This window comes from Williamsia phyllosphaerae (assembly GCF_014635305.1).
GTDB classification, from domain to species: domain Bacteria; phylum Actinomycetota; class Actinomycetes; order Mycobacteriales; family Mycobacteriaceae; genus Williamsia_A; species Williamsia_A phyllosphaerae.
Window position 1 is genome coordinate 690344 of record NZ_BMCS01000002.1, and the last position, 57671, is coordinate 748014.

Sequence of the window (57671 nt, forward strand, 5' to 3'; positions counted from 1 at the left end):
TGCACACTGGTGTCCCTTGGAGTTGTGGTTCTTGACGAACTGGGCCTCGTCGAAGATGACTCCAGCCCAGTCGATCTCGTCGTAGGCCTCGATGTCGATGCGCATCAACGCGTACGACGTGACCACGATGTCGGCCTGTGCGACCGAGTGCGCCAACGGGATGCGGCTGCGCGACTGGGTCGCGGTGATGGCCACGGCTGTCAGTTCCGGGACGAACTTGAGGCACTCGGTGAGCCAGTTGCCGACGACGCTCGTCGGAGCGACGACCAGGAACTTCCCCTCGGAACCGCTCTCGACGATGCGGGCGATGACGGCGAGCGTCTGCACGGTCTTGCCGAGGCCCATGTCGTCGGCGAGGATGCCGCCGAGCCCGTTGTCCCACAGGAAGCTCAGCCAGTCCAGGCCCTCCTGCTGGTAGCCACGGAGCGTGGCCTGCAGCATGTCGGGCGGGATGACGCGGTGGTGCGGGCGTGCCGAACTCAGTCGCGCCATCCGCTCTCGCCAGGCGTGCGTCTGCTCGTCGACCACTCCGAGCGAGAGCAGTTCCTCCCACAGGGTGACGTTCCCGGAGGCGGCACGAACCCGCCCCGACTCGATCTCGCCCAGCGAGCGCCCCTCGGCCATCAACTCACCGATCCGGCTCAGCTCCGGGGAGTCGAGCGGGAAGTAGACGCCGGACGGGAGCAGCATGTGCGTGGCACCGTCGGCGAGTTCGGTGAACACATCGGCGATGGGTACGCGATGGTCGTCGACGTTCACGGTGACCTGCAGGTCGAACCAGTCGTTCGGCGATGCACCGGCCTCGAGGTCGGTGGCGTCGTCCTCGGACAGTGCGAACCCCACGAGCGGATCGCTCTGTGCAGCAGCGAAATCTGAGGCGCGGGCGTCGACGGACACGACCAGTTCCGGATGGGCGGTCACGAGTTCGGGCAGCAGCTCCACGCAGAGGCGGGCGGTCTCCAGTGCGGTGAGGTGCACACCGGCCAGCAGCGTCGCCGGCGAGCTGGTGACGGCCGCGTCGGCGACAGCCCTCGCGGCCAGGATCCGACCTACCTCGTCGGCGAGCGAGAGGTCGAACCCGTGGCGTATCCGCGTCCGGACGTGATCGCAGGCCTGGCTCTTCCACGTACCCGCCGACGCGGCAACCGATCGCAACGCCGGCGCGAGGGCGTCCCACATCGTCATCTCTGCCGCGGCGCGTCGAAATCCTGCTCCGATCATCGACGCGGTCGGGTCGAAGTCGTGGCCCTGGTCGTTGACGAGATACCGCACGCTCCACCACGCGTGTCCGGTTCCGGTGTCGTCGATGTCGATGCTGAGCACGGCGCGCGGGCCGTCGATGTCGGGCGGGGTGAACGAGCCCTCCGCCACGCGCACCGGGATCGCCGAGGTGAGGCGCGGCAGGAACTCGTCGGCGAACCGCCCGACCGCGTGCGCCGGGACGGCCAGTCCGCCGCCGGTGCCGAACAACTGGGCGAGCGCTCGACCCGGCCTCGGGTCGAACGGGGCCAACGTCAGGACACGACCGTCGGTTCGATGGACCCCGTGGGGACTGGGCGAACCGACCAGATGCGCGTCAGCGGGGTCCCAGGGTCGGTCGTCGACCTCGAGTGCGACCGCGAGGTGGGCGGCGCCATCGGAACCGTCCTGGCCGACGTCGAGTCGGAGGGTCGCGGTGCGGGCGATCGCGATCTCGTCGGCCGACGTCGACGGGTGCGCGATCAACGCGACGCCGGCCTCCCGTGCGTCGGAGAGCAGGCGCCAGATGGTGGGTGGTGCCGTGGACAGGGCGAGCTCGTCGGACTGGGCGTAGGGATGCGCACGGCGGAACTCCAGCGAGATCTCGCGGAGCGCAGCGTACTGGTCGGCGTCGTATTCGGCGGATTGCGCGTTGAACTCGAGGTGTCGCCACGTGAGGCCCGACCGAATCCAGGTCCCGCGTTTGCCGAGGGTGAGCGGCCGCAGGGTCATCCACTCGGCGGCCTGATGACGAGACGGCGCCCGGGTGAGGGCGAACTGCACGGCGATCGGCAGGCCCGCGGACGGTGGGGGTGCCGATTCCGCGATGACGTCGGCGAGGACGGACTCCCAGGGTTCGACCGACACCCACGGGTCGGTCGGGACCACCTGCAACCGAGGCGCCGCCGCGATCAGGACGAGCGCGGCCGCGTGTTTGCAGAACTCGCCCACCGGGCACGTGCAGGATGTCCAGTCGATCTCCCACCCCGCCGCGCCGTCGGTGAACTCCACCCGCACCGCGTACGGACGCGTCCCGTTTCCGCGGCAGGTCCCGGTCAGCACCCGACCACTCGTGTCGAAGTCCGAGCGAACCACCATGCCCCGGTTGGCGTACACCCGGGCACGCGAGAGGGTGCCACTGTCGAAGAACCGGCCCAGGTCGTCCGGGCGGATCTCGGGTGTCGGTGTCAGCACGGGGTGAGCCTAACGACGGAGACCGACTGGCCGGCGGCGTCGATCGTGGTCAGGCCACGTTGTACACAGATGTGGTCGCGTCCCCTGGCCGCCCATGATCAACGGCACGTTCGGCAAGCAGTTTCGGCACGTTCGGCGGGTGATTTGGGCACGTTCGGCGGTCAGGGGACGGGCGACATCTCCTCGTCGTCGATCGGACCGACGAACTGACTGTTGTAGAGCCGGTAGTACGCCCCGCGGGCGGTGAGCAGCTCGTCGTGCGACCCCTGCTCGACGATCTTCCCGCTCTCCATCACCAGGATGGTGTCGGCGTCCCGGACGGTCGACAGCCGGTGTGCGATGACGAAACTCGTGCGGTCGGCACGCAACGCCTGCATCGCCTTCTGGATCAGCAGCTCGGTGCGGGTGTCGACCGAACTGGTCGCCTCGTCCAGGATCAGGACGGTCGGTTGGGCGAGGAACGCACGCGCGATGGTGATGAGTTGCTTCTCGCCCGCGCTCACGCCGCCCCCCTCCTCGTCGATGACGGTGTCGTACCCGTCGGGGAGGATCGAGACGAAGTGATCGACATGACTGACGCGGGCGGCCTCGAGGATGGCCTCCTCGCTCGCGGACGGATCGCCGTAGGCGATGTTGTCGCGGATCGTCCCGCCGAACAGCCACGAGTCCTGGAGCACCATGCCGGTCCGGCTCCGTAGGTCGGCACGTGTCATCGACCTCGTGTCGACACCGTCGACGGTGATCGCACCCGAGTCGACGTCGTAGAACCGCATCAGCAGGTTGACGACGGTGGTCTTGCCCGCTCCGGTGGGTCCGACGATGGCCACCATGTGTCCGGGCTCGGCCGCGAGGGTCAGCCGGTCGATGAGCGGCTGGTCGTCGCGGTACCGGAACGAGATGTCGTCGAACACAACGGCGCCCGACGGCCCACCGGCGCCGACCTCGGGTGAGACCGGCGTCTTCGGATCGGGCGTCTCGTCGTCCTCGTCGAGGATGTCGAAGATGCGTTCGGCCGAGGCGACGCCGCTCTGCATCAGGTTGAACATCGACCCGATCTGGGTGAGCGGCTGGGTGAACTGCCGCGAGTACTGCACGAACGCCTGCACCTCACCGAGGCTCAGCTGACCCGACGCCACCCGCAACCCGCCGACGACGGCGATCGCGACGTAGTTCAGGTTCCCGAGGAACATGATGGCGGGCATGATGATCCCGGAGATGAACTGGGCACGCCAACTCGACTGGTAGAGCGCCTCGTTGCGGTGGTCGAAGCGTTCCTCGACCTCGTCCTGGCGGCCGAACACCTTGATCAGCTCGTGGCCGGTGAAGGCCTCCTCGACCTGGGCGTTGAGGGCGCCGGTGCTCTTCCACTGGGCCATGAAGTGCGGCTTGGAGCGTTTGGCCACCATCGCCGTCGCGAGGACCGCGAGGGGCACGGTGACCAGTGCGATCAACGCCAGCAGCGGCGAGATGACGAGCATCATCACCAGGATCGCGACGACCATCAGCAGCGAGTTGAGCAGCTGGGAGATGGTCTGCTGCAGTGACTGCGACACGTTGTCGATGTCGTTGGTGACGCGGCTGAGCAATTCGCCGCGGGGCGTGGTGTCGAAGTAGCGCAACGGGAGTCGGTGGATCTTGTCCTCGACCTCACTGCGCAGCTCCCGGACAGTCCCCTGCACGGTGATGTTGAGCAGCTGGCTCATCAGCCAGATGAGGACCGCGGCACCGAGGTAGAGGATCAGGACCACGGTCAGCGTCTGGCCGACGGCGCCGAAGTCGACGCCTCGGCCCGGCACGACGTCCATCGACGACACCAGGTCGGCGAAGGTGCCGTTGCCGTTCTCGCGGAGTCGGTTCACCGCCTGCGCCTTGGTGAGGCCGTCGGGCAGTTGTGCCCCGATGACGCCGGAGAAGATGAGATCGGTGGCGTGGCCGAGGATGCGCGGCGACAGCGCGGTGAGCACCACCGAGCCGATGGCCGAGACGACGACGACCGACAGCGAGAGTCGGCGTGCGGCAAGCAGTCCGATCAGTCGTTTGACCGACGGCTTGAACGAGCGGGCCTTCTCGCCGGGCACACCGCCCATCATCGGTCCGCCGCGGGGTCCGCCGACGCCGGCTCCGGGCCGGGTCATCGGGCCTGCTCCACGGACAACTGCGATTCGACGATCTCGGCGTAGGTCGAGCAGCTGCCCAGCAGTTCGTCGTGCGTTCCGGTGCCGACCACGCGCCCGTGTTCGAGCACGACGATCGAGTCGGCGTCGATGATCGTCGAGATGCGCTGGGCGACGATGATCACGCACGCATCCCGGGTGACGGGCTTGAGGGCGGCTCGCAGCTTGGCGTCGGTTGTCAGATCGAGTGCGGAGAACGAGTCGTCGAACAGGTAGATGTCGGGACGACGGATCACCGCACGGGCGATCGCGAGGCGCTGGCGTTGACCGCCGGAGACGGTCGTACCGCCCTGGGCCACCGCGGTGTCGAGTCCGTCGGGCATGTCCCGCACGAAATCGGCGGCCTGAGCGATGGTCAGCGCCTCCCAGATCTCGTCGTCGGTGGCGTCGGACTTGCCGTAGCGCATGTTCGTCGCGATGGTGCCGGAGAAGAGGTATGGCTTCTGCGGGACGAGTCCGATCGCGCTGCGCAGCGTGTCGGGATCGAGGGACCGCACGTCGGTGCCGCCGACGACCACCGATCCGTCGGTGACGTCGATCAGGCGCGGGATGAGTCCGAGCAATGTGGTCTTGCCGGCACCGGTCGACCCCACGACGGCGGTGGTGGTCCCGGCTCGGGCGGTCAGCGAGATGTCGCAGAGCACGGGTTGTTCGGCGCCCGGGTAGTGGAACTGGGCGGATCGGAACTCGACCGATCCGGGGTCCCCGGCGAAGGTCTTCGTCTCGGTAGCGGGCACTACCGAGGTCTCCGTCTCGAGGACGTCGGTGATGCGCTCGGCGCAGACCGCGGCGCGCGGCGCCATCATCGCGAGGAACGACGCCATCATCACGGCCATCATGATCTGCATGACGTAGCTGATCATCGCCGTGAGCGCGCCGATCTCCACCGCGCCCGCCGAGATCCGGTAGCCGCCGTACCAGACGATGGCGACCATCGTGAGGTTCGTGATGACCGTGACCACCGGCAGCATCAGCGCCATCAGCCGTCCGACCCGCAGGGCGGCGGAGGTGAGGTCGTCGTTGGCAGCGCCGAAACGCTTGCGCTCATACGGTTCCCGGACGAACGCGCGCACGACCCGGATGCCGGTGATCTGTTCGCGCAGCACTCGGTTGACGGCGTCGATGCGCTCCTGCATGGCTCGGAAGCCGGGAATCATCTTCGCGATGATGACGGCCATCGATCCACCCAGGACCGGCACCGCGATGATGAGGACGATGGCCAGGCTGCTGCCCACGTGCAGGCCCATGACGATGCCGCCGATGCACATGATGGGCGCGGTGACCAGGATCGTGCAGGCCATGACGCCGAGCATCTGGACCTGCTGGACGTCGTTGGTGGTGCGGGTGATCAGCGACGGGGCGCCGAACTTTCCCACCTCGCGGGCGGAGAAGGTGCCGACGCGATGCATGAGATCGCGGCGGATGTCACGGCCTGCGCCCAGGGATGCCCGGGCGCCGAAATAGCTCGACGCGATGCTGCACAGCACCTGCACCAGCGAGATGCCCAGCATCCACATGCCTATGTCGACGATGTAGTCGGTGTCGCCGCGGGCGATGCCCTTGTCGATGATGTCGGCGTTGAGGGTCGGGAGGTAGAGCATCGCCAACGTCGCCACGAACTGCAGGGCGACCACCGCGGTCAGCTCACGGCTGTAGGCCCGTAGATACGTGCGCAGCAGGCGGATCAGCATCGGGCGCGCGGCCCTGGGACGTACAGGCGATCTGGATTCACCCGGTCGACGCTACCAACGCCGACCACAAGGTGGCGCGTCGTTTTTCCCGGCGCGAGGCGATGTCCGATTCATCGGTCGACCAGCGCGATGGCGCGGGCCGGGCAGCGGTCGACGGCGTCGGCGATCTCGCCGTCGCGGCCCTCGGGCGCATCGGGTCGTACGAAGGAGATGCCCTCGTCCTCGGTCTGATCGAAGACGTCCGGCGCCGCCAGCACGCACTGTCCGGCACCCACGCAGGTGTCGCGGTCGATCTCGATGCTCATCGGTCTGCCTCCGTGTTCCAGGTGACCGGCAGTGCACGCACGCCGTAGACGAACATGTCGTCCTTGAAATCGATCTCGTCCAGGGAGGCGTCCACTGCGAGCGTGGGTACCCGACGGAACAGGGTCGAGTAGGCGATGTCGAGTTCGAGTCGGGCCAGCGCCTGGCCGAGGCACTGGTGGATGCCGAACCCGAAGGCGACGTGGTGTCGGGCGGAGCGGTGGATGTCGAGCTCGTCGGGGTCGCCGTCGAACGCGTCGGGGGCACGGTTGCCAGCGTCGGCCGAGATGATGACGCCGTCGCCCGCGGCCACCTGCGCTCCCCCGATCTCGATGTCCTCGACGGCGACGCGACGCAGGCCCTGGTGCACGATCGTCAGATAGCGCAGCAGTTCCTCGACCGCCGACGCCATCAGGGCCCGGTCGTCGGACTCGCGCAGTTCGGCCAGCTGATCGGGATGACGCAGCAGCGCCAGGGTGCCGAGCGCGATCATGTTGGCGGTGGTCTCGTGTCCGGCGATGAGCAACAGGCTGCACATGTCGGCCACCTCCCCGGCGGTGAGGTGACCGGGCCGGACCTGGTTCACCACCAGGTCACCGATCAGATCGTCGCCGGGGTTGTCGACCGCGGACTCCACCAGGCTCAGCAGATATCCGTTGAGCGCGTCTCGGGCGGCCTCACGGTCGGCCATCGGGGCCGACATCGTCAGCTGCACACTGCTGCACCTCTGGAAGAAGTCGTGGTCGGCGTAGGGCACGCCGAGGAGGTCGCAGATCACCAGTGACGGCAACGGCAGCGCGAACTGCGACACCAGGTCGGCTGATCCCGAGCCGTCCAGCATCTCGTCGAGCAGGTTGTCGACGACTTTCTGGATGGCCGGACGCATGGACTCGATGCGCTTGACCGTGAAGTACTTGATGAGCATCCGGCGCTGCCGCTGGTGCTCGGGGTTGTCCATCGAGATGAAGGACCGCGTCCGGGCCTGGGTGGTGATGCGCGACGGGTAACCCTCGCGGCGGAAATCGGAGCTCAGACGTGGGTCGACGAGCGCCTCGCGCTGCTCCTGATACCCCGTGACCAGCCACGCCGTGGCGCCGGTCTCGATCCGCACCTTCGACACCGGGCCGTTCTCCGTCTGCTCTGCGGGCGGGTCGAACGGACACGTGCGGGCCATCGGATACTCGCGAACCATCTCGGACATCTAGCCTCCCTAATTAATTGCGCTCACCAACTATATGTACTCGTGCGCCGTCGGTTGCGCAACGAACAGATTGCATTTCGTACATTCGCCTCCTCGTACGATTGTGCAAACAGTTGCTATGGCGAACAATCGATCCGGGTCGGTGGCCCGACTACGAGGAAAGTGACGTGATCGAAATGCGCATCAAACAACGCGTGACGGCAGCTGCGGTGGCCGCAATGGCCTTCACCCTGCTCGCATCGACGCAGGTGACGAGCATCGCGAGTGCCGATGAGCCGTCCGGCGAGTTCACCATCGGTGGACGCATCCTGGAGGCCTACAAGGCCACCGGCGGCGAAGCGAAGTGGGGCGAGGCCACCGGCGACGAGCGCCCCGCCCTGGGTGGACGCTTCCAGACCTTCGAAAAGGACAACACCCACTTCTACTGGAAGGCGTCGGTGACCGCCGGCATCGCGCACCCGGTCGGCGGCGCGATCTTCACCAAGTACGGAACGCTCCAGTGGGAGCGCGGGGTTCTGAAGTACCCCACCTCCGACCCGATCGGCATCCCGGACAAGGGCGTCAAGCAGTTCTTCCAGGGCGGCAACGTCTACAGCGGCACCACCACCAAGACCTTCACCGTGTGGGGCGGGATCCTCAACAAGTACGCCGCCGCCAAGGGTCCGACCGGAAAGCTCGGCATGCCCGTCAGCAACGAGTACCGAGTCGGACGCAACTACGCACAGAACTTCCAGAACGGCGTGCTCGTCTTCCCCTGACCCGTACTGAGACATCGGAAGCTTCGGCCACCCATCGCGGGCGGCCGAAGCTTTCGTTTCGTACCCTCATACGGACTCGACGACATGAAGGTGACTACATATGCGCATCAAAGAACGCATGACAGCGGTTGCGGTGGCCGCGATGGCCGTGGCGATGCTCGGTTCCACCCAGGTGGGCGTGGCCAGTGCCGACAAGGACTTCGGCGAGTTCAGCGTCGGCGGCCGCATCCTGGAGGCCTTCGAGGCCACCGGTGGCGTCCCCACGTGGGGCAACCCGACGATGAACGAAGCCGCTGCGGCCTACAACGGACGGTTCCAACGGTTCGACAACACGTCGTTCTACTGGAAGGCGAATGTCTCCGGTGGTGTCGCCCATCAGATCGGTGGGGCCATTCGTGCACTGTGGTCGAACACGAAGACCAACGGTCAAGGCTACGAGCGCGGCCCGTTGGGCTACCCGGTCAGCGACGAACTCGCGGCGGGGACAGGCCGTAAGCAGTTCCTGCAGGGCGGCAACGTCTACTACGGCGCAAAGACCGGCACGCACATCGTCTGGGGCGAGATCCTGAACAAGTACGCGGCCGCGGGTGGCCCGGACAAGTTCGGCCTCCCGGTCGGCGGCGAGTACAAGGTGGGCAACCAGTTCCGTCAGGACTTCGAGGGCGGCAAGCGCCTGCAGTGGCCCTGAACCGCTCGTGATCGAACGCTTCGGTCGTCTACGGGCGGCCGAAGCGTTCGGTTCGTGATCTGATCACTTCCGCCGCGTCGGTCCGTTCGATCTCCCCGAGCGCGGCCACGATCGCGGCACCCATCCGGACGCAGAACGGCCCGGGTTCGTCTGCGGCATCAGGCTTCTCGTCCACGACCACGTCTACGAAGCCGCGGTCGAGCAACGCCTGCGCACCGATCCCCTGACTCTGCGCCATCTCCGGTGCGTGGTCGGTGTCGCGATGGACGATGAGGCTGGCCCCCTCCGGCGGCAACGGCGACAGCCAGGCATTCGACGCGGCGACCACGCGATCGGCCGGCATCAACGCCAACGCCGCCCCGCCGGCCCCCTCCCCCAGCAGCACCGACACCGTCGGCACCGGCAGCGCGATGAGATCGGCCAGGCACCTGGCGATCTCGCCCGCCAGACCACCCTCCTCGGCATCCTTCGAGAGTTCAGCGCCCGGGGTGTCGATGACCGTGACGAGCGGGATGTCGAGGTCGGCCGCGAGTTGCATCCCGCGTCGTGCGACGCGGAGCGCCGACGGTCCCAGCAACGACCCTGGCTTCTGCATACGTCGGTCCTGTCCGATGACGACCACTCCCCGACCGCCGAGGCGGACCATGGCGACGAGCAGGCCACGGTCGCTCTCACCTTCGCCGGTCCCGCTGAGGTTCACCACGTCGTCGGCCACCGCCCGGACAAGATCACGCACCCCGGGCCGGTCCTCGCGACGGGAAGCGATCACCGCATCCCAGGTTGTCGCGGGCGTTGTCGGGGTGTCGGAAGCAGATGTGATTGTCGCCGTGTCGATCTCGGCGGGGTCGATGCCGGCGCGATGCACGCGCAGGATCGCGTCGACGAACTCGGCGAGATTGTCCACCGGCGTGACGATGTCGACCAACCCCTGCACCCGCAGGTTCTCGGCCTGCTGGACGCCGTCGGGGAACGCCTCACCGTAGAGCCCTTCGTAGACGCGGGGTCCGAGAAATCCGATGAGAGCACCGGGTTCGGCGAGGGTCACGTGTCCGAGCGACCCCCAGGAGGCGAACACGCCGCCGGTGGTGGGGTGGCGCAGATACACCAGGTACGGCAGGTGCGCGGCCTTGTGTTCGACGACCGCGGCGGTGATCCCGACCATCTGCAGGAAGGCCGCTGTCCCCTCCTGCATCCGGGTGCCCCCGGACGCGGGGAGCGCCACCAGGGCGCGCCCCTCAGCGGTGGCCCGCCTGATGGCGGCGGTCATCCTTGCACCGGCATCCGCGCCGATCGATCCGGCCAGGAAGCCGAATTCGCTGACCACCAGGGCCACGCGATGTCCTCGGACGGTTGCGGCGCCGGTCATCAACGACTCGTCGAGCCCGGTCTTCTCGCGTGCCCCGCGGAGGTCGTCGGCGTAGTCGGCGTCGGCCGGGATTGTCGTGACCGGCTCGTCCCAGCCGACCCAGCTACCGGGATCGACGATGAGATCGCGAACCTCGACCGCGCTGCGTCGTGTCATCGGATCATCATCGCAAACGCGGACCGCCCCACCATCGACCCTGAGGTCGCTGGTGGGGCGGTGGTCGACGGTGTCGGATCTACTGCGTGAGAGCGGTCTCCGTCTTCTGTTCGGGCAGCACGTGCTCCCCGGTCTTGTCACACGAGAGGGCCAGCGAGGAGATGTACTGCTTCTCCCCGTTCGGGCCCGGCTTGGCCGACGCGATCATGTCGGGCCGCTCGAACTCGATGCCGGTGACGCAGCACATGAGCTTGACGTCCGACGGGTTGCCGTCGTCGTCGAGCATCGGCAGGTCGATGCCGTCGTCGGTGCGACGCAGGTAGTACTTCCCCTTGGTGCTGTAGGCGAAGATCGGCGGGAGGACCACGGCGAGAACCAGTGCCACGATCGGCGAGTAAGGCTGGATGGCGTCGCCGAAGACGTGGAAGTAGGTCATGATCGACAGTCCGCCGGCGATGATGACGCTGCCGAAGCCCACCGGGTTGACGCTGTAGAGCATGCCGCGACGGAACTCGGGCTGCTTGGGCGAGAGCTTCAGCAGGAACTTGTTGATGGCGATGTCGGACGCCACGGTGGCGATCCACGCGATGCCGCAGTTGGCGTAGAAGTTCAGCAGGTTGTTGAGAAAGCTGAACATGTTGGCTTCCATCAGGACGATGGCGATGGCCACGTTGAACACCAGGAACACCAGTCGACCCGGGTAGGTCTTGGTGACGCGGGTGAAGCTGTTCGTCCAGGCCAGCGAACCGGAGTAGGCGTTCGTGACGTTGATCTTGATCTGGCTGATGACCACCAGGATCACGGCGAGTGTCAGAGCCAGCCAGTGCGGCATGAAGTCCTCGTAGATGGCGAGGAACTGCTCGACCGGTTGGTTGGCGACGCCGGCCTGGTCGGCGAAGTTCAGGATCAGGTAGACGGCGAGGAACAGACCCACGACCTGCTTGATGGCACCGAAGAAGACCCAGCCCGGGCCGGCGGCGATGACCGCGGTCCACCAGCGACGGCTGTTCTCGGCGGTCTTCGGGGGCATGAAGCGCAGGTAGTCGATCTGCTCGGCGATCTGGGCTATCAACGACAGACAGACACCGGCGGCCAGCATGGTGCCCGCGAAGGACACTCCCTGTCCGCCCTGCGCGTCGAGACCGCCACTGTAGGAGAGGAAGTCGCCGACCGCGTCGGGGTGGGTGATGAGCAGGTAGAGGAACGGCAGCACCATCATGACCAGCCACAGCGGCGTGGTCCACACCTGCAGCTTGGCCAGGGTGTTCATGCCGTAGATGACCAGCGGGATCACCAGCACCGAGGACACCAGATAGCCCAGCCACAGCGGGATGTTCAGGCCCAGTTTCAGGCCCTGCGCCATGATCGAGCCCTCGAGCGCGAAGAAGATGAAGGTGAACGAGGCGAAGATGACGTTTGTCAGCACCGACCCGTAGTAGCCGAAACCGCTTCCGCGCGTGATGAGGTCGAGGTCGATGTTGTAGCGCGCCGCGTAGTATGCCAGCGGGTAGCCGGTCAGCACGATGACCACGGCGAAGAACAGGATGCCCCACAACGCATTACCGGTGCCGTTGGCGATACCGATGTTCGCGCCGATGGCGAAGTCGGCGAGATAGGCGATGCCACCGAGAGCGGAGATCGAGACGACGCCCGGTCCCCACTTGCGATAGCTCCGCGGAGCGAACCGGAGGGTGTAGTCCTCCAGTGTCTCTCGGGTGGCCGCGGCCTGCGGTCCGGTCAGAGCCGGATTCGGCTCCGCTACTTCCTGGGTCATGCGCACTCCTCGATCAGCAATCGCAGATGATGTCCGCCCCCTGACGGGCAATATCGCGACGCTAGGCGCGGCGTGTATCCCGAACAGTTCAGCCATGTTTCGGGTAGGAAAACTCAAACCCTTAGCCTTGCGCACCAAAGCCGGGTCGCGTAAGGAGTCTCATCGCGGGTGTCGTAGGCTCGTCGATGGTCTCGACCACGCCGGCCACCCGGCTCGAACATCGGAGAACGTGCTGTCGGCGAAGAAATCGGGTACGTCGATCCCGACGGCAACCGTGTGTCGGGGCTGCTGCTGTGGGACTGTGCGCAAACATCCCGGCATCGACCACGACAGCCAGCTCGACGCGCTCCGCGACACGGTCGACGACGCCGCACGGGTACGGACGAGCGACTGTCTCGACGACTGCAAGCGCTCGAACGTCATCGTGGTGTCCCCGTCACGGGCCGGACGGTCCAAGGGCGGTCGGCCGGTGTGGCTCCAGCGAGTGTTGACCGACTCGGCAATGACCGAGGTCGGCGAATGGATGCGTGCGGGCGGTCCCGGGATTGCCGACCCGCCGCCGGAGATCAAACGCCTCGTCTACCGGCCGGGCAAATCGGTCAAGAACCCGAAGTGACCGCCGCGCTCAGCGGCCGGTGAACCGTGGCGCGCGCTTCTCGGTGCGCGCCGTCCGTCCCTCGACGAGATCGTCACTGTCCCAAGCGCGCATCATCGCCGTCATGCGGTCGGCCGGGACCTCGTCGCGCGCCCCGTCACCGGCGAACACCAGCTTGTAGTGCGCGAGGGTGAGCGGGGCGAGCTCGGCGATCGACGCCGCCCAAGCCTGTGCCTCGGCGAGATCGCCTATGCGGTTGGCGAACCCGATGGCGTGGGCACGGTCGGCGGTGAGCGGATCACATCCGATGAGTATGCCGCGCGCGGTGCCGCCGCCGACGAGTGAGATCAACCGGCGGATGGTCCACTCGTCGACGGCCACACCGATCTTCGCTGCCGGGATGCCCACCGTGGCACCGGGCGCCATCACCCGGAGGTCGGCGACCATGGCCAGCTGCAGGCCGGCTCCCAAGGCACTGCCGTTGAGCGCGGCGATGACCGGCACCGGTGAGGACTCGATCTGCTGCAGCGTGGCCACCAGCTTGGCGAGGAAGTCCGGGTCGTAGACCGGACCGGACAGGTCTGCGCCTGCACAGAAGGTGGCGCCCTGGCCGGTGAGCACGATTGCGCGGGTGCCGGTGTCGACCGCCTCGGCGACCGCGGCGGCCAGGCCGTCGAGAACGTCGTGGTCGACGGCGTTTCGCTTGTCCTCGCGCTGGATCTCGATGGTGGTCACCAGACCGTCTCTGCTGCTCCCGATCATGTGGTCAGCCTAATACCCGGCGCGAAGTACAGTTCGGGGCGTGACCGACGAGCGGCTCGACTGTGTGGTGATCGGTGGCGGGCAGGCAGGGCTGTCGGCCGGCTATTTTCTCCGACGACGGGGCCTGACCGGGCGGTTCGCCATCCTCGATCATGCTCCGAAACCCGGTGGGGCGTGGCAGTTCCGCTGGCCGACGCTCACCCTGGCCGGCGCCAATCACGTCCATGACCTCCCCGGATACGGACTCACCGAGGCCCTCGGGGTCGAGTGCGACGAGTGGCCGGCGGCGAGTGCCGTGCCCGACTACTTCGACCGGTACGAGAAGAGATTCGAACTCGATGTCCGGCGTCCGGTGCACGTCAACGCGGTGCGACGTCGACGGGGTACCGCCGACGAGTACGAGGTGCTGCTGACGGGTCCCGGGCCGGGCGACACCCGGGTCGAATCCACCATCATCACGCGGACCATCGTCAACGCCACCGGGACCTGGGATCGGCCGTTCATCCCCTATATCCCGGGAACCGAGCGATTCACCGGCCGCCAACTGCACACCCACGACTACACCGGGCCCCACGACTTCGACGGCCAACGGGTACTGGTGGTGGGGGCCGGCATCTCGGCGGTGCAGCTGCTGATGGAGATCGCGCGCACCGCGACCGACGTGACGACCTACTGGTGCAGCCGGACGCGACCGGTGTTCACCGATGCGCCGTTCTCTCCCGAAGAGGGTCGCGAGGCCGTCGCCCGGGTGGAACGCCGGGTGCGCGCCGGACTGCCGCCGACGTCGGTGGTGTCGGTCACCGGTCTCCGCACGACACCGGCCATCGCTGCGGCGCAGGCCGACGGCATCCTCGAATGGCTGCCGATGTTCACGCGAATTGTGGAGAAGGGCGTCCGCTTCGACGGCGTACGTCAGGACTCGCCGGCTCAACTCGATGTCGACGTCATCTTCTGGTGCACCGGGTTCCGCAGTGCGCTCGACCATCTCGCCCCGCTGCATCTGCGGGCTGCGGGCGGCGGGATCACCATGACCGGCGCACTGGCGACCGTCGTCGCCGACGAGCCCGGCGTGCAGCTCCTCGGTTACGGACCGTCCGCGTCGACGATCGGCGCGAACCGGGCCGGCCGTGAGGCGGCGCGGCACGTCCGCGCCGTCCTCGACGGGGAACCCGTCCGGTCGTGACCGCCTAGCGGGTCGGGGTACGACCGATCGCCTGACCGAACAGCGCGGCCACGTTGGCGCCGAGCTGGTCGGAGAAGGTCGACCACGCCCGCGAGTCCAGGGCCATCGATCCCACATCGGTCGTCGAGCACCCTGCCTTCACCTGCTTCCCCGCGAAGCGCTCGCTCAACCAGAGCAGCGCTGCCGGCGCGGCCACCGGGTCGAGCGAGATGTGTTCGCTGAAGTGGTCGCGGGTGTACTGGACCCGGGCTTGCGGGTCACGGCAGTAGGTCTGCACCAGGGTGTCCACCGGCCCGACGGGTACCAACCAGTCGGGATGGGACTGGTAGACGAACATCGGTGCGCGGGGAACCGTCTGACCCATCCGGACCTTCGCGAGCACCGACTTCACCGTGGGGTCGCGCAGCGGATCCCCGCCGACGAACAGGCCCTTGATGTTCAGGAACGGGGCGAGAACGGACTGATAGGCCAGACACAGCGGATTCTTGGCCGCGATGAGCGCCTTGCCCAACGGGTTCACCCGACGCTGCAGGATCCCGGCCAGCTGCGGGTACTCCCGGCTGACGCCGATCACGCCTGCCATCACCAACCCGGCGCCGAGGTTGCCGCTACCGAGGTTCACCAGTGCCCCCAGGTCCGCGGGCACGCCACCCTCGGCGACCCCGACCACGTTCAGTTCCGGGGCGTAGCTCTGCTGGAGCTCGGCGGCCCATCCGGTGGCGATGGCACCGCCGGAGTAGCCCCACATCCCGACCTTCGTCGCGGTGCCGTCGACCTGTAGCGGCGCGAATTGCTCCGCGGATCGGATGCCGTCGAGGACGATCCGCCCGGCGAGGGGGCCGGCGGCGAACGCGGAGTCCGGTCCCTGGTGATCGGGTACGACGACGGCCCAGCCCTTGGCGACCGCGGCGACCACGTCGATGAAGTTGAGCGGGACGGTGATCGGACCGGTCAGGGGGGACGGGATCGAACCGGCACGCATCGCGTAGGAGGGTGCGCAGTAGCTCGCGGTCGAGTCCTCGGCCATCTGATACGACAGCAGTTTTCGCGAACCTCCCGGCGCGGCACCGCGCGGCTTGAGGACGGTCGAGACCGCGGGGATCGCCTGGCCGCGGGTGTTGGTGGACCGGTAGGAGATCTGCCACGCGTCGACGTTGACCGGCAGCACCGAGACGTTGGCGAGGTTGACCCGACGCGCCGCGAGGATCTCGCCGGGTGCGGCGGCCTCGACCACGCGCTGCGGCGGGAGATAGAACCCGCGGTCGGCGTCCGGCAGCGGTGGGAAGAGCGGGACCGGCGCCGTCGACGGTGCGATCGGTGGGCGGGGCGCCGCGGCGGCGTCGGTGGCGACCACGCCCTGTCCCGCAACCGTGATCACGCCGATCATCAATGCCATCAGCCGTTTTCGACCGCGAACCGTTCCCCTGCCCGACGCCAGAAACACAGATTCTCCTTTGAATCGTCATTCGGGTCAGTCACACCGAAACCATCAAGCATGTGACCCACCTCACCAAGATAAAAAGAGAGTACATGGTTTCTAAGTGACCGCAAGCCCGCCCCGAGCGCGCCCGATGCCGTCAGGACCGGCCGTGGACGGGAGCAACGCTTTTATAGTTGGCAGGTGAGTTCCCCACGAGTCGCGCCCCGGCGAACACAGGCGCAACGCCGCGCAACGACCATCGGGGCACTGCTCGACGCCGCGATCACATCCATCGCCGAGATCGGATACGCCAAGACCACCGTGGTCGAGGTCGTGACGCGGGCCGGGCTGTCGCAAGGCGCGCTCTTCCGCCACTTCCCCACCCGCCTCGACCTCATGATCGCCGTGGCCCAGGAGGTCGGCGAACGTCAGATCGGCAGCTTCACCGCGGAGTTCGGCACCTCGAGTGCCGAGGCCACGCCCAGGGACATGCGCGAGGCCGTACTGCTGGTCCGCGACCTCGCCACCTCCGACATCAACATCGTGTTGCGCGAGTTGGCTTTTCACGCGCGGATCGACGAGGCACTGCGTACCCGACTGAGCCCCATCCTGGAGAACTACTACGCCTCGATGACCCGGTTGGCCGACGGGATGCCCGAACTGCAGGGGCTCAGCGCAGCGCGACGCCGCACCCTGGTCCTGGTCCTCATCGCCGCGTTCGACGGAGAGGCGCTGCGCAAGCCATTGGCTCCCGACCCCGACGCCGACGCCGCCCGCATCGACATGCTGATGCTGCTCGCCGAGAGCTACGGCGTCACGCCTTCCTGAACTAACGGTTCGTTGTCGCCTGTTGACATCGTGTTGTGTTTTCCTAATACTTAGTTGTGTGAGCCCAGTCAGACGGGGAGCAACGCTCCCGATCTACAACCGCATCGGTGTCCTTCGCGCCGAGCGGCGCATGTCCCGCGCCGAGCTCGCCGAACAGGTCGAGATCAACGTCCAGTCGGTGGGGGCGTTAGAGCGCGGCGACAACTACCCCAGCCTCGACCTCGCCTTCCGGATCTGTGCGGTCTTCGACCTCCCCGTCGAGGCAGTGTTCAGCCGCCACGAATTCGGCGCGATGTCGGCCGAGCTGTACGCCAAACGAAACGGAGCGTCATCATGAGTGATCCCAACTCGGCGATCCCCGAGCACGCCAAGCCCCAACTGTGGCGCCGATACGAGACGTGGCGGGCAGTCCGGTACGAGCGCACCATCGCCAAGAACGCGGGCCGCTACCCCCGATTGCGCAACCGTCGATCGTTCCGGCGACTCGTAACCCTCCTCGTCGCATTCCTGCTGATGCTGGTGGTGTCGGCGGTGATCGCGTTCGTGAACTCCACCTGGTTCCTCATCCCCTATCTCGTGTCTCTCGGCGGGATCCTGACGACGCTGACAGTCCTCAAGGTGGTGACGGGATCCGTTGCAGACGCTCCCGTGTCGGCGCTCGACGAGATTCAACTGGCACAGCGCAACTCGGCTCGGTCCATCGGCTATTTCGTGCTGTTCTCACTGATGTTCATCCCCTTCGTGATGCTGACCTTCATGGGCTCGGCGTTCGACCTGGTCTCCGGCCAGAACGTGTACGGCGTGGGCATCCTGCTCATCACGATCACGCTCATCGGGACGTGCACGCCGACCATGCTCACCTCGTGGTGGCAGGCCGATCCCGACCCGGACGACTTCGTCGTCGACGAAGGGGTCGAGGACGAGCACGAAACACCCGCACCGCCAACCCAACCGGCGCCCACCACGGCTACGAGGGCACCGGCACGCGATCTCGACCCGCCGGCGCCCGCTCCCTGGTGAACCATCCATCCATCAGCACCCCCGAGAAAGGCAGATCGTGAACGATCCACTGATCATCGACCACCTGTCGAAGAGATACGGCTCGCTGACCGCGTTGTCGGACATGACCTTCACGGTCAACGCCGGCGAGATCTTCGGCTTCGTCGGCAGCAACGGCGCCGGCAAGTCCACCACCATGCGCATCGTGCTCGGGGTGTTGGCCGCCGATTCCGGTCGCGTACTGCTCGGCGACCGACCGATCGACCTCGAGATGCGCCGCCAGATCGGCTACATGCCCGAGGAACGTGGCCTCTATCCGAAGATGAAGGTCGGTGAGCAGCTCCGGTTCCTGGCCGAGCTACACGGGCTGTCCTCGGCCGAGGCACGCGACAACGTCGTTCGCTGGGTCACCCGACTCGGCCTCGGCGAGCGCATCGACGACAACGTCGGCGACCTCAGCCTGGGCAACCAGCAGCGCGCGCAGCTCGCCGCGGCGTTGGTGCACGAGCCGACCGTGCTGGTCCTCGACGAACCGTTCTCCGGTCTCGACCCGGTCGCCGTCGACGTGATGAGCGACGTGTTGAAAGAGAAAGCCGCCGAGGGTGTCCCGGTCCTGTTCTCCAGCCACCAGCTCGATCTGGTCCAACGGCTGTGCGACCGCGTCGGCATCATCACCAAGGGCAGCATGCGCGCGCAGGGACGCGTCGACGAACTGCGCGCCGGCGGCGGCAAGACGCTGCACGTCACCGGCCCCGACACCTCCACACGGTGGGCCGACGGACTGCCCGGCGTCATCGAGGCCGACTACCGAGGCGCCGACACCCATCTGCGCATCGACGACACCGCCGACGACCAGCGGCTCCTCGCCACGGCGTTGGCCCACGGACCCGTTCATCGCTTCGCCACCAGCCATCCCCATCTGACCGATCTGTTCCGAGAGGTTGTCTCAGCATGAGCACATCGAAGACCACCGGAGGGGCCACCCTCGGCCCCACCCGCGCGATCTCACTGATCGCCCGTCGCGAGATCACCACCCGCGTACGCACCCGCTCCTTCCTGATCACCAACGCGCTGATGTTGGTGCTGATCATCGGCGGCCTCATCGTCGCGTCGATCTTCACCGGGGGCGATGACAAGCCCGAGAAGATCGGTGTGGTCGGCACCAACGCGGCGTTGTCGCAGTCGATCACCCAGGCCGGCGCCCTGAGCGGGACCGCGGTGGAGGTCGTGCCACTCGCCGACGCCGCGGCCGCGCGTACGCAGGTCGACGCCGGCGACGTCTCGGTCGCCCTCGGCACCGGGGCCGTCGGCGGACCCGCGTACACGGCGATCACGAAGGACGGCCTGTCGGGCGCATCCGAGACGATCGTGCGCACCGCACTCGCCCAGCTCGCGCAGCGTGAGACATTGGCGCGCAGCAACATCGATCCTGCATCCTTCAACGATGAACAGCAGGCGGCGTCGGCGCTACAGGTGACCCAGACCAAGCCGGACAAGCCCGACGAGGGTCAGCGGCTCGCGATCGCCTACGTCGGTGTCATCCTGTTGCTGTTCGCGATCATGACCGGCGGCGGCATGGTGTCGGCGGGTGTGGTCGAGGAGAAGACCTCGCGGGTCGTCGAGTTGCTCCTCGCCACGATCCGTCCGCTGCACCTGCTGTGGGGCAAGATCCTCGGCATCGGCGCGATCACGTTCGGGCAGTTGGTGGTTCTCGGTGGTGCGGGGTTGATAACTGCTTCGGTGACCGGTGTGCTCACGGTCCCCAGCGCGGCGATATCGATGCTCGGTGCCGTGGTGGTGTGGTTCCTGCTCGGCTTCCTGTTCTTCGCCATCCTCTACGCGGCGACGGGTGCGATGGTCTCCCGCCAGGAGGAACTGGGGTCGACCGCGGCGCCGTTGACCATCCTGTCGATCGGCGTGCTCTACGCCGGGATCTTCGGGATCAACTCGCTCGACTCCTCGTTCATCAAGGCGCTCAGCTGGATACCGCCGTTCTCGGCCTCGCTGATGCCGATGCGCATCGCCGCCGGGGAGACGAACACGGTCCAGGTGGTGGGGACGATCGTCATCATGATCGCCGCATGCCTGGTCGCCGTCTGGGTCGCCTCCCGCGTCTACCAGCGTTCGATCCTGCGCACCGGCTCGAAGGTCAGCTGGTCGGAGGCGCTGCGCGGGTCGAAGACCGAGGAGAAGGCGACACCGACCCCGGTCGGCTGATCGGGTGAGATCGGCGTAACCGACGGGTAACACCGCAGCAACGCGCGCGGCCTAGCGTCGCGCACATGGTTGACCTCGCCCCGCAGTCCGGTGCCCGTCCCCCAGGGACGGGCATCGACATCAGCGGCCTCACCAAGGTGTTCGGCAGTCGCTCGAAGACCGTCACCGCGCTCGACGACGTCACGCTGAAGACCTCCGAGGGATCGTTCCTCGCACTCCTCGGTCCGTCGGGATGCGGGAAGTCGACCGTGCTCCGTGTCCTGGCCGGTCTCGAGGCCGCGACCTCGGGAACCGCGTTGATGAACGGACGTTCCCCGAAGGAACTGCAGGGCGATCACGGCCTGGGCATCGCGTTCCAGGACTCGGCTCTGCTGCCGTGGCGCAGTGTCGAGGCCAACATCAAGCTGCCGTTGCAGGTGGCCGGCCTTCCCGCCGACGACGCGCTGATCGCCGAACTCATCGACCTCGTCGGACTGAACGGTTTCGAGAAGGCCAAACCCGCCACGTTGTCCGGCGGTATGCGTCAACGGGTCTCGATCGCCCGGGCACTCGTGGTCCGACCGACCGCGTTGCTGCTCGACGAGCCGTTCGGCGCACTCGACGACATGACGCGGCAGCGCCTGAACATCGAGCTGCTGCGGATCTGGACCGAGAAGCCGGCCACCACGCTGATGGTCACCCACGGCGTCGCCGAGGCGGTGTTCCTCTCCGACGAGGTCGCCGTGATGAGCCCGCGTCCCGGTCGGATCATCGAGATCCTGCCCATCGACCTCCCCCGTCCCCGGGTGCCGGAGATGATGCGGACACCGCAGTTCCATGCGCTGCACGATCACCTCAGCGGCCTGTTGTTCGGCCGCTCGCAGGCACCCGCCGACCTCTCGCACGCGGACGGCGCCGGATGACCGGATTGCGTGCCTTCGGGTCCCGCTGGGGCGCAGGTGCTCTGGGACTCGTGGCCGTCCTCGCCCTGTGGTGGATCGCGGGTGTGTTCGCCTGGTTCAAGGGCACCATCCCGACCCCGTTCGCCGTGCTCCGGGCGATCGGCGAGCAGGGGTCGGAGTTCTACTCCACCAACTTCACACCGACCATCGAGCTCGCCCTGCGCGGGTTCCTGTGGGGCAACCTGCTGGCGATCGTGCTCGCACTGCTGGTCGTCATCATCCCGCTGATCGAGGGCCTGGCAACACAGTTGGCCATCATCAGCTACTGCACGCCGCTGATCGCGGTCGCACCCATCGTGCAGGTCGCGTTCGCGGAGGTGCAGACCATGATCGTGTTCCTCGCCGCCATCTCGGTCTTCTTCACCACGATGATCGGCACCCTCACCGGCCTTCGGTCACCACAGCAGGCCAGTCTCGACCTGGTTCGGGTCTACGGCGGCGGCGCCTTCTCCCAACTCGTCCGCATCCGACTCATCGCGGCCGTGCCGAACATCCTGGGTGCGCTGAAGATCGCGGCCCCGGCCGCAGTCCTCGGCGCGGTTCTCGGAGAGTTCCTGTCGATGCCGGAGCAGGGCATCGGCCCGGCGCTGATCCTCGCCCAGCAGCAGGCGGCCATCCCCCAGGTGTGGGCGATCGCTCTGCTGGCCGGTGTCATCGCGGGTATCGGTTACGCCATCGTGTCGCTCGTCTCGGTGTTCGCGACACGGTGGTCGACCGGGAACGCGGTGCTCGCATGACCACTCGGATGCCCGCCCTCACCGCGACCGCGAAGTTCCTCGGCGCCCTGCTGGGTTCGCTCGTGTTGATCCTGGTGATCTGGTCGCTGTTCCTCCTGGCGTTCCCCGATATCGGGCCGATCATCGGCCGCACCCCCATCGACGTGTTCAGCTACCTCTTCACCGGCGCAGACGCGTCGACGCAGCGCTCGGACATCCTCGGCGACCTGTGGATCACGCTCGGCGACACGGCGATCGGGTTCGTCACCGGGATGTTGGCCGCGGTCGTCGTCGCCGCGGTGTTCGTGATGTTCCGACCGGCCGCGCAGACGTTCATGCCGCTGGCGATGCTGTTGCGGTCGGTGCCGCTGGTCGCGATGACGCCGTTGATCACGATGATCGTCGGGCGTGGTCCCGCCTGCATCGCCGTGATGGGCGGGATCATCGTGTTCTTCCCGGCGCTGGTGATGATCATGACCGGGCTGAACAACGCCCCGCGGCAGATCAGCGACGTGATCACCGCCTACGGGGGAACGCGACTGACGACGATGCGGATGGCCGCCCTGCCGTCCGCGGTGCCTGCCCTGTTCGCCGCGGCCAAGATCTCGGTGCCCGGCGCGATCATCGGTGCGACCGTCGCCGAATGGTTGGGAACCAACAAGGGTCTCGGCGCCAGCCTGCAGCAGGCCCTGCCCGCCGCCGCCTACGACGAACTGTGGGCTTCGGTCGTCGTCATCACCGTCAGCTCGATCGTCCTGTACGCGATCGTCGGCGTCATCGAGAAGATCGTCCTCGCCCGGATGGGCACCGAACCGACATGAGGAGCCACCCATGACCCACACATTCGACCGCCGCTCGTTCCTGCGGTACTCCCTCATCGCCGGCGGCGCCGTCGGGACCGTCGGCGGGGCAGGTGTTCTCGCCGCCTGCAGTTCGGGATCGTCGTCGAGCTCGGACGCGATCAAGATGCAACTCTCGTGGATCAAGAACATCGAGTTCGCCGGCGAGTATCACGCCTTGTCGAGCGGGTACTACAAGGCCGCCGGCCTGGATGATCCCGAACTCATCACCGGCGGTGGCGCGGGAACCGGCGTGGAGACCGGACTGACGTCGAACAAGGTGTGGATCGGCACCACCGCGCCGCAGCTCACCGCGCCGGTGATCCTCAAGGGCGCCAAGCTCAAGACGGTCGCCGCGACGTACCAGAAGAACCCGTTCTGCATCATGTCCGACGCGAAGAAGCCGATCAACACCCCGGCGGACATGAAGGGTAAGAAGATCGGCGTGCAGGCGTCGAACGAGAACGTCTTCAAGGCGCTGCTCACTGCGAACAACATCTCCGAGAGCGACATCCAGAAGATCACCGTGCAGTACGACCCCACACCGCTGACGACGGGCGACGTGGATGGTTGGGTGGCCTACAGCACCAACGAGCCGATCACCCTGGCTGCCGGCGGCTTCCCCACTGCGACGCTGCTGTTCGCCGACAACAACCTCCCACTGGTCGCCGAGACCCTGGTGGTGCGGCAGGAGACCATCGACAACGAGCGCGACAAGCTGAAGAAGTTTCTCAAGGCCGAGGTGCAGGGGTGGAACGATGCGGTGGCCAACCCGCAGAAATCCGCCGAGCTGGCAGCCAACGTCTATGGCAAGTCACTGAAGCTGGATATGGCCGAACAGCTCAAAGAGGCCGTCGCACAGAACGAACTGGTCGTTTCGGCGGACACCAAGGCGAACGGTCTGCTGACCATGACCGACGCTCTGATCCAGGAGAACATCGAAGCGCTCGCCAAGGCGGGTTACACCATCGCTGCCGCGGACATCTTCGACATGTCGGTGCTCGGTGAGGTCTACGCCGAGAACCCGGATCTGAAGAAGTCGGTCTGACGCCACCCGCGGTGAACGCGCGTCTACCGATCAGACGCGCGCCCCGGTTCGCGCGCGGGCGAACGATGGGCGCGCGTTCAGCCTGGTGAGTGGTCGATCCCGGCCGGTCGCGGTGCCAGCCGGACCAATTGCGTCACGTGGGCCGGGGTGAGCGCGTCGAGCGAGGTGACGCCGAGCAACCGCATCGTGCGGGTGATCTGTTCACTCAGGATCTCGATGGCCCGGTCGACCCCCGCCTCACCACCGGCCATCAACCCGTAGAGATAGGCCCGCCCGACGAGGGTGAAGTCGGCGCCGAGTGCGATGGCCGCGACGATGTCGGCGCCCGACATGATGCCGGTGTCGAGGATAATCTCGGTACGCCCGCCGAGCTCGGCGGCGACCTCTGGGAGCAGGTGGAACGGGATCGGCGCCCGATCCAGCTGTCGCCCGCCGTGATTCGACAGGATGATGCCGTCCACGCCCAGGTCGACGACGGCCCGTGCGTCGGCAATCGTCTGGATCCCCTTGACCACCAGCTTTCCGGGCCACTGCGATTTGATCCAGGCGAGGTCGTCGAAGGTGACGGTCGGGTCGAACATGGTGTCCAGCAACTCGGCGACGGTCCCCGACCATCGATCCAGCGAGGCGAACGCAAGCGGCTCGGTGGTGAGGAAATCGATCCACCACTGCGGGCGCGGCAACGCGTCGAGGACGGTCGCGGGCGTGAGTGCGGGCGGTATCGACATCCCGTTGCGCTTGTCCCGCAGCCGCGCGCCGGCCACCGGGACGTCGACGGTCACCAGCAGCGTGTCGTATCCGGCGGCCGCGGCGCGCTCGACGAGCGCCATCGACTTGTCGCGGTCCTTCCACATGTACAGCTGAAACCAGTTGCGGCCATCCGGATTGGCGTCGCGCACGTCCTCGATGGACGCGGTGCCCATGGTCGACAGGGAGAACGGGATGCCCGCGCGACCGGCGGCCCGCGACCCGGCGTACTCGCCCTCGGTCTGCATCATCCTCGTGAAGCCGGTCGGCGCGATCCCGAACGGCATGCTGGAACTGCCGCCGAGGATCTGACAGCTGGTGTCCACGGTGGAGACGTCCCGCAGGATCGCCGGGTGGAACTCGATGTCGCGAAACGACTGTCGCGCCCGCTCGATCGACAGTTCGGCCTCGGCGGACCCGTCGGTGTAGTCGAACGCGGCCTTCGGCGTGCGACGCTTGGCGATCCTGCGCAGATCCTCGATCGTCAACGCCTTCTCCAGACGGCGACGTTTGGCGTTGAGCTCCGGCTTCTTGAACTGCATCAGCGGGGCGAGGTCGGCGACCTTGGGTACCCGACGTTTCATTCCACACACCCTCTCCATCGCCCCGAGGACTCCAACGTATCGAAGGCGCACGCCTGTCGGGGCGGCCCGATCAGACGGTTTCGAGCTCCCACCCTCCGGACCCCGTGAGCTCGAGACGGCGATCGTGGTGCTGGTCGATGGTGCTGCGGTGCCCGATGGAGAACACGATGCACTCGGGGACCTCGGTCTTGACCAGGTTGTACAGCGTGTACTCGAGCCCCTCGTCGACCGCCGAGGTCGCCTCGTCGAGGAACACCGCCGCCGGCCGCAGCAGCAGGATGCGTGCGAAGGCGATGCGCTGCTGCTCACCCGGCGACAGGATCTTCGACCAGTCCTCGAGGTCGTCGAGCCGACTCACCAGGTGGCCCAGCATCACCTTCTCCAACGCCGCGGAGATCCTCTCGTCGTCGACCTCCTCGACGGTCGCCGGGTACGCCACCGCGACCCGCAGGATGCCCAGGGGGATGTACGGCATCTGCGACAGGAACAACGTGCGCGACCCGTCCGGCCGGTCGATGTCGCCGTCGGCATAGGGCCACATCTCCGCGAGCGCGCGCAGCAGCGTGGTCTTGCCGGCACCTGAATTCCCCTTCACGACAACCGACTCCCCCCGTTCGAGACGGAGACTGAGGTTGTCGATGAGGCGTACGCCGGTCGGTGTCGAGACCCCGACCTTGTGCAGCGAGATCGTCTCATCCTCCCCGGCACCCACCTGCGGGAGCGCCCGTGACTTCTCGTCGGCGTCCATCAGCCCGTCGAGTCGGATGAGGGCCGCGCGATAGCCGGCGAAGGTGTCGTAGGCCTCGCGGAAGAACGACAGCGAGTCGTGGACCGAGGTGAAGGCCGACGACGTCTGGGTCAGGTCGCCCAGGCTCAGCGAACCGTTGAAGAACCGCGGGGCCTGGATCAGGAAGGCGAACACCGCGGAGATCTGACTGACGATGAGGTTCCAACCACTGAAGAGCAGGGTCCGGTTGACCAGCCGCCAGTAGTTCGCGATCACCCCGGCGAATCGGAAGAGCAACCCGTGTCGCTCAACGGTTTCCCCGCGGTAGAACGCGACGTTCTCCGCGCCGTCGCGGACGCGGACGAGCGCATAACGGAAGGTGGCGTTGAACGCCTCGTTGAGGAAGTTGAGCTTGATCAGCGGGCGACCGATCCAGAACGCGATCACCGTCGACACCAGGACGTAGGTGTAGACCAACCACACCAGCGCGTGCGGGATCGTGACCCCGAAGATGTCGAGTGGCCCGGACAGCTCCCACAGGATCTGGGTGAACGCGATGATCGAGGCGATCGACGACACCGCGCCCAGCGACAACGTCCGGGTGATCTGCACGTAGTCGGTGATGTCGGCCTGGATTCGCTGGTCGGGGTTGTCGATGGTGTTGTCGATGAAACGGTTGCGGTAGTAGGCGCGACCCTTGAGCCAGTCGGTGATGACGTGATCGGTCTGCCAGAGCCGCCAACGGATGTCGAAGGCCTGTCCGAGGTAGTAGACCGACAGCCCACGGACCACGGACACCGTCGCGAGCACACTGAACACCAGGATCGAGTTCCAGAACGCGTCCTTGCCGGTCTGCGCGATCGCGGAGTCACCCTGTGCGGCCCCCTCGGCGAAGGTCTGCAGACCGGTGAACAACTGATTGCCCTGATAGGACAGCAGGACGTTCAGACGGACCGAGGCCAGCGTCAGCAGCAGCAAACCCACGAACATGACCCACGTCGTCACGCCCTGACGGCCGGTGAAGTTCCCACGACCGAGTCGCCAGAACTGTCGGCCCCAGACCGTGAACCTCGCGAGCAGGAACGCGACCAGCAGGAATGCCACCGCGGAGATACCGAAAGCCCGCGCGAGCCACCAGAGCGACTCGACCAGCTCATGACTCCAGTCCCTGGTTGCCGTCACGGCGTGGACTCCCTCGATCACGCAGTCAAGCTGCAACACCAACAGGTTGGGCGAACAATAACCTGTCGCAGCCGGATTCGCGCGGAATGCCCGAAGGGTAGAACCGCGAATTGTTAGCGGAGAGAACGGTTTAGCTCTGGATCGCTCAGCCGATGCCGGTGACGGTGAGGAAGATCAGTGCGATGTTGAGCAGCACCACGACCACCGAGATCGCGATCGCGACGACCCGTAGCGGGGCGGCATCGGTGAACTCCCCCATGATCTCGCGATCGCGGGTGAGGCGGCCGAGCGGAATGATCGCGAACGGGATGCCGAAGCTCAGCACCACCTGGCTGATGACCAGCGCCCAGGTGGGGTCGACCCCGCTGCCGAGGACCACCAGCGCCGGGATCAGCGTGACGAGTCGCCGCACGAACATCGGGACGCGAATCTTCAGCAGTCCCTGCATGATCGACGCGCCGGCATAACAACCGACCGACGTCGAGGCGAGTCCGGAGGCGAGGAGTCCGACAGCGAACACCGTCGCCATCACCGGACCCATCGCGTCGCCGACCGCCCGCTGCGCACCCTCGATGGTGTCGGTGCCGTCCTTGCCCTGCAGGTTCTGCGCCGCGAGCAACAGCAGAGCGATGTTGACCGCACCGGCGATCACCAACGCCACCAGCACATCCCACCGGGTGGCCTTGACGAGTCGGCGACGACGGGCGACGCTCGGGCTGAACCCGTGACGGTCGACGACCAGCGCGGAGTGGAGATAGATGGCGTGGGGCATGACCGTGGCGCCGAGCATGCTGGTCGCCAGCAGCACGGTGTCGGTGCCCTGCAGCCGGGGGACGAGTCCACCGAGGACGTTGCCCGCCGACGGCGGGTTGACCACGAGCCCGGCGAGGAACCCGACCACGATGATCAGCAGCAGTCCGGCGATGATCGATTCGAAGGTGCGCTGGCGGTTGCGGGACTGAAAGGTCAACAGCCCCATCGAGATGACGCCCACGATCACCCCGCCGAGAAGCAGCGGGAGGTCGAACAGCAGGTGCAGCGCGATGGCGCCACCGATGACCTCGGCGATGTCGGTTGCGGCGGCGACGATCTCGGCCTGCGCCCAGAACGCGAGCCGATGCTTGCGCTTGAGACGCGACCCGATCAGCGACGGCAGCGTCTTGCCAGTGACGATGCCGAGCTTGGCCGACTGGTACTGGATGACCACCGCCATCGCGCAGGCCATCACCAGCACCCAGACCAGCAGGAAGCCGTAGCGGGCGCCCGCGGTGATGTTGGCCGCGACGTTGCCCGGGTCGACGTAGGCGATGGCGGCGACGAACGCCGGCCCCAGGAGCGCCACACCGGCGAGCCGTCGCGCCGGTCGGCCGGGCTTCTCGCCGGTCTCGGGTGCCACGGGAGGAGCTGCCATCCGAACAATCTCGCATACCGGCCGAGATTCTTCAACTCGGGCGAATATTATTCTTCGGTGAGCCTAACTTGGCTGCTCAGATCACTTACCGGAGACCTGTCCGTAGCGACGCAGGGCCTCTTCACGTTCGGCTTTGTGGTCGACCATGGGCTCGGGGTAGTCCGAGGGCCGACCGTCCTTCAGCTCGTGGACCGCCTTGCCCTCCACGTCGGCGAGTTCGGGCACCCAGCGTCGGACGTAGTCGCCGCTCGGGTCGAACTTCAGTCCCTGGGTGGTCGGGTTGAACACCCGGAAATACGGGGACGCGTCGGTTCCGCAACCCGCGGTCCACTGCCACCCGTGCTGGTTGCTGGCGAGGTCACCGTCGATGAGCTGGTCGAGGAACCACCGGGCGCCCCACTGCCACGGCACGTGCAGATCCTTGACGAGAAACGACGCGACGATCATGCGGACGCGGTTGTGCATGAACCCCGACCCGGAGAGCTGCCGCATGCCCGCGTCGACGATCGGGAAGCCGGTCTTTCCCGCTTTCCAGGCGTCGAAGGCCTCGTGGGCGGCCTTGTCCTCGTCGACCTCGATGGCGTCGAAGCTGCGGTTCCAGTTGTGCCACGCGCTGTGCGGCCACTCACGCAGCACCGATGCGTAGAAGTCACGGAAGCAGAGCTCACGCAGGTACGCCGTCGCCCCGTCCTTGTGGTCGCTGTCCTTCTCCAGTTCGGTGAGGTCGGCGAGCATGGTGCGCGGATGGATGTTGCCGAACTTCAGGTAGGCCGACATCCGGCTGCTGGCATCGAGATCGGGTCGGTCGCGGGCGTCGTCGTAGTCCTCCACCGAGTGCTGGGAGTAGTCCCCGGCGCCCTGACGGAACTGCTTCCACCGTTTCTGCGCTGCGTCCTCACCCGCCGGGATCGACAGCTCGACGTCGACGTCGGGGATGTCGACGGCGTGCACGTCCGACGATCCGGTACCCACGACGTCCTTCGGGTCGATCCAGTCCGCCGACTTCGCGCCCGACCGCGCCGGGGAGTGCCAGCCGTGCTCGCGCCAGGCGCGGAAATAGGGGGTGAACACCTTGTACGGCTCGCCATCGTTCTTGGTGACCCGCCCCGGGGTGACCGCGAACGACGACCCCGTCGAATGCAGTTCGATGTCACCGCCCTTGATGCCACTGAGTGCCTCCTCGACCCGTGCGTCGCGGGCGACGCCGTAGGGGGCGTGGTCGGCCGAGATGTGCACCGAGTTCGCGTCGATGGCCTTGGCGATCTTCGGGATCTGGTTCTCCGGCTTGCCCCGCACCACCAGCAGCCGCCCGTCGAGCTTCTCGTCGAGTCCGCGCAGCGAGTCGTAGAGGAATTTCAGCCGCCGGTCGCCTGCGGTCTTGACCAGCCACGGATCGAGGACGAAGCAGGCGAGCACGCGGTCGGCGGCATCGGCCGCGGCGAGCAGGGACGGCAGGTCGGACAGACGCAGGTCGCGTCGAAACCAGAGCAGCGATGTGGAGGAACTCATGCATCCATCCTGCCTGGCGCCTCGCCGCACGCCGTCACCATCGGCGGATCGGACGACTCCCCCAGGCACAATGGGGGCCATGACCGAACCGATCGCAGCGTCCGAGCGCGGGAACGACGTCAGCGTCCTCGTGGTCGACGACGATCCCGACGTGCTGAACTCGCTGGAACGCGGCCTGCGCCTGGCCGGGTTCGACGTCAGCACCGCCACCGGTGGCGCGGAGGCCCTGCGGTCGATGACGCAGCGACGCCCCGCCCTGCTGATCCTGGACATGAACATGCCCGGCCTCGACGGCGTCGGCGTCGTCACCGCGCTGCGCGCCCTCGGCGACGACATCCCGGTGTGCGTACTCTCCGCCCGGACCTCGGTCGACGACCGTATCGCCGGCCTCGAGGCCGGCGCCGACGACTACCTGACCAAGCCGTTCGACCTCGGTGAGCTGATCGCCCGCATCAAGGCGCTGCTCCGCCGCCGACCGTCCCCGGCGCCGGAGACGGGCCGACCCGACAGTCCCGACGACCATCTCGTCTTCGATCACCTCCGCGTCGACATCCCGTCCCGGCTCGTCCACAGCGGTGAGCACGCCGTCGACCTCACCCGCCGAGAGTTCGAGCTGCTCGTGGTCCTCGCCGAACACCCCGGGATGGTGCTGAGCCGAACACAGTTGCTCAGCCAGGTCTGGGGTTACGACTTCGCCGCCGACACCAACGTCGTCGACGTGTTCATCGGCTACCTGCGACGCAAGTTGGAGGCGAACGATCAACCCCGCATCATCCAGACGGTGCGGGGGGTCGGATTCGTCCTCCGGAGATCGGCGTGAGGTCGTGATCGGCGTGCGCAGGCGGCGACGGTCCCCCTCTCTGCGCACCCGTGTCACGGTGGCCGCCGCCCTGGTCACCGTCATCATCGTCGGCCTCGTGGGTGCGGTCGCCTGGACCCAGGTCCGCACGAGCGGCTATCGCGAACTCGACGCGCGCGTCGACACCCTCTCGGCGGCCATGCAACCCAGCCTCTCCAACCCCAACTCGACCACCATCGCCGACAACGTCGCCTCCGGATCCCTCGCGACCACCCGGGTCGGCGCACTGGCCCTGTTCAGCACGCCGACACAGATCCCACAGCAGGACGTCGGCATCCGTGACACGACGATCAACAACACGAAGTACCGAGTCAAAACCGTGTCGGTACTGGACAGTTCGATCCTCAATGGTGGAGCGAACATCTCGGTGGCCGTACCCCTCAAACCCACCCTGGACCGGATCGACGGACTCCGACGCGGCCTGCTGCTGATCGGGTTGGCCGCGGTCGTGGCCTCGGCCGTACTCGCCTGGCTGCTCGGCGGATTGGCCATCCGCCCGTTGCGCCGACTCGCCAAACACACCGAGGCGTTGCCCGTCGACGCCGGACCCGCGGACCCCGAACGCGCTGCACTGCACACCGTTCGCGGCGCGCGTGAGGCCGAGGAGATCGCCGCGGCGATGAACTCGCTGCTCGGGCGGGTCGACGACGAACGGGCCCGGACCCAGGAGGCGCTGACCACCGCACGCGACTTCGCGTCGGTCTCGGCGCACGAACTGCGAACCCCGTTGACCGCCATGCGCACCGACCTCGAGGTCCTCGACACCTTCTCCCCCGACGCGGCGTCGCGCGCCGAGATCATCACCGACCTGCGCCGATCACACGGTCGGATCCTGGAAACGCTGGCGTCGCTGGAGAACCTGGCCCAGGGCGAGCTCGGCGGCCGCGACCGGGTGCGGATGGATGTCGTGGACATCCTCGACCGGGTCGCGACCGAGTCGGCCGCGCGCCTGCACGGTGTGACGATCTCGCTCGACGGCGACCAGTCGGTGCCGGCCGCGGTGGTCGAGACCGGGATCGCGATGGCGGTCCAGAACGCGGTGATCAACGCCGTCCGGCACGGTCAGGCCACCGAGATCCGGTTGTCCGCCCATCCGCTCGACGCACACGGTGGTGCGGTCATCTGGGTCGACGACAACGGTCGGGGGATCCCACCGGCCGATCGGGCGCGGTTGTTCGGGCGCTTCGAACGTGGCACGACCACCGCCTCCGGGTCCGGCCTCGGACTGGCCCTGATCGCACAGCAGGCGACGCTGCATCGGGGCACCGCCGAGCTGTCCGACAGCCCCCTCGGCGGGACACGATTGGCGATCGGCATCGACACACCGACCTGACATGTCCGATTTTCGTCGCTACGGTGGATCTCGGGCCCGAGGTGCCGCTGCAGCCACGCCGGTGTCGCCCTCGATGAGCCCGTACCCCGCGAGGAGGCACACATGAGTTCGCGATTCACACGTATCAAGTTGGGCGCCATCACCCTGGGGATCGGTGCGGCCGCGCTCGCCGTACCCGCGACCGCCTCGGCCGCTCCGCCCGCCACACCGGTGCCGGGCACCAATTGCACTCTGGGCCAGGTCGAGCGGTCGATCGACGCCAACGCCCCCGAGGTCGCGCGGTACCTGGACAACCCGCGCATCCGGGCCGAGTTCGAGCGGATCGTGACCCTGCCCGACGCCGCCCGCCGCGCCGAGGCCGAGCAGTATCTGAACCGCTACCCGCAGCTGCGCCAGTACCGCCCGGCCGTCGAGGCGCGCATCGGCGTCATCGAGAACACCTGCAGCCGCTTCTGATTCAGGTCAGAGCAGCTTGCGGCCGAGTGAGGCCGCACCGACGATGCCCGCATCGTCACCCAGCGCCGAGACCACGAACCTGCGGTCCGGGTTGGGTTGGAGAACCCATGGCGCGGTGGCGGTTTCGATCCGATCGGCCAGGTCCTGGCCGAGTTTCTCGGCGAGGCCGCCACCGACCACCACCAGATCGAGATCGAGGACGTTGAGCGTCGACCCGATCGCGACCCCGAGAGCGTCGATCGCGGTGTCGAACAACGACACCGCCAGTTCGTCGCCGGAGTCGAGCGCCTTCTTCCACACCTTCGAGGTGATCTTGGTCTTGCCGAGCTCGTCACGGATGTCGAACAGGCTCGTGGTCCGGCCCGCCTCCACCATGTCCGCGGCCGCGGTCTCCATCGACCGACGGCCCGCGTAGGCCTCCACACACCCGCGCCGACCGCAGCCGCACAACGCGCCACGTTCCTGGACCACCACGTGACCGATCTCGCCTGCGGCACCGCGGGATCCGTTGAACGGTTCACCGTCGATGATCAGTGCTCCACCGATGCCGGTGCCCATCCAGAGACCCAGTACGTTGTCCGCGCCATCGGCCGCACCGGCGAGCCACTCGCCGAGCAGTCCGACGTTCGCGTCGTTGCCGAGTGCAACCGGGATGCCGAGCGCCTTGCCGAGTTCGTCACCGATCTCGACCTTGTCGTGCCAGTTGGAGAGATTGGGGACTGTCAGGACGTCGCCCTCGTGGACGACTCCTGGGATCCCGACACCGACCGCCCACGGGTCGGCGTCGAACGACGACACCAGTTCGGCGATCGTCGAGAGCACCGCATCCGGACCCTCGGTCGGGGTGTTCGCCTTCGCGCGGTCGACCACCCGATGGTGGGAATCGACCAGTCCGACCTCGATGTTGGTTCCCCCGACATCGACGCCGGCGACGAGATTCTTAGCCGACACCGAGGAGATCGATCACGAACACCAGGGTCTTGCCGGACAGCCGGTGTCCGGCGCCCGCGGGGCCGTAGGCGAGCTCCGGCGGCACGGTGAGCTGACGACGACCGCCCACCTTCATGCCGGGGATACCCTCCTGCCAGCCCGGGATCAGACGATCGAGCGGGAAGTTCGCGGACTGGCCGCGGTCCCACGACGAGTCGAACTCCTCGCCGGTGTCGAACTCGACGCCGACGTAGTGCACGTCGACCAGTCCGTGGGCGATCGCCTCGTCGCCGTCACCGACGACGATGTCGGTGGCCACCAACTCGGTCGGAGCGGGGCCCTCCTGGAAATCGACGGTGGGCTTTTCTTCCTGGGGCTTACTCAACTCAACGGTCTCCCATAGCTGTGAAGTCGCGCTCGGTGTACCCGGTGTAGATCTGGCGCGGACGCCCGATCTTGGTACCGGGGTCGGCATTCATCTCCTGCCAGTGCGCGATCCAGCCCGGCAGACGGCCGAGCGCGAACAACACGGTGAACATGCGCGTGGGGAATCCCATGGCGCGGTAGATGAGTCCGGTGTAGAAATCCACGTTCGGGTAGAGCTTGCGCTCGATGAAGTAGTCGTCGTGCAGGGCGACGTCCTCGAGACCCTTGGCGATGTCGAGCAGATCGTCGGTGACACCGAGGGTCTGCAGGATCGTGTCCGCGGTCTCCTTGACGATGGCCGCACGCGGGTCGTAGTTCTTGTAGACCCGGTGGCCGAATCCCATCAGCTTTACGCCGGCTTCCTTGTTCTTCACGCGGTTCATGAAGTCCTTGGTGTCGCCACCGCCCGCCTTGATGTCGTCGAGCATCTCGAGCACGGCCTGGTTGGCGCCGCCGTGCAGCGGGCCCCAGAGTGCGTTGATGCCACCGGAGATCGAGGTGAACAGGTTGGCCTGCGACGAACCGACCAGCCGCACCGTCGACGTCGAGCAGTTCTGCTCGTGATCGGCGTGCAGGATGAACAGCATGTCGAGGGCCTTGACGACCTCGGGGTCGACCTCGTACGGCTCGGCCGGGAAACCGAACGTCATCCGCAGGAAGTTCTCCACCAGGCTCAGCGAGTTGTCCGGGTAGAGGAACGGCTGGCCGGCCGACTTCTTGTACGCGTACGCCGCGATCGTCGGCAGCTTGGCCAGCAGACGGATCGTCGACAGCTCGACCTGCTCGGGATCCTTGGGATCGAGCGAGTCCTGGTAGTAGGCGCTCAGCGCGTTGACGGCGCTGGAGAGCACCGGCATCGGGTGGGCGTTGCGCGGGAAGCCGTCGAAGAACCGCTTGAGGTCCTCGTGCAGCAGGGTGTGCCGCTGGATCCGGTTGGTGAAGTCGTCGAGCTCACTCGGGGTCGGCAGCTCGCCGTAGATCAGCAGGTAGCTGACCTCGATGAACGTCGACTGCTTGGCGAGCTGGTCGATCGGGTACCCGCGGTAGCGCAGGATGCCCGCGTCACCGTCGATGTAGGTGATCGCCGACTTGGTGGACGCGGTGTTGACGAAACCACCGTCGAAGGTCGTGAGCCCCGTCTCGGAGAGGAACTTCCCGAGAGCGACGCCGGAGCTGCCCTCGGTCGCCTCGACGATGGGGAGATCGAGCTCGCCACCCGGGTAGGTGAAACGTGCGGACTGGGCTGTCGAATCGTTGGACGACACTGCTTCGGCGGACACTCGGGCCCCTTTTCGAATGGCTGGAACGGTCTTGTGAACCGGTTGACAAGGGTGTACTTAAGCCTGAGAACAACCTAGTCGTTCGTCAGCTCGCCCGCCCACGGAGGGTCGGCGCCTGCTCGCGAGACGGTGATCGCGGCGGCCCGCGCGGCGTAGGTGAGCGCCTCGCGCCAGGCGTCGTCGTCCATCGACCGCACCCCCTCCTGGCCGAGGGACCCGTGCCCACCGAGCCAGTGCAGCAGGGCGCCGACGACGGTGTCACCCGCCCCGATCGTGTCGACCGCGGTGACCGTGGGCGCGGTGACCTCGACCGTCCCGGACGCGGTGGTCACCGAGATGCCCTTCCCGCCGCGCGTGACGACGACCGCACCGACCCCCGCCGCGAGCCAGTCGCCGGGATGGGATCCGTTGGGGCCCTTGCCCAGCCACTCGGCGTCGTCATCGGAGACCTTCACGATGTCGATGGACGGCAGCCACGACCGGAACCGCGCCCGGTAGGCGTCCGGCGCGTCGATGGCGACGGTGCGGATGTTCGGGTCGACCATGATCAACCGCCCCTGGGCGTGGTGGGTGTGCATCATCTGCTCATAGACCGACGCGCCGGGTTCGAGCACCAATGACAGCGTTCCGAAGCAGAGTGCGGCCACCGACCGCGGCAGGGCGCCGGGATCGGTCACGAGCCGGTCCGCGGTGCCCTCGACATAAAAGGTGTAGCTCGCGGCGTTGTCCTCCCCGATCGCCGCCAACGCGAGCGAGGTGGGGGCCTCGTCGCGTTGGACCAACGACAGGTTCACCCCGGCCGCGCGCAACGAGGCGACGAGTTCGTCCCCGAAGTGATCGGTCGACACCCGGGAGCAGAACGACACCGCCGAACCCAGCCGGCCGAGCGCGATGGCCGCGTTGAAGGGCCCGCCACCGAGCGCCGGTTGCAGCGGGGGCTGGCCGGGTCCGTCGAACCCGCGGGCGTCGAGCACGAGGTCGACGAGGGACTCGCCGCAGACGACGATCTCTCTCATGAGCTCTGGGGGCCGACCTGGAGGGCGGCGATGGTTCGCAGCCCCCATGTCCCCGACCACTGCTGGCCCGGTTCGAGGACGATGAGGTCGGTGCCGCTGGCCAGGGCGTTGGGCGGGGCGGTCATCGGCTCGACGGCGAGCGCACGACCGCGGCCCGGGAAGGGCTGGTCGTGATCGGGGTCGGCGGTGAAGACCTGCGCCCACCCGAAGTTGCGGTCGGTCCACAGTTCGGTGGAGTCGCCGTCGGGTGCGGTGAGCCGGCTGCGGTGCCGACCGTCTGTCACGACGAGGTCGGTGAAGGGGTTGTCCATCCACACCCCAGCCAGACGACGTTCGGCCCGGAAGTCGAGGTCGGTGCCGGCCACCTCGACCGGATCACCCTGCGGCAGTTGCCGTTCGGGGTCGAGCGGAAGGGTCGAGTCCGCCGCGAGGGTCAGTGTGCAGTCGTCGATCTCGGCGTCACCGGCACGGATGAAGGTGTGCTGACCCAGCGCGAACGGTGCGCGCACGTCGCCGGTGTTGGCGGCGGTGTGGGTGACGGTCAGGCCGCCGTCGGCGTCGAGGGCGTACTCGACCGTCAGGGTGAGGTCGAACGGCCATCCCGGGTGCCGACCGATCGGCACACCGAGCGTCACCGACCGCTCCGTGGCGTCGTGCAGGTTCCACTCCACGGTGCGGACGAACCCGTGGTTGGCGTTGTTGCGTTCTTTCTCGGTGATGTCGAGCTGATGGTCGACACCGTCGAAGGTGAACTGCCCGTCGGCGGTGCGGTTCGGCCAGGGTGCCAGCACCAACCCGGCCGAGAGCGGTGGCTTCTCGCCCTCGGGTACGTCCCAGGTCTCGGTCAGCAGTCGGTCGCCGTGTCGGACCTCGCGCAGCGCCGCACCGCGGGCCACGATCAGCGCGCTGTACTCGCCTGCAGCAATTCTGTACTCACCCACATTGCGAGTCTGGCACACGGGTCGGATGTCGTTCTGCGATAGCTTTGGACGCATGCGCGAGCTACCCGCGGGACGCGACGCGCTGCTGCTGGACTTCTCCGACGAGGACACGCCCTGGCGCAGTGCACTCGATGTCGCGAGCCGCCTGCGCGCCGCCATGACCGGCGGCGAACTGCCCACGGTAACCGACGTGGTGCCCGCCGAGACGACCGTCCTCGTACAGGCGGTCCCGGGCCGCGGACTCGACCACCTCGGACTGCATCGGACGCTGCGCAGGACGTCGACCCCGTCGCCGATCGCGGCCGGTGACCCCGACACCGCCTCCGCATCCGACGAACCGGTCGTCATCGGTGTCCGATACGACGGCCCCGATCTCGATGCGGTCGCCGACCTCGCCGGCCTCGACGTCGACGAGGTGATCGCCACCCACCGCGAGACGATCTGGCGCGTCGCGTTCATGGGTTTCGCCCCGGGCTTCGGATACCTCGTGCCCGACCGACCCGGGCCCGGTCGCCTGGACGCCCTGCGGTCGGTGCCCCGGCGCTCGGAGTCGAGGACCTCGGTGCCCGCGGGCGCGGTGGCCGTCGCCGCCGGCTACAGCGCGGTCTACCCGCGGGCGAGTCCCGGCGGGTGGCATCTGCTGGGCCGCAGCGACATCGCGCTGTGGGACGTCGACGCCCAGCCGCCTGCGGTCCTCACCCCCGGCCGACTCGTGCGATTCGAGGCCACGTGACGCGGCCGTCCGGCGCGCATCCGCAGCACCTCGACGTCCTCGCCACCGGTGCGCTGTCGACCGTGCAGGACCTGGGCCGCCCCGGGTACGCGCACCTCGGGGTCCCCCTGTCGGGCGCGGCCGATCGTGGGGCGCTGCGACTCGCGAACCGTCTGGTCGGCAACCCGGAGGGCGCCGCGGGTGTCGAGGTGACCCTGGGCGGGTTGTCGGTCACCGTCGCCGGGGATCTGCTGATGGTCGTGACCGGCGCACCGTGCGCAGTGCTGGTCGACGGCCGACCCACCGGCCCCGGTGCGGCGTTCGTCGTGCGCGACGGGCAGACGGTGTCGCTGGGCACTCCCACGTCGCAGTTGCGGACCTACCTCGCGGTCCGCGGCGGCATCGACGTCCCGTCGGTGCTCGGGTCGCGCTCGACCGACACCCTGTCGGAGCTGGGCCCCGCCCCGCTTGCCGTCGGCGATCGCGTCGCCGTGGGGTCCGAACGCGACGCGTGGCCGAGCACCACCGAGGCGCCCGGCACCATGACGTCGGTGACCGAGGACGTGGTCGCGCTGCACGCCGAACCCGGGCCGCGGGCGCAGGCGCTCATCGACCCCGGCGTCCTGTACGACGGACTCTGGACGGTCAACCCGTCGAGCAACCGCGTCGGCGTGCGACTCGACCGCATCGACGCCGACGGCGCACTGCCCGAGACCCGTTCCGACGGTGGCACGGTCGCATCCGAGGGGGTGGCGCTGGGTTCGGTGCAGATACCGCCGAGCGGGCAACCGGTCGTCTTTCTCGCCGACCATCCGGTCACCGGCGGCTACCCGGTCGCCGCGGTCCTGACCGCCGACTCCGTCGACCGTGCCGCCCAACTGGTGCCGGGTCAACGGGTCCGGCTGCATCGTTGACACTGCGCCAGTGACACTGCGCCGTTGACAGTGCGGTGAGACGAATATAGCGTTCCGTCTCATGACGGTGCTGGGACCCGACTCGGTCACGTGGCGGTACTTCGGCGGCTGGCGCGGGATGCTGATGGGGCTGTGGTCCGGGTCGATGCAGAACATGCACCCGAAACTCGGTGCCGCGGTGTGGGAACACTCCGACTTCTTCGACGAGCGCTGGCAACGCCTGATGCGTTCGCTCTACCCGATCATCGGCGTCGTGTTCGACCAGACCACCGACACCGGCTCCGAGGTCCGCGACTACCACCGAACCATCAAGGGCGACATGCCCGATGGTGGTCGCTACCACGCCCTCGACCCCGACGTCTTCTACTGGGCGCACGCCACGTTCTGGTACGGCAACATCCGCTGCGCCGAGATCTTCGGTCCGCCGATCACCGAGGCGGACAAACGCGCCCTGTTCGCTGAGTCGCGCACCTGGTACGCGTCCTACGGCGTCAGCATGCGGCCGTGCCCGGACACCTACGAGGACTTCCTCGTCTACTGGGATCACATGTGCCGCAGTGTCCTCGAAGACCACCCCGCGGTGCGAACCGTCCTCGACATCACCGAACTGCCACCGCCGCCGTGGATCTCGTGGATGCCGGTGCCCGTGTGGCGACGACTCGCCGCGCCCGTGGCCCACGGGTTCATGTGGATCACCACCGGGCTCTACGACGAGCCGGTCCGCGCGATGCTCGGCCTGACCTGGACCGAGCGCGACGAACGCCGACTGCGCAGGCTCGGCCGGATCGTCGACCGCGCGTTCCGACTCGTACCGCCGCGGTACCGGCTGCACCCGCGCGCACGGGACGGGTGGGACCGGGTGTCGGGCCGAGTCGGCGCCGGTGAACCGTTCATCGAGACGCCCGTCCGTAACCTCCCACCGCCCGACCAGCAGGATTCACCGGTGCACTACTGCCCGGTCAACGCCGCGCGACGGGCCGATCTGCCCTGGCAGCGGACCTGACACCCACGCGCGACGGATCCGTTCCGCCGTCGCGCCACCGCCGGGCGACTATGCTGAACGGCATACTTCGACTCGAACGGTGGACAGATGGCTCGGCGGACGGACACACGCGCACGGATGCTGCACAGCGCGATCGCACTGATGCAGCGCAACGGCGCGGCGGCGGTGACGGTCGACGCGGTCCTCGCCGACAGCGGCGCACCCCGCGGTTCGGTCTATCACCACTTCTCCGGTGGCCGCGACCAGATCGTGTCCGAGGCGCTGCGCAACGCCGGTGACCTGATGACCGCGATGGTGGTCAACGGCGCCCAGACATCGCCACTGGAGGCCATCGAGACCTTCGTCGGGTTCTGGACCGACATGCTGGTCTCCAGCGACTACGCCCACGGATGCCCTGTGGTCGCCGCCGCGGTCGGCGGAGCCGAGAGCAGCCCGGACCTCCAGTCCACCGTCGAGCAGATCTTCACCGACTGGCACGTCGCCCTCACCGACAGCCTCGTCGCGTGGGGTGTCGATCCGACGCGATCAGAGCCGCTGGCCTCGATGGTCGTCGCCTCCTTCGAGGGCGCGCTGGTCCTCGCCCGCTCCCGCCGTTCGCTGACCCCGTTGACCGACGTGGCCGGAGAGCTCCGGCGCATCGTCGCCGAGGCCCTCCCGGACACCCCCGCCTGAGCCCGTCACACCTTCGCCGGCCACCAGATCCGGTTGCCGATCAGCGCCATCGCGGCGGGCACGAGGATCGACCGGACGATCACCACGTCGAGGATCAGACCGACACCCACGGTGAACCCGAACTGCAGCAGGTTGATCACCGTCGCGCTCATCAACGCGAACATGGTCACCGCGAACACGATCCCGGCCGTGGTGATCACACCGCCGGTCGTGCCGAACCCGCGGATGATGCCGCCGACCATGCCCGTCGCCGAGTGTTCCCGTATCCGTGACGCGAACAGCATGCTGTAGTCGGCGCCGACCGCCACGAGAGCCATGAACGCCAGCGGGATCACCGACCAGTCGAGGTCGATGCCCAGGCCGTGTTGCCAGAACAGGATGGCGAGTCCGACCGTGGCCGCGAACGACAGCAGGACGGCGAGGACCAGCAGCAGCGGCGCGAGCAGGCTGCGCAGGAGAACCGACAGGATCAGGAACACCGCCGTGATGGCGACGATCGCGTACAACGCGAAGTCGCGGTTGACCTGTTTGTTCATGTCCGCCGAGAGCGACGTCAGCCCGGTCGACGAGACGTTCGCACCCTCGAGGACCGTGCCCGCGGTGGCGGTTTTCGCGGTCGTGGCGATGTCACCGACGCTGCGCATCGCGGCGTCGCTGTACGGGTTGATGCTGCGGATCACCAGCATCCGCGCGGTCTTGCCGGTCGGCGACAACAACAGTTTCGTACCGGCGACGAACCGCGGATCGCCCAGCGCCTGGGCGGGGAGATAGAACCCCGATCCCGGACCCGACGTCGTCGCGTCCGCCATGGTGGTCAGGTACCCACTCGCGGTGCCGAGGCCGGCGGTGAGCTGCCCCGTCAGCGACACCGTCTTGTCGGTGCCGTCCTTGACCTGGCGCAGACCGGTCGCCAGTTGCGACATCCCCGTCGACAACTGCGCCATCCCCGAGGTCAGCCGACCGAGATCGGCGCGGAGTTGTTCGGGCGTCCTGCCCCCGAGACCGTCGAGGAGGCCGCGCATCTGGGCCAGTCCGGTCCGGATGTCGGGCAGCAACGCCCGCGCGGTCGCCACCACGTCACCGGGGACGCCGGCCAGGCCGACGACCTGGCGCAGTGATCGCGAGGCGGCACCGGCCGTGGCGCGGTCGAGGACACCAAACGCAGCACGTGCGGTCATGCAGGCCGGATCGGCCAGGCATCTCGCGTCGGGCGCTGCGGTGAGCATCGGGCCGAACACGTCGTCGAGTCGGCCGGCCACCGCGAGCGTCCGACCGTTGCTCGTCGAGACCGCGTCCACCAGTGACCCGAGAACCCGAGCGAGGGAGGACAACTCGCCGATTCCCTGCGGGAGGGTGAGCCGACCGTTCGACGCGGTGGTCACGATGCGTGTGGCGGTGTCGACCGCGTCGAGCACACCGTCGGCGAGCCCCACGACCTGATCGGTCCCGTCCACCAATCGCGGGAGTTGCGCCGCGGCGTCGTCGGCCCCGTCGCGCAACGCCGTGACCCCCGATGCGAGCTGCTGCAACTGCGGTGACGCCGCGACGAGTTGCCGGTGGGCGTCGTCGAGGCGATTGCCCACCTGTCCCACCTGGAATCCAGTGGACGCCTCGGGGATCGGCTTCCCGTCCGGACGCGTGATCGACCGGACGTAGGCGATGTCGGGCAGCTTCGACACCGACATCGCCATCATCTCCAGCGCGGCGAGGTCGTTGGTGTTGCGCATGTCGTGATCAGCCCGAACGATCAGGTACTCCGGCAGGATCTCGTTGACGCCATAGTGTTTGAGCACCGCGTCGTAACCACGGGTGGAGTCGTTGGCGTAGAGCTGCACCGACTCCTCGTTGAAGCTCACCCGGAACGTCGGGATCACCAGCGCGAGCAGGATCAACACCACCATCGACACCGCGGTCAGCGGACCTGCGTGCCGGATGATCGTCACCCCGCGACGACGCCACCGACGCTCGGTCGACACCTTCGGCTGCAGGCGCCCGGCCCGTCCCGCGACCGACATCAGCGCGGGGGTCAGAGTCGCCGAGATGACCATCACGACCAGGACCCCGATGGCGGTGGGCGGACCGGCGGTCTTGAACATGCCCACCTTGGTGAAGGCCATCGCGCCTGCGGCGGCGGCGATGGTCAGGGCGGAGGCGAGCAGGATCGGCGACACCTTCGCACTGGCGATGGCGACCGCGGTGTCCGGATCGGCTCCCGCCCGTCGCGCATCGTGATATCCGGCGATCTGGAAGATGGCGTAATCGGTTCCGGCCCCGAGGATCAGCGCCGTCATGATGGCGATGGTGAAGTTCGAGATCGAGAGCACCTCGTGGGCGCCGAGCGCGGAGATGATCGGCCGGACCACCCCCAACCCGATGCCGATCGTCAGCAGCGGGATGAGCGCGCTGATGATCGACCGGTAGGCGATGAGCAGCATCAGGGTGATGAGCACGACCGACACCACGGTGATGATCAGCAACGACACGTCGATCGAGGAGAACAGATCGGCCAGCGTCGGTGAGGCGCCGGTGTAGTACACCGACAGCCCGTCCGGTTTCGGGATCGAGTCGATGGCCGAACGGATCTCGACGGTGCTGTGATGGGCGCGGGTGCTGCCCACGTCCCCCTGCGCGGCCACCATCACGGTGACCGCCTTGCCGTCCGGGCTCCGCGCGGCGTCCCGGGTGGCCGGGTTGCCGTACATGTCGAGGACGTAGGCGACGTTGTCGCGGTCGGCCGTCAGTCGCGACACCAGCTGGGCGTAGTACCGACCGTCGGCGTCGTCGATGCCACGGTCCGCGGCGAGGACCACGTTGCCCACCGCGGTCGAGGCGGGCGACCCGAAGTCGGTGGACATGTCGCGCAGGGCGTTGACCGAGGGCATGTCGTCGGGGAGGAACGCGGCCGACCGCTCCGACACCGTCTTCTCGATCTGAGGGACGGCGAGGTTGAGCCCGACGATCACCGCGAACCAGAACCCGATGATCCACCAGCGGTGCCGGACGCAGAACGCGCCCACCGACTCGAAGAACCTGCTGCGGCCATGTGCCATGTGGTGCCCAACCCCTCGTCCAGCGCGACGACCGCACTATGGTGTTACGCATAGTAACGTATACAAGGCAGTGCGCAACCCCGCGAGATCAGCCGGCTGCACAGCTCGCATCCGGCGGCCCGAAGGGCAGCCTGACCTTGCTGGTGCATACGGATCTCGAGTCGTATCGTCGCTCGTGCCAGGCGATCTCATGCCCGCAGATCGCACATGACGTTCTCTCTCATGGAGGTCCTCGCATGACCACTCTCGAAATGCCGCATGTCTCCGACTGTTCGGTGAGCGCCTGCTCGTACAACCACGACGGCTGCCACGCCTTCGCGATCAACGTCAGTGGCGACAACGGCACCGCTGACTGCGCCACCTTCATCCCGCTGTCGATCAAGGGCGGACTCGATGTGGTCTCCCCGCAGGTCGGCGCCTGCCAGCGAGCAGACTGCTCGCACAACGACAACCTTGAGTGCACCGCGGCATCGGTTCAGATCGGCGCCGCGAACGCGGGTGACACCGCCAACTGCCTCACCTACGCGACGGCTTGAGCTCTCTCGCGTGACGTCGGGGTGGCCGGTCTCGTCCGGCCCACTCCGACCGTGAGCAACCCGGAGACCGCAGCTGCGACGACACCGATCGCGGCCAGCACGGGGTGCCCGGTGTAGACCGACCACACCACCGGCGCCACCGCAGCGACCACCGCGACCAGCAGAGCCGTCCGAGGTCGCACCCCGACGTCACGTCGGGAGTCCGGGACGGCGAACAGCAGCGCCCCCACCATGAACAGCGAACCGATGACGTCGCTGGGTCGGTGGGCTCCGACCTCCATGAGGCCTTGTCCCACCACGGTCACCCACATGGCGCCGACGACGGCGATCACCGGCGCGACCTGCCGTGGCGCGGCGCGGACGGCTGCGGCGACGCATCCGAACGCCGCGGCGGTGTGGCCGCTGGGGAACGTGTTGAAAGCCGCTCGCACGATGTCGATCAGTTCCGGGCGCGGCAGGATCACCGTTCGCAGCGCCCGGGCGATGACGACGCCGGCCGCCGGGAGCACCAGCAGGGCGACGATGCTCCACCGTCGACGCGCAGCGAGTCCGAGAACGATCACGGCCACCGCGGTCACCAACCACAGACGAGGATCGGTGACCTGCTCGAATCCGAGGTGGTGCAACAGGTCCCGCCAGGTGTCGGCGCCGTACATCTCGAGGTAGATGCGCTGATCGACCGTCTGCCCGCGCGTGGTCCACACCGTCAGCAGATAGACCACGGCCATGGCGGCCAGCAGCACCGCGCTGCCCGACAGCCGCAGGGTCATCTCCTTCACCGGGCCAGCGTACCTGCGCGATCGACCGGCCGAGCCCGGGTGTGAACGCGCACGTCAGCGGGTGATTCGGTAGCGCACGAACGCCGGGATGGCCAGTGCGGCCACCACCGTGAACACGATCACCCCGATGCCGCCGCCCGCCGTGGTCACCGCGACGCCGGCGGTCGCGGCCACGCCACCGTGTGCGACGTCGGCGATGCGCGGTCCGCCCGCGACCACGACGGTGAACACGCCCTGCAGACGGCCACGGACGTCGTCGTTGGCCGCCGACTGCAACATCGACTGCCGGAACGCGGCCGAGGCCATGTCGGCCGCGCCGCCGATCATCAACAGCGCCACCGCGATCGGGAGCATCGGCAGTGCCGACCCGCCCGCGAACGCGACCACGATCCCCAGGCCGGTGATGGACGCACCCCAGATGAGGATGCAGACGATCACCGCCAGCCCCTGGCGCTCCACCCGCGACACCCAGCCGGAGAACACTCCGCCGACGACCGCGCCGGCCCCGATCGCCGCGAACAGCAGCGCGAAGGCGATGCCGCCGCCGTCGGGGCCGCCGAAGCTCTCGTGTGCCATCTCGGGGAACAATGCGCGGGGCATGCCGAAGATCATCGCGATCAGGTCGACGACGAACGAGGCCATCAGCACCTTGTGACCGCGCAGGTATACGAAACCGTCGATGACCGAACGGAATCCGGCCACCCGCGGCGCATCTGCGCTACGTTCGGGCTTGAGTGACGGCAGACGGATGACCGCCCACAGCGTGGCGAACAGGAAGATCGTGTCGACGAGATAGAGGGTCGAGTAGCCCAGCGGCTTGATCAGTGCACCACCGAGAACCGGGCCGGCGATCGCACCCGCCTGCATCACCGTCATGTTCAGGGAGTTGGCCGCCGGGAGATCCTTGATCTCGACGATTTTGGGCAGGATGGCCGATTTCGTCGGTTGGTTCACCGCGAAGAAGGCCTGCTGCACCGCGAACAACGTCAGGATCACCCACACGTTGTCCACGCCGCTCGCGGCCTGCAGCCAGAACAGCGCGCTACAGCCGATCAACCCGAGCGTCGTCGCGATGAGGAGGATGCGACGGTCGATGATGTCGGCCAGCGCGCCGCCCCAGAGCCCGAAGACGACCAGCGGCACCAGACCGAACAGCCCGGCGAGACCGACGTACGCCGAACTGCCGGTGATGAAGTAGATCTGCGCGGGGACCACGACGACGGTGAGCTGTGCACCGATGACCGTGATGATGTTGGCCGACCACAGCCTCCGGAAATGGGGACTGCGCAGGGGCGTGGTGTCGGCGAGGAGTCCCGCCATCAGGGTTGCAGCCTGGTCACATCCCAGCGGCCGTCGACCAGTGCCGCGCGCACCCGGTCGTGCAGCCGGTTCGCGCCGCCCTGCCAGAACTCGACCACCGTCGGGGCGACCAGGTAGCCGCCCCAGTTCTCGGGTACGTCGATGGGGGTGTCACCGTCGACGCCGCCGACCCGACGCGCCACGTCGGCGGCCTGCTCCTCGAGCGCGGCCCGCGACGCGATCGGGTGGGATTGGTGCGAGGCGATCGCACCCAGTTGCGACCCCCGAGGACGGGTTGTCCAGTACGCCCGGGTCTCCTCCCGGGAGACCTGCGTGACCGGGCCCCGGAAGTGCACCTGACGTTCCATCGCGATCCAGGGAAACGTCGCCGAGGCGACCGGATTCGTCGCGATGGCGCGACCTTTGTCCGAGTCATGGTTGGTGTAGAACACGATTCCCCGAGGGTCGACGCCCTTGCAGAGCACGGTGCGCGTGGCGGGCACCCCCTCGGCGTCGACGGTCGCGACGACCATCGCATTCGGCTCGGGGATCTGCGCCGACACCCCCTCGGCCAACCACCGCTCGAACAGATCGAGCCAGACCGGTTCGCCGGACAACGAATCGGGCGTCAGCCCGCCCGTACCGGATCCCCCGTAGCTGACACGCATCCCGGACACGTCCACTCCGTCAGCACTCACCGGCCAGACGCTACTCCCGCTGCCGGACACCGCGTACTCGCCGGTAACCCGGCCGACGCCGCCCACTAGAGTCCCCAGGAGAACAGTCACGGCAGCGGTGCCGACGAAGGAGTCGAGAAGTGACACAGGCAACGGGAACAGAGCAGCCGGACATTCCGGAGGGATTCGTCGAGGGACTCGAGGGCGTCACCGCGTTCACCACCCAGATCGCCGAGCCCGACAAGGCCGGCGGCAACCTCCGCTACCGCGGTGTCGACATCGAGGACCTGGTGGAGAACCAGGTCACCTTCGCCGATGTGTGGGCGCTGCTGGTCGACGGTCGCTTCGGTGACGGTCTGCCGCCCGCCGAGCCGTTCCCGCTGCCCATCCACACCGGTGACGTCCGGGTCGACGTGCAGGCCGGTCTGGCGATGTTGGCCCCGATCTGGGGCTATCAGCCGCTCCTCGACATCGACGACGCCACCGCACGCGACAATCTGGCCCGCGCCTCGGTGATGGCGCTGTCCTACGTCGCGCAGTCGGCTCGCGGGATCCATCAGCCCGCCGTCCCGCAGGCCAAGATAGACCAGTGCGACACCGTGACCGCGCGCTTCATGACGCGGTGGAAGGGTGAGCCCGATCCGGCCCACACCCGCGCGATCGACGCCTACTGGGTCAGTGCGGCCGAGCACGGCATGAACGCCTCGACGTTCACCGCCCGCGTGATCGCGTCGACCGGCGCCGATGTGGCCGCGTCGCTGTCCGGGGCCATCGGCGCGATGTCGGGACCGCTGCACGGCGGTGCCCCGGCCCGGGTGCTACCGATGATCGACGAGGTCGAACGCACCGACGACGCCCGCGGCCTGGTCAAGGGCATCCTCGACCGCAAAGAGAAGCTGATGGGCTTCGGTCACCGCGTCTACCGCGCCGAGGACCCCCGCGCCCGGGTCCTGCGGCGCACGGCCAAGGAGCTCAACGCCCCGCGCTACGAGGTCGCCGCCGCGCTGGAACAGGCCGCGCTGACGGAACTGCGCGAACGTCGCCCCGACCGCGCCATCGAGACCAACGTCGAGTTCTGGGCCGCGGTCATCCTCGACTTCGCCGAGGTCCCGCCGCACATGATGCCCGCGATGTTCACCTGCGGCCGCACCGCGGGCTGGTGCGCGCACATCATGGAACAGAAGCGTCTGGGCAAGCTGGTCCGCCCCGCCGCGATCTACCTCGGCCCCGGCCCGCGGCGTCCCGAGGACGTCGACGGGTGGAGCGAGATCGCCTGACGGCCGTCTCACCGCCGAGCCGGCTCCTCGACCAGGAACGCCCGCCCCTCGCCGGCCACACGGGTGAGCACGACCGTCGCCGAGTTCGGTCCGTCGAGTCGCAGCTTCGCGATGAGGGCGTCCGGCACGATCGGGAGGCCGCGACACTTCACCGTCAACGTCCCGATCCCGCGGTCGTGCAACGCGATTCGCAGTTTCGGCGTTCGGAACGGCAGCTCGCCGAGCACGGCGTGGGTACGGGCGAACGGTGTGTCCATCGGGTCGTCGGTGCTGATCCAGTGCATGTGCGGGTCGGGTAGCCACCCACCCAGGCTCGTCGCCAGTCGTGCGGTGAGGCCCGCTCGGATGATCACCTCGTCCGGCTCGAGCAGATGGCGGCCGACCTCGCCGGTGGGGACGTCGGCGTCGTCGTCACCGACGATCGACTCGCCGCCGGGCAGCAGGGTGGCGCGTCGGGACGTCCGACCGTCCGTGAGCCCCCGACCCCACAGGGTGACGCCGCCGACATCGCCCGCATCGCTGATCCACTCGGCCTCGACCCCCTCGGGCAGGTCTGCGTGCGACACCCCCGCGAACACCGTCGCCACCGCCCGACCCGAGAGCATCGAGCCGATGAGCTCCCACGACGGTGACAGTGCATCGAGTCCGGCGACCCGCCCGCGCACGGTCCGACGATCCGGATCGCAGAAGACGACCTCGTCGTCTGACGCCGTGACGTCGCGCGCGTCGCCGACCTCGACGGACCCGGAGAGCCCCAGGGCGTCGAGGTTGGCGCGGGCGATCTCCACGAGCACCGGGTCGGTGTCGATGCCGCGGACCTCCAGTCCGTCGCGAGCGAGCGCGAGGAGATCGCCGCCCAGACCGCACCCGATGTCGACGACGCGTCGGACCCCGAGGCCGTGCATGCGGTGCGCGCGGTGGTCGGCGACCCGGGCCCCGGTGGCCTGTCGTAGTGCGTCGTGGGTGAAGTACATCCGGCCCGCGTCGGTCCCGAACCGGTCGAACGCCAGGCCGCGCATATGGTTCTGTGTGACCGCCGCGGCCACGAGGTCGCCGTCGTGGGACTCCCGGAGTCGGGCGCCGAGTGCGTGGTCGGATTCGACGCCGGCACATCGGTGCACCTCGGCCAGCAGCGCCTGACCCGACGGGGTCAGCAGGGTACGAAAGGTGTCTACGTCCACCCGGGCCATGGTGTCATCCGACCGGGTTCGGTCATCGCCACCGATCCGGGTGGGTCAGCCGGGGATGTCACGGCGACGAAATCCCCACCAGCCGAACGCGACCAGCGCGGCCGCTCCCCCGAGCGTCAGTACCGGCGTCCACACACCCACGGCATCTGGTGCGGTGGCGACGACGTGGGCGTGCGGCGCGATGTCGCGGACCCACATCGGTAGCCCGAGCAGGTCGCCGAACTGGGCGAGCACGGCGTCGCCGACGACTGCCACCCATCCCAGCGGCACCCATCGCGACCCCCACCCGTACGCGGCGACCGCCACGGCGGCCACGGCGATCGACCCCGGGATCTGCACGGCACCAGCGGCGAGCACGTCGCCCGCGGTGGGCGAGGTGGAGACGCCCGAACTGATCCCGTGTCCCACCACGATCGCGAGCGTGGCGCCCACCACGACGAGTACCGACGTCCCGAAGACGGCCGCCGCCATCGACGCGAACCAGCGCGTCCGTGATGTCGCGGTGGCGAGCACCTGCTCGGTGCGGCCCGCGGCCTCGTCGCCCCGGGTGCGGACGACCACGGCCACCGCCGCCAGACCGGCGATCACCCCGACGAACCCGAGCACCGCGGTCATCACCGACCGCGCGAGCCCACCGCCCCCGCCGAGGTCTCGGACGACGTCGGCGACGCCACCGCCGTCGGGCACGAGATCGCCGACCGACGAGAGCAGGAAACCGAGCAACAGGCAATAGACCACGACGGCCGACACCCACGGCACGATGGCCGGGCCCGACACCCGCGCCATGAGCGCGCCGACCGAGCCCAGGCGCGTCGAGCCCGCGGGCCCTTCGCGCCGGGACCGGATGCCCTCACCGAGGTCCCGCCGCACCGCGATCATGGCCGCACCGACGACGCTGGCCGCGAAGAGCGCGACGCACAACACCACGGGCACCGGATCCCGTCGACCGAACGGGTCGATCAGTTCGCCCCAGCCCAGCGGCGAGACCCACCGCAGCCACCCGGCGCCGTCGACGACGTCGGCGACGCCACGCAGGAGGTATCCGCCGACGAGCACCGACACCGCCGTCGCCGTCGCGGTCCGCGCCGTGGCCGCGAGCTGATTGACCATCGCCGCGACACCGATCACCGCGAGCGAGACGACGCAGTACTGGACACCCACGGCCACCGCCGCCACACCGGGGGCGCCGATGGCTGCGGTGGCGATCGCCATGACGCAGCCGGTGGCGACTCCTGCCGTCGACGCGATCGCCACGGCGACGAGCAACGGTGTCGCCGCGCCGACGGCTCCGGAGCGGACGATCTCGAGCAGGCCCGACTCCTCCTGCGCGCGGGTGTTGCGCGTGATGAGCAGGGAGGCGAGGACACCTGCGACGAGCAGCAGGAACAGCCCGACCCGCCATGTGGTGATCGACGCGATGGTCGTGTCGGAGCCCAACGGCCCCAACAACAATCGGAACGCGACGTTGGACGCGGCACCGGACCGCAGCTCGGCTCGGTCCCCGGGAGACGCGTACAGCGACGCCATCGACGCACCGGTGACAACGACCAGCACCGGCAACGCGAGCATTCCGAGCGGTGTGGTGAACCGCTCGCGGCGGACGGCGAGTCGGGTCAGCAGCCCTGCGCCTGCGGCCAGATCGGTACCGGTCATCACTTCGTGGTCGCGTGGTCGTGGCCGCCGTAGTAGCGCCGGAACATCTCCTCGAGAGACGGCGGAGACACCTCGAGCGACCGGACGTCGAGCCCGCCGAGGGCAGCGACGAGCCGCGACAACGCGGGCGGCTCGACGGTCAACGACACCGTCGTCGTGCCCCCGTCCGCCGGGTGCGGGACGATCTCCACGTCGTCGACGCCGTCCAGCTCGGCCAGACCGTCGGGCGACCCCGCCACCTCGGCGGTGACCCGCGTACGCGTCAGATGGCGCATCCGCGCCAACGACCCGGCCGCGACCGTGCGGCCCGATCGGACGATGGTGACCGTGTCGCAGAGCTTCTCGACCTCACCGAGGATGTGACTCGACAGGAGCACCGACGAGCCTGCGGCAGTGGCCTCGCGCACGCAGTCGGTGAAGACGTCCTCCATCAGCGGGTCGAGACCGGACGTCGGCTCGTCGAGGATGAGCAGCTCGGCGTGCGCGGCGAAGGCGGCGACCAGCGCGACCTTCTGGCGATTGCCCTTCGAGTACTCGGACATGCGACGCGTCGGATCCAGCTCGAAACGCTCGATCATCTGCGCACGGGCCTGTGCGGTGTACACCGCTCCTCGCAGCCCCAACAGCGCGTCGATGCACTCGCCGCCGGTCAGCTGCGGCCACAGATCGACGTCGCCGGGGACGTAGGCGATGCGCCGGTGCACCTCGACGGCGTCTCGTACCGGATCGGCACCGAGGACGCGGACGGTGCCCGCGTCGCGGCGGTAGGTGCCCAGCAGGACCCGGATGGTGGTCGATTTCCCGGCCCCGTTGGGTCCCAGGAACCCGGCGACCGTGCCCTGCTCGACCGTCAGGTCGAGCCCGTCCAGGGCGGTGATCCTCCCGAAGCTCTTGCGAAGGCCCTGCACCTCGATCACGGCGGTCATCGCTGATGTCCTCGGTACGTGAGGACGGCGTCGAGCATCGACGAGTCGGTCAGGACGCCGTGGGTGGCGTACTCGGCTGCGGGCACCATCGTCCGTTCGGCGTAGGACCGCATGATCGCGCCGCTGTCGGCGTGGTCGGCGGGTGGGTTCATCACCAGGTCGACCAGCATCGCCCCGAGTGATTGCGCCACCAGGTATCTGGCCCGGGCGGCCTCGTCGACCGACGGTCGGAGAACACCGTTGGCGACACCCACCGACATCGACTCCTCGGTGTCGGCGACCAGGCGCTCGATGAACGCCCGCGCCAGATCCCCGCCGTGTTGGATGCTGCGCAGCAGGTACATCAGCGAGGGTCCGGACTGTTCGAGCCCCGCCAGTTGCTCGCCGAACGCGGGCGGGGGACCCGACGAGCCGTCCTCACGCGCGGCCAGGACCGCGGTGGTGCGCTGCTTCGTCAGCTCGAACACGTGGGCATCGCACGCCACCCGCAGCGCGTCCTTCGTACCGAAATGGTGGATCACGAGCGCCGCGCTCACATCCGCCTCGTCCGCGATGGTGCGGACAGTCGCGGTGAACCCGTCTCGCCCGAACACCGCAATCGCCGCGTCGCGGACCCGCGCACGGGTCGTCAGGTCGTCCACTGCTGCTCCTCGGATCGGCTGAACACTTGTTCAGAATGCTAAACAGTTGTTCAGCCAACGGCAAGACCCGTCCCCGAACCGACCGCGTCGGGCGGTGCGATCCGCCGTCCGAGGCGCCGCGACCGGCCACTACTATCGACGTCATGAGTTCACCGATCACGATCCCCGCCGATCTGCTCCCCTCCGACGGTCGTTTCGGTTGTGGCCCGTCCAAGGTGCGCCCCGAACAGCTGCAGTCGCTGGTCGAGACAGGCGCGTCGGTGTTCGGCACCAGCCACCGTCAGGCGCCCGTGAAGAACGTCGTCGGCGCGATCCGCGATGGCCTGAGTTCGCTGTTCTCCCTGCCCGAGGGCTACGAGGTCGTGCTGTCCAACGGCGGTTCGACCGCGTTCTGGGACGCCGCCTCGTTCGGTTTGATCGAGAAGAAGTCGCTGCACCTCACCTACGGCGAGTTCTCCTCGAAGTTCGCCAGTGTCGCCAAGAAGGCCCCGTTCATCGACAACCCGACGGTGATCTCCACCGACCCGGGCACCGCCCCGAACCCGGCCGACATCACCGCCGAGCAGGCCGGCGACGTCGATCTCATCGGTTGGGCGCACAACGAGACCTCCACCGGTGTCGCCGTGCCGGTCTCGCGTCCGTCGGCGGCCGGTGACGCGCTGATCGTCATCGACGCGACCTCGGGCGCGGGCGGCCTGCCGGTCAACGCCGCCGACGCCGACGTCTACTACTTCGCCCCCCAGAAGAGCTTCGCCTCCGACGGCGGCATCTGGCTGGCCCTGATGAGTCCGGCCGCCCTCGAGCGCATCGCGAAGATCGAGGCGTCGGGCCGCTGGTGCCCCGACTTCCTGTCGCTGCCCACCGCGGTCGACAACAGCTCGAAGAACCAGACCTACAACACCCCCGCGGTCGCCTCGCTGCTCCTGCTGGCCAACCAGCTCGAGTGGATGAACGGCAACGGTGGCCTGGACTGGTGCACTAGCCGGACGGCCGACAGCTCGAGTCGGCTCTACGAATGGGCCGAGAAGAGCGCGTTCGCAACGCCGTTCGCCGCGCCCGAGCACCGCAGCCAGGTCGTGGGCACCATCGACTTCGACGACTCCGTCGACGCCGCTGCCGTGGCGAAGACGCTGCGCGCCAACGGCGTCGTCGACACCGAGCCCTACCGCAAGCTCGGACGCAACCAGCTGCGCATCGGCATGTTCCCGGCCGTCGAGCCCGACGACATCTCCGCGCTGACCGCCTGCATCGATCACGTGGTCGCCGCACTCTGAGTTCCGTTTCGCGTGACGGGTGGGACGTGTGGGGCCGGCGGTACAGCCTTTCTGAGCTGGCCTTTCCCGGTGTGTCACCCGCGTGGGCGGTCTGCCCTGAACTAGGGTTGTCAGAATCTACATTCGCGAGATGTGAAACTCCCGCACTCACTCACCGAGGAGGGGCAGATGCGTGAACTCCGCGTGATCGGCTTGGAAGCCGACGGCAGTTCGGTCGTCTGCCAGGATCCCGACTCGGGCGAGAAGTTCCACATCGCCGCCGACGATCGTCTGCGCGCAGCCGCTCGCGGTGACCTGTCCCGACTCGGCCAGATCGAGATCGAGATGGAGAGCTCGCTGCGACCCCGCGAGATCCAGTCACGCATACGGGCCGGCGCCAGCGTTGCGCAGGTGGCCGCGGCAGCCGGGGTCACCACCGACAAGGTCGCCCGGTTCGCACACCCGGTGCTGCTCGAGCGTTCGCGCGCCGCCGAGCTCGCCTCGTCGGCACACCCCGTCCGCGTCGACGGACCGGCGTTGTCGACGCTGAGCGAGGTGGTCGCCGCCGCACTCGGGGCCCGCGGCCACAACCCCGACGACACCACGTGGGACGCCTGGAAGGGCGAGGACAACCGCTGGGTGGTCCAGGTCAGCTGGCGCGTGGGGCGATCGGAGAACCACGCGCACTGGCGGTATCTGCCGGGATCGAGTGGCGGAGCCGTCGAGCCTCTCGACGAGACCGCCGACGAGATCACCGATCCCGACATGAGCCGTCCGCTACGGGGTCTCACCTCGGTCGTCACCCTCGCGGCGTCCTCGACCGCGGAGTTCACCGTCGAGGCCGACGAGGTCATCGGCGCCCAGCGTGCACGCCACGAGGATCCCGACCCCTTCGACTCCGCGCCCCGAGACATCGCTCCGCGTGAGACCGCGCCCCGTGAGACCGCGCCCCGTGAGACCGCTCAGCGCGATCCCGCCCCGCGCGCCCCGGAGCGGTTCGAACCCGAGCCCTACGAGGCCGCGGACATCGATCCGGCACCCGCAGCCCGGGTCGAGTCGCGATCGACGACGGCCCCGCTGCTCGACACCGAGGACGACGACGACATCGACGTCCCCGCGACGTCGGCGCGCGACGGATCGTCCACCGCCGGCGAACCATCAGAACCCCCCACTCCCCCGCGCCGTCGTAAGGCGGCACGCAAGCCGTCGGTTCCGGCATGGGAAGATGTACTCCTCGGCGTCCGTAGCAACGGAAACCAGTAATCGATCCGACAGGGGGCGAGAACTTGGCCGCGACCGCATCGATGCTCTGGCTGATCGACAGCGATGACTTCATCGCTGATCTCCGCCTGGGTCTCGTCAACGACCGCGAGTCGGCAACAGCGATGGCGCACAAGCTCTTCGCCGACAACGTGCTCCTGCCGATCGGCGACGCAACCCTCGACCGTGCCGCGTCGTGCGCCGACGACGAGGTGTTCGTCGGCGTCTTCGGTCGTTACGCGGTCATCGCCGGGGCGACGTTGAACACCACCGCGCCCTCCCAGCTCCCCGAGGCGGTGCTCGCGGCCCACCCGGCCGAGACCGCCTACCTGATCTGCACCGATCCCGGTGCGTCGGTGGGGGTGTTCGCACAGTGGGACAACGGAACCCTGCGTCGGTCGTTCTCCGCCGACCCGGTGAGCATCGCCGAGAACCTCGGGCTGCCGTTCCCGTTCGAACGTGCCTTCTGGGCCGGCGAGCACCCGCTGGTCTACGCCGAGGGCGTACCCCGCGATCCGCAGGCCCTGCCGTTCCACCCGATCGAGTTCGCCGACCACGCCTCGCGTGAGTGGCTCGGGATGCGACTGACCCGACCGTGGGACGACGGCGACATCGTCCCCGACCGGATCCCGTTGAGCGGCTTCGCCATCCGTCCGCGCGGCTACCAACCGACCGAGGACGAGTTGGCCGGCCGACGCGCACCGTCGTCAGACGCCGCGCGGTCCCCCGAGTCATCGACACAGGCACCGGCCGACGAACCGCCCACCCCCACCGCCCGCGTGGCGCGGTGGTTCGGCTTCGGCAGACGCGAGTCCTGATCCCGCTCAGCCGATCCCGGCTGCGGCCAGGAAGACCGTCACCGGCACCCCCACGGCCAACCCGATGATCGCGCCCCAACTCGGCCAGCGCAGAACCGATCTGCGCCGCCAGATCCAGGCCGTCGGGGCCACCCCGCCGCACACCACCAGGACCGCGGCCACCCCCAGCAGGATGTGGGTCTGCGCGACCACGTCGTAGACCCCGATCGACACGCAGGTCGTGAACACGGCGCTCAGCGACGCCAGGAGCACACCCAGCGTCCAGGGTGTGGGTTCATCGGGATCGGGGAGATCCTCGGCATCGTAGGCCACCGCGCCATTGTCGCAGCCGGGTTCGCCGACGCCGACGTCGTATCCTCGGCGGGAACATCACGGCCCGTACGCGCATCGAAACGTTCATGGAGACCACACCGATGATCACGTTCCGCCTCGACTCGATCGACTGGGATCAGAGCGGTGGCGGCGTGCCGGCAGCGATCGCCGAGGCGCGATCACAACTCCCCGTCGACGTGACGCCGCGACTCACGTTGCCCGGCCCCGACCGTCCCGATTACGTTCTGTGCGTGCTCGAACGCCCGCTCCGGTATCGCATCGGGCCCGACTTCGACATCTCACGCACGCAGCCGGAGTTCCGTCGAGACGACGAACGCGGACCGTTCCTCTTCGTCCACGCCCTCGTGGTGTGCGCGCTGTTCCGGGGCGACCAACTGCACGCGGGGATGCGTTCTCTCCCGGTGCGGATCGCCTACGTCATCGACAACACTCTCGGATCGGACACCCGGCTCGACTTCGGCAAGTGCGACTACATCGGCCAGGGCTTCCTCACCGACGTCACCGGTGAGACGTCACCCGGCTCACACACCTGAGGGGGCCGGGGCGGTTTCCGATACGTTCGAGGTATGACAACAGCGGTGGTCGTCGGCGCGGGACCCAACGGCCTCGCCGCGGCGGTACGTCTGGCCACACAGGGTGTCGAGGTGACGGTCATCGAGGCCGCGGACACCATCGGCGGTGGCACGCGATCGGGCGAACTGACTCTGCCCGGCCTCATCCACGACCACTGCTCGGGCTTTCACCCGATGGGGGCGGGGTCGCCGTATCTGCAGACCCTCGACCTCGAGCGGTACGGACTGCACTGGGAGTGGGCCGACATCGACTGCGCCCACCCGATCGACGGCGGCGATGCCGGACTGATGTACCGATCGCTGGACGCGACCGCCGACGGACTGGGTATCGACGGCGCCCGGTGGAAGGCGGTGTTCGGTTCGGCGGCGAAGCATTTCGACTATCTCGCGAACGATCTGATGCGGCCCGTCGCGAACATCCCACGCCATCCGCTGGCCCTGGCGTCGTTCGGTCCGCGGGCGTTGTCCCCGGCGACACTGACCTCACGGGTGTTCCGGACGCCTCGCGCGCAGGCCCTGTTCACCGGACTGGCGGCGCACCTCTACGCCCGTCTGGACCGTCCGTTCGCGGGTGCGGTCGCGCTGCTGCTGACCGCCGCGGGCCACAACTACG

At 68.1% G+C, this 57671-nt stretch carries 54 protein-coding genes (2 of these 54 running past the window's edge); 27 read left to right on the plus strand and 27 right to left on the minus strand.

The window, feature by feature from the left end; genetic code table 11:
* The 5 genes from IEV93_RS17100 to IEV93_RS17120 form a co-directional block, all read right to left on the minus strand.
* On the minus strand, window positions 1-2433 hold the 5' portion of the coding sequence (locus IEV93_RS17100; protein ID WP_308691328.1) for a DEAD/DEAH box helicase. 963 nt of this gene lie to the left of the window's left edge; 2433 of the gene's 3396 nt are visible here — the first part of the coding sequence; its start codon is at window positions 2431-2433; the stop codon falls past the left edge of the window.
* A 161-nt stretch (window positions 2434-2594) separates the two neighbouring features.
* A complete protein-coding gene (locus IEV93_RS17105; RefSeq protein WP_188491146.1) occupies window positions 2595-4568 on the minus strand; it encodes an ABC transporter ATP-binding protein in 1974 nt (657 codons plus the stop codon).
* Window positions 4565-6298, minus strand: a complete 1734-nt coding sequence (locus tag IEV93_RS17110) for an ABC transporter ATP-binding protein (protein ID WP_188491147.1) — start codon at window positions 6296-6298, stop codon at window positions 4565-4567. The genes IEV93_RS17105 and IEV93_RS17110 overlap by 4 nt, the downstream gene beginning before the upstream one ends.
* A 110-nt stretch (window positions 6299-6408) precedes the next feature.
* The gene (locus IEV93_RS17115; RefSeq protein ID WP_188491148.1) at window positions 6409-6603 is read right to left on the minus strand and encodes a ferredoxin; all 195 of its coding nucleotides are present in this window, start codon (window positions 6601-6603) and stop codon (window positions 6409-6411) included.
* A complete protein-coding gene (locus tag IEV93_RS17120) occupies window positions 6600-7802 on the minus strand; it encodes a cytochrome P450 (protein WP_188491149.1) in 1203 nt (400 codons plus the stop codon). The genes IEV93_RS17115 and IEV93_RS17120 overlap by 4 nt, the downstream gene beginning before the upstream one ends.
* A 176-nt stretch (window positions 7803-7978) precedes the next feature.
* Between IEV93_RS17120 and IEV93_RS17125 the strand changes: the two genes are divergently transcribed.
* Together IEV93_RS17125 and IEV93_RS17130 are read left to right on the plus strand one after the other, a co-directional pair.
* On the plus strand, window positions 7979-8560 hold the full coding sequence (locus IEV93_RS17125; RefSeq protein WP_229705322.1) for an LGFP repeat-containing protein: 582 nt from the start codon (window positions 7979-7981) through the stop codon (window positions 8558-8560).
* A 118-nt stretch (window positions 8561-8678) separates the two neighbouring features.
* On the plus strand, window positions 8679-9248 hold the full coding sequence (locus IEV93_RS17130; RefSeq protein ID WP_229705263.1) for an LGFP repeat-containing protein: 570 nt from the start codon (window positions 8679-8681) through the stop codon (window positions 9246-9248).
* Window positions 9249-9276: 28 nt separating this feature from the next.
* Here IEV93_RS17130 and IEV93_RS17135 read toward each other — a convergent pair whose 3' ends face one another.
* Both IEV93_RS17135 and IEV93_RS17140 read right to left on the minus strand, forming a co-directional pair.
* Complete coding sequence (locus IEV93_RS17135) at window positions 9277-10770, minus strand: carboxyl transferase domain-containing protein (RefSeq protein WP_188491152.1); 1494 nt, start codon at window positions 10768-10770, stop codon at window positions 9277-9279.
* Between the two features lie 79 nt (window positions 10771-10849).
* Window positions 10850-12544 (minus strand): purine-cytosine permease family protein, encoded by a 1695-nt coding sequence (locus IEV93_RS17140; protein ID WP_188491153.1) that lies wholly within the window; start codon window positions 12542-12544, stop codon window positions 10850-10852.
* A 301-nt stretch (window positions 12545-12845) separates the two neighbouring features.
* Between IEV93_RS17140 and IEV93_RS17145 the strand changes: the two genes are divergently transcribed.
* Complete coding sequence (locus IEV93_RS17145; protein ID WP_229705264.1) at window positions 12846-13160, plus strand: (2Fe-2S) ferredoxin domain-containing protein; 315 nt, start codon at window positions 12846-12848, stop codon at window positions 13158-13160.
* 9 nt (window positions 13161-13169) lie between these two features.
* Here the strand turns inward: IEV93_RS17145 and IEV93_RS17150 are convergent, their stop codons facing one another.
* Complete coding sequence (locus IEV93_RS17150; RefSeq protein ID WP_188491154.1) at window positions 13170-13901, minus strand: enoyl-CoA hydratase; 732 nt, start codon at window positions 13899-13901, stop codon at window positions 13170-13172.
* A 40-nt stretch (window positions 13902-13941) separates the two neighbouring features.
* Here IEV93_RS17150 and IEV93_RS17155 point away from each other — a divergent pair, with 40 nt between their 5' ends.
* Complete coding sequence (locus IEV93_RS17155) at window positions 13942-15084, plus strand: NAD(P)-binding domain-containing protein (RefSeq protein ID WP_188491155.1); 1143 nt, start codon at window positions 13942-13944, stop codon at window positions 15082-15084.
* A gap of 4 nt (window positions 15085-15088) precedes the next feature.
* On the opposite strand, the gene IEV93_RS17160 is transcribed toward IEV93_RS17155, so the two are convergent.
* Window positions 15089-16480: a lipase family protein gene (locus IEV93_RS17160; protein ID WP_188491156.1), complete on the minus strand. Its 1392-nt coding sequence runs from the start codon at window positions 16478-16480 to the stop codon at window positions 15089-15091.
* Between the two features lie 225 nt (window positions 16481-16705).
* On the opposite strand from IEV93_RS17160, the gene IEV93_RS17165 reads away from it, so the two are divergent.
* From IEV93_RS17165 to IEV93_RS17205, 9 genes are all read left to right on the plus strand, one after another.
* Window positions 16706-17332, plus strand: a complete 627-nt coding sequence (locus tag IEV93_RS17165; RefSeq protein ID WP_188491157.1) for a TetR/AcrR family transcriptional regulator — start codon at window positions 16706-16708, stop codon at window positions 17330-17332.
* Between the two features lie 58 nt (window positions 17333-17390).
* Window positions 17391-17669, plus strand: coding sequence for a helix-turn-helix transcriptional regulator (locus tag IEV93_RS17170; RefSeq protein WP_188491158.1), 279 nt, complete (start codon window positions 17391-17393; stop codon window positions 17667-17669).
* Window positions 17666-18352 carry a hypothetical protein gene (locus IEV93_RS17175; protein ID WP_229705265.1) on the plus strand — a complete coding sequence of 229 codons (687 nt, stop codon included), beginning with the start codon at window positions 17666-17668 and terminating at the stop codon, window positions 18350-18352. The genes IEV93_RS17170 and IEV93_RS17175 overlap by 4 nt, the downstream gene beginning before the upstream one ends.
* A 37-nt stretch (window positions 18353-18389) precedes the next feature.
* Window positions 18390-19286 carry an ABC transporter ATP-binding protein gene (locus IEV93_RS17180; protein ID WP_188491159.1) on the plus strand — a complete coding sequence of 299 codons (897 nt, stop codon included), beginning with the start codon at window positions 18390-18392 and terminating at the stop codon, window positions 19284-19286.
* Window positions 19283-20548: an ABC transporter permease gene (locus tag IEV93_RS17185; RefSeq protein WP_188491160.1), complete on the plus strand. Its 1266-nt coding sequence runs from the start codon at window positions 19283-19285 to the stop codon at window positions 20546-20548. Before IEV93_RS17180 ends, IEV93_RS17185 begins: the two co-directional genes overlap by 4 nt.
* Before the next feature lie 65 nt (window positions 20549-20613).
* Complete coding sequence (locus IEV93_RS17190) at window positions 20614-21450, plus strand: ABC transporter ATP-binding protein (RefSeq protein WP_188491161.1); 837 nt, start codon at window positions 20614-20616, stop codon at window positions 21448-21450.
* Window positions 21447-22226: an ABC transporter permease gene (locus tag IEV93_RS17195; protein WP_188491162.1), complete on the plus strand. Its 780-nt coding sequence runs from the start codon at window positions 21447-21449 to the stop codon at window positions 22224-22226. Before IEV93_RS17190 ends, IEV93_RS17195 begins: the two co-directional genes overlap by 4 nt.
* Complete coding sequence (locus tag IEV93_RS17200; RefSeq protein WP_188491163.1) at window positions 22223-23026, plus strand: ABC transporter permease; 804 nt, start codon at window positions 22223-22225, stop codon at window positions 23024-23026. Before IEV93_RS17195 ends, IEV93_RS17200 begins: the two co-directional genes overlap by 4 nt.
* 10 nt (window positions 23027-23036) lie before the next feature.
* Window positions 23037-24092 (plus strand): ABC transporter substrate-binding protein, encoded by a 1056-nt coding sequence (locus IEV93_RS17205; protein WP_188491164.1) that lies wholly within the window; start codon window positions 23037-23039, stop codon window positions 24090-24092.
* A gap of 77 nt (window positions 24093-24169) precedes the next feature.
* Here IEV93_RS17205 and IEV93_RS17210 read toward each other — a convergent pair whose 3' ends face one another.
* From IEV93_RS17210 to IEV93_RS17225, 4 genes are all read right to left on the minus strand, one after another.
* On the minus strand, window positions 24170-25423 hold the full coding sequence (locus IEV93_RS17210) for an alpha-hydroxy acid oxidase (protein ID WP_188491165.1): 1254 nt from the start codon (window positions 25421-25423) through the stop codon (window positions 24170-24172).
* A 70-nt stretch (window positions 25424-25493) separates the two neighbouring features.
* Window positions 25494-27332 (minus strand): ABC transporter ATP-binding protein/permease, encoded by a 1839-nt coding sequence (locus IEV93_RS17215; protein WP_188491166.1) that lies wholly within the window; start codon window positions 27330-27332, stop codon window positions 25494-25496.
* A 145-nt stretch (window positions 27333-27477) separates the two neighbouring features.
* Entirely contained in the window at window positions 27478-28743 is a 1266-nt protein-coding gene (locus IEV93_RS17220; protein ID WP_188491167.1) for an Nramp family divalent metal transporter, read from the minus strand.
* A gap of 81 nt (window positions 28744-28824) precedes the next feature.
* A complete protein-coding gene (locus IEV93_RS17225) occupies window positions 28825-30252 on the minus strand; it encodes a cryptochrome/photolyase family protein (protein WP_188491168.1) in 1428 nt (475 codons plus the stop codon).
* 79 nt (window positions 30253-30331) lie between these two features.
* Between IEV93_RS17225 and IEV93_RS17230 the strand changes: the two genes are divergently transcribed.
* From IEV93_RS17230 to IEV93_RS17240, 3 genes are all read left to right on the plus strand, one after another.
* Window positions 30332-31072, plus strand: a complete 741-nt coding sequence (locus tag IEV93_RS17230) for a response regulator transcription factor (protein ID WP_188491169.1) — start codon at window positions 30332-30334, stop codon at window positions 31070-31072.
* Window positions 31073-31130: 58 nt separating this feature from the next.
* Window positions 31131-32444: a sensor histidine kinase gene (locus IEV93_RS17235; protein WP_188491170.1), complete on the plus strand. Its 1314-nt coding sequence runs from the start codon at window positions 31131-31133 to the stop codon at window positions 32442-32444.
* 102 nt (window positions 32445-32546) lie between these two features.
* A complete protein-coding gene (locus IEV93_RS17240) occupies window positions 32547-32900 on the plus strand; it encodes a hemophore-related protein (RefSeq protein WP_188491171.1) in 354 nt (117 codons plus the stop codon).
* A 6-nt stretch (window positions 32901-32906) separates the two neighbouring features.
* On the opposite strand, the gene IEV93_RS17245 is transcribed toward IEV93_RS17240, so the two are convergent.
* The 5 genes from IEV93_RS17245 to IEV93_RS17265 all read right to left on the minus strand — a co-directional run bounded on the left by IEV93_RS17245 (window position 32907) and on the right by IEV93_RS17265 (window position 37493).
* On the minus strand, window positions 32907-33851 hold the full coding sequence (locus IEV93_RS17245; protein ID WP_188491172.1) for an ROK family protein: 945 nt from the start codon (window positions 33849-33851) through the stop codon (window positions 32907-32909).
* Complete coding sequence (locus IEV93_RS17250; RefSeq protein ID WP_229705267.1) at window positions 33841-34215, minus strand: FKBP-type peptidyl-prolyl cis-trans isomerase; 375 nt, start codon at window positions 34213-34215, stop codon at window positions 33841-33843. Before IEV93_RS17250 ends, IEV93_RS17245 begins: the two co-directional genes overlap by 11 nt.
* Before the next feature lies 1 nt (window position 34216).
* On the minus strand, window positions 34217-35536 hold the full coding sequence (locus IEV93_RS17255) for a citrate synthase (RefSeq protein ID WP_188491174.1): 1320 nt from the start codon (window positions 35534-35536) through the stop codon (window positions 34217-34219).
* A 74-nt stretch (window positions 35537-35610) separates the two neighbouring features.
* Window positions 35611-36552 carry a carbohydrate kinase family protein gene (locus IEV93_RS17260; RefSeq protein ID WP_188491175.1) on the minus strand — a complete coding sequence of 314 codons (942 nt, stop codon included), beginning with the start codon at window positions 36550-36552 and terminating at the stop codon, window positions 35611-35613.
* Window positions 36549-37493, minus strand: a complete 945-nt coding sequence (locus IEV93_RS17265) for an aldose 1-epimerase family protein (RefSeq protein ID WP_229705268.1) — start codon at window positions 37491-37493, stop codon at window positions 36549-36551. The genes IEV93_RS17260 and IEV93_RS17265 overlap by 4 nt, the downstream gene beginning before the upstream one ends.
* 52 nt (window positions 37494-37545) lie before the next feature.
* Here IEV93_RS17265 and IEV93_RS17270 point away from each other — a divergent pair, with 52 nt between their 5' ends.
* The 4 genes from IEV93_RS17270 (at window position 37546) to IEV93_RS17285 (ending at window position 40794) form a co-directional block, all read left to right on the plus strand.
* Window positions 37546-38226, plus strand: a complete 681-nt coding sequence (locus IEV93_RS17270; protein ID WP_188491177.1) for a 5-oxoprolinase subunit B family protein — start codon at window positions 37546-37548, stop codon at window positions 38224-38226.
* Window positions 38223-39119, plus strand: coding sequence for a 5-oxoprolinase subunit C family protein (locus IEV93_RS17275; RefSeq protein WP_188491178.1), 897 nt, complete (start codon window positions 38223-38225; stop codon window positions 39117-39119). The genes IEV93_RS17270 and IEV93_RS17275 overlap by 4 nt, the downstream gene beginning before the upstream one ends.
* A gap of 61 nt (window positions 39120-39180) precedes the next feature.
* Complete coding sequence (locus IEV93_RS17280) at window positions 39181-40122, plus strand: oxygenase MpaB family protein (RefSeq protein ID WP_188491179.1); 942 nt, start codon at window positions 39181-39183, stop codon at window positions 40120-40122.
* 87 nt (window positions 40123-40209) lie between these two features.
* A complete protein-coding gene (locus IEV93_RS17285; RefSeq protein ID WP_188491180.1) occupies window positions 40210-40794 on the plus strand; it encodes a TetR/AcrR family transcriptional regulator in 585 nt (194 codons plus the stop codon).
* 5 nt (window positions 40795-40799) lie between these two features.
* On the opposite strand, the gene IEV93_RS17290 is transcribed toward IEV93_RS17285, so the two are convergent.
* On the minus strand, window positions 40800-43844 hold the full coding sequence (locus tag IEV93_RS17290) for an MMPL family transporter (RefSeq protein ID WP_188491181.1): 3045 nt from the start codon (window positions 43842-43844) through the stop codon (window positions 40800-40802).
* Between the two features lie 236 nt (window positions 43845-44080).
* Here IEV93_RS17290 and IEV93_RS17295 point away from each other — a divergent pair, with 236 nt between their 5' ends.
* A complete protein-coding gene (locus IEV93_RS17295; RefSeq protein ID WP_188491182.1) occupies window positions 44081-44380 on the plus strand; it encodes a DUF1540 domain-containing protein in 300 nt (99 codons plus the stop codon).
* Here IEV93_RS17295 and IEV93_RS17300 read toward each other — a convergent pair.
* The 3 genes from IEV93_RS17300 to pdxH form a co-directional block, all read right to left on the minus strand.
* Window positions 44365-45150, minus strand: a complete 786-nt coding sequence (locus IEV93_RS17300; RefSeq protein ID WP_229705323.1) for a phosphatase PAP2 family protein — start codon at window positions 45148-45150, stop codon at window positions 44365-44367. The two genes, IEV93_RS17295 and IEV93_RS17300, sit on opposite strands and share 16 nt — an antisense overlap.
* A 63-nt stretch (window positions 45151-45213) precedes the next feature.
* The gene (locus IEV93_RS17305; protein ID WP_188491184.1) at window positions 45214-46479 is read right to left on the minus strand and encodes an MFS transporter; all 1266 of its coding nucleotides are present in this window, start codon (window positions 46477-46479) and stop codon (window positions 45214-45216) included.
* Complete coding sequence (gene pdxH, locus IEV93_RS17310) at window positions 46479-47126, minus strand: pyridoxamine 5'-phosphate oxidase (RefSeq protein WP_188491731.1); 648 nt, start codon at window positions 47124-47126, stop codon at window positions 46479-46481. Before pdxH ends, IEV93_RS17305 begins: the two co-directional genes overlap by 1 nt.
* 149 nt (window positions 47127-47275) lie before the next feature.
* Here pdxH and IEV93_RS17315 point away from each other — a divergent pair, with 149 nt between their 5' ends.
* Window positions 47276-48412, plus strand: coding sequence for a citrate synthase 2 (locus tag IEV93_RS17315; RefSeq protein ID WP_229705269.1), 1137 nt, complete (start codon window positions 47276-47278; stop codon window positions 48410-48412).
* 8 nt (window positions 48413-48420) lie between these two features.
* On the opposite strand, the gene IEV93_RS17320 is transcribed toward IEV93_RS17315, so the two are convergent.
* Genes IEV93_RS17320 through IEV93_RS17335 form a run of 4 tightly spaced genes read right to left on the minus strand, consistent with a single transcriptional unit; the run spans window position 48421 to window position 52822 of the window.
* Window positions 48421-49593, minus strand: a complete 1173-nt coding sequence (locus tag IEV93_RS17320; RefSeq protein WP_188491185.1) for a class I SAM-dependent methyltransferase — start codon at window positions 49591-49593, stop codon at window positions 48421-48423.
* A 54-nt stretch (window positions 49594-49647) separates the two neighbouring features.
* Window positions 49648-51255, minus strand: a complete 1608-nt coding sequence (locus tag IEV93_RS17325) for an ABC transporter permease (RefSeq protein ID WP_188491186.1) — start codon at window positions 51253-51255, stop codon at window positions 49648-49650.
* On the minus strand, window positions 51255-52181 hold the full coding sequence (locus IEV93_RS17330; protein ID WP_188491187.1) for an ABC transporter ATP-binding protein: 927 nt from the start codon (window positions 52179-52181) through the stop codon (window positions 51255-51257). Before IEV93_RS17330 ends, IEV93_RS17325 begins: the two co-directional genes overlap by 1 nt.
* Complete coding sequence (locus IEV93_RS17335; protein WP_229705270.1) at window positions 52178-52822, minus strand: TetR/AcrR family transcriptional regulator; 645 nt, start codon at window positions 52820-52822, stop codon at window positions 52178-52180. The genes IEV93_RS17330 and IEV93_RS17335 overlap by 4 nt, the downstream gene beginning before the upstream one ends.
* Before the next feature lie 143 nt (window positions 52823-52965).
* Between IEV93_RS17335 and serC the strand changes: the two genes are divergently transcribed.
* The 3 genes from serC to IEV93_RS17350 all read left to right on the plus strand — a co-directional run bounded on the left by serC (window position 52966) and on the right by IEV93_RS17350 (window position 56153).
* A complete protein-coding gene (gene serC / locus IEV93_RS17340) occupies window positions 52966-54096 on the plus strand; it encodes a phosphoserine transaminase (protein ID WP_188491188.1) in 1131 nt (376 codons plus the stop codon).
* A gap of 168 nt (window positions 54097-54264) precedes the next feature.
* Complete coding sequence (sepH, locus tag IEV93_RS17345; RefSeq protein WP_188491189.1) at window positions 54265-55338, plus strand: septation protein SepH; 1074 nt, start codon at window positions 54265-54267, stop codon at window positions 55336-55338.
* A 23-nt stretch (window positions 55339-55361) separates the two neighbouring features.
* The gene (locus IEV93_RS17350; protein ID WP_188491190.1) at window positions 55362-56153 is read left to right on the plus strand and encodes a DUF6928 family protein; all 792 of its coding nucleotides are present in this window, start codon (window positions 55362-55364) and stop codon (window positions 56151-56153) included.
* Window positions 56154-56159: 6 nt separating this feature from the next.
* Here IEV93_RS17350 and IEV93_RS17355 read toward each other — a convergent pair whose 3' ends face one another.
* On the minus strand, window positions 56160-56465 hold the full coding sequence (locus IEV93_RS17355; RefSeq protein WP_188491191.1) for a DUF2537 domain-containing protein: 306 nt from the start codon (window positions 56463-56465) through the stop codon (window positions 56160-56162).
* A gap of 86 nt (window positions 56466-56551) precedes the next feature.
* Between IEV93_RS17355 and IEV93_RS17360 the strand changes: the two genes are divergently transcribed.
* Both IEV93_RS17360 and IEV93_RS17365 read left to right on the plus strand, forming a co-directional pair.
* The gene (locus IEV93_RS17360; RefSeq protein WP_188491192.1) at window positions 56552-57019 is read left to right on the plus strand and encodes a hypothetical protein; all 468 of its coding nucleotides are present in this window, start codon (window positions 56552-56554) and stop codon (window positions 57017-57019) included.
* Between the two features lie 33 nt (window positions 57020-57052).
* A protein-coding gene (locus IEV93_RS17365; protein WP_188491193.1) for a phytoene desaturase family protein crosses the window boundary here: on the plus strand, window positions 57053-57671 show its 5' portion. 800 nt of this gene lie beyond the right edge of the window; 619 of the gene's 1419 nt are visible here — the first part of the coding sequence; it begins with the start codon at window positions 57053-57055; its stop codon lies off the right edge, out of view.

Bases quoted from the DNA above. Each gene is read 5' to 3' on its own strand.
- IEV93_RS17230 (WP_188491169.1), top strand. From the start codon at position 30,332: ATGACCGAACCGATCGCAGCGTCCGAGCGCGGGAACGACGTCAGCGTC.
- IEV93_RS17305 (WP_188491184.1), bottom strand. From the start codon at position 46,479: ATGGCGGGACTCCTCGCCGACACCACGCCCCTGCGCAGTCCCCATTTC.
- IEV93_RS17105 (WP_188491146.1), bottom strand. From the start codon at position 4,568: ATGACCCGGCCCGGAGCCGGCGTCGGCGGACCCCGCGGCGGACCGATG.
- IEV93_RS17190 (WP_188491161.1), top strand. From the start codon at position 20,614: ATGGTTGACCTCGCCCCGCAGTCCGGTGCCCGTCCCCCAGGGACGGGC.
- IEV93_RS17185 (WP_188491160.1), top strand. From the start codon at position 19,283: ATGAGCACATCGAAGACCACCGGAGGGGCCACCCTCGGCCCCACCCGC.
- IEV93_RS17115 (WP_188491148.1), bottom strand. From the start codon at position 6,603: ATGAGCATCGAGATCGACCGCGACACCTGCGTGGGTGCCGGACAGTGC.
- IEV93_RS17220 (WP_188491167.1), bottom strand. From the start codon at position 28,743: ATGGCAGCTCCTCCCGTGGCACCCGAGACCGGCGAGAAGCCCGGCCGA.
- IEV93_RS17125 (WP_229705322.1), top strand. From the start codon at position 7,979: ATGCGCATCAAACAACGCGTGACGGCAGCTGCGGTGGCCGCAATGGCC.
- IEV93_RS17260 (WP_188491175.1), bottom strand. From the start codon at position 36,552: ATGAGAGAGATCGTCGTCTGCGGCGAGTCCCTCGTCGACCTCGTGCTC.
- IEV93_RS17160 (WP_188491156.1), bottom strand. From the start codon at position 16,480: ATGGCATTGATGATCGGCGTGATCACGGTTGCGGGACAGGGCGTGGTC.
- IEV93_RS17330 (WP_188491187.1), bottom strand. From the start codon at position 52,181: ATGACCGCCGTGATCGAGGTGCAGGGCCTTCGCAAGAGCTTCGGGAGG.
- IEV93_RS17205 (WP_188491164.1), top strand. From the start codon at position 23,037: ATGACCCACACATTCGACCGCCGCTCGTTCCTGCGGTACTCCCTCATC.
- IEV93_RS17110 (WP_188491147.1), bottom strand. From the start codon at position 6,298: ATGCTGATCCGCCTGCTGCGCACGTATCTACGGGCCTACAGCCGTGAG.
- pdxH (WP_188491731.1), bottom strand. From the start codon at position 47,126: ATGCGTGTCAGCTACGGGGGATCCGGTACGGGCGGGCTGACGCCCGAT.
- IEV93_RS17195 (WP_188491162.1), top strand. From the start codon at position 21,447: ATGACCGGATTGCGTGCCTTCGGGTCCCGCTGGGGCGCAGGTGCTCTG.
- IEV93_RS17325 (WP_188491186.1), bottom strand. From the start codon at position 51,255: ATGACCGGTACCGATCTGGCCGCAGGCGCAGGGCTGCTGACCCGACTC.
- IEV93_RS17210 (WP_188491165.1), bottom strand. From the start codon at position 25,423: ATGAAACGTCGGGTACCCAAGGTCGCCGACCTCGCCCCGCTGATGCAG.
- IEV93_RS17130 (WP_229705263.1), top strand. From the start codon at position 8,679: ATGACAGCGGTTGCGGTGGCCGCGATGGCCGTGGCGATGCTCGGTTCC.
- IEV93_RS17225 (WP_188491168.1), bottom strand. From the start codon at position 30,252: ATGAGTTCCTCCACATCGCTGCTCTGGTTTCGACGCGACCTGCGTCTG.
- IEV93_RS17175 (WP_229705265.1), top strand. From the start codon at position 17,666: ATGAGTGATCCCAACTCGGCGATCCCCGAGCACGCCAAGCCCCAACTG.
- IEV93_RS17200 (WP_188491163.1), top strand. From the start codon at position 22,223: ATGACCACTCGGATGCCCGCCCTCACCGCGACCGCGAAGTTCCTCGGC.
- IEV93_RS17280 (WP_188491179.1), top strand. From the start codon at position 39,181: ATGACGGTGCTGGGACCCGACTCGGTCACGTGGCGGTACTTCGGCGGC.
- IEV93_RS17240 (WP_188491171.1), top strand. From the start codon at position 32,547: ATGAGTTCGCGATTCACACGTATCAAGTTGGGCGCCATCACCCTGGGG.
- IEV93_RS17140 (WP_188491153.1), bottom strand. From the start codon at position 12,544: ATGACCCAGGAAGTAGCGGAGCCGAATCCGGCTCTGACCGGACCGCAG.
- IEV93_RS17150 (WP_188491154.1), bottom strand. From the start codon at position 13,901: ATGATCGGGAGCAGCAGAGACGGTCTGGTGACCACCATCGAGATCCAG.
- IEV93_RS17135 (WP_188491152.1), bottom strand. From the start codon at position 10,770: ATGACACGACGCAGCGCGGTCGAGGTTCGCGATCTCATCGTCGATCCC.
- IEV93_RS17285 (WP_188491180.1), top strand. From the start codon at position 40,210: ATGGCTCGGCGGACGGACACACGCGCACGGATGCTGCACAGCGCGATC.
- IEV93_RS17120 (WP_188491149.1), bottom strand. From the start codon at position 7,802: ATGTCCGAGATGGTTCGCGAGTATCCGATGGCCCGCACGTGTCCGTTC.
- serC (WP_188491188.1), top strand. From the start codon at position 52,966: ATGAGTTCACCGATCACGATCCCCGCCGATCTGCTCCCCTCCGACGGT.
- IEV93_RS17270 (WP_188491177.1), top strand. From the start codon at position 37,546: ATGCGCGAGCTACCCGCGGGACGCGACGCGCTGCTGCTGGACTTCTCC.
- IEV93_RS17290 (WP_188491181.1), bottom strand. From the start codon at position 43,844: ATGGCACATGGCCGCAGCAGGTTCTTCGAGTCGGTGGGCGCGTTCTGC.
- sepH (WP_188491189.1), top strand. From the start codon at position 54,265: ATGCGTGAACTCCGCGTGATCGGCTTGGAAGCCGACGGCAGTTCGGTC.
- IEV93_RS17300 (WP_229705323.1), bottom strand. From the start codon at position 45,150: ATGACCCTGCGGCTGTCGGGCAGCGCGGTGCTGCTGGCCGCCATGGCC.
- IEV93_RS17360 (WP_188491192.1), top strand. From the start codon at position 56,552: ATGGAGACCACACCGATGATCACGTTCCGCCTCGACTCGATCGACTGG.
- IEV93_RS17295 (WP_188491182.1), top strand. From the start codon at position 44,081: ATGACCACTCTCGAAATGCCGCATGTCTCCGACTGTTCGGTGAGCGCC.